The organism is Gilliamella sp. wkB195 (assembly GCF_001690445.1).
Classification (GTDB): Bacteria; Pseudomonadota; Gammaproteobacteria; order Enterobacterales; family Orbaceae; genus Gilliamella; species Gilliamella apicola_E.
This window is the reverse complement of the sequence record NZ_LZGP01000001.1, coordinates 1-55,614: the sequence shown is the minus strand read 5'-3', so window position 1 is coordinate 55,614 and position 55,614 is coordinate 1. Positions and strand designations below refer to the sequence as shown.

The following is a 55,614-nucleotide window of genomic DNA, read 5'->3' as shown; positions in this document are numbered from 1 at the left end:
CATGCATTGACATCACAGACAACTAGGAATGCGATACAGGGTAGTGTACCTTATCTGACTTTCGACGGTGGTCGTACTCGTGCAGTTGATGCTAACGGTCTGCTTGGGATTACACTATCTAACGGAACTAATTACACGCCTTCTACCAATTTATCATCTACAACCCCAATCGTCTTGCCGGTTGAGGGGCAGAGTTTTGCTGATATTCGTATGTTCGTTCCTACTGATACTAATTCAGTCGATTTAAGTACTCTTATCGGTCCTCCTAATAATTATTGGGGGGATGATGATGGTGATTCAGACGTTACTGCTACAGGTTCTTTAAGTTTATCTATCGTCGATAAAAACGGTCAAACGGTATCACGTAATTCCGTGTTAACAATTTGTAACGCACCTTATAGGATTAAGTTATCCAGTACTAACGGTACATTATCAACTCGTTATGGCGTTCCTAATCGTAGTGATTTCAGTGCCCGTAGTGAGACTTATTACGTCAATCCAAAGGCTTCGCCTGTGGTTTGTTTCGTCAGACCTAATTTAATGTATGGTAAGCTTGGTGATGATCCTTATGACCCATCTTGGGATTTTGCTGGCCCAGCTTCGATGTGGGACCCTGATAGGGGGTTTCTCACTCAAAAAACAGACCCTCTCTATTACGGTCAAAACTTTCCTACTACAGGTCTTAATGGATTGTACTTTGATTTAGATATTAGTGGTAGTAGTCAGCCATTGTCTTGGTCTCCTGTTTCTCTGGGTGGTATCACAGTCACAATGTCTAATTCTACTGCTACAAGCGTTCGCGTTACTTTAACTGGTCCTTATGCTACCATATCCCAGCATTGGTCAAACAATCCTGGTCCTATTTCTAAACCTACTTTGCCTCAGACCTTCGAGTTGGTCGGTCGTGATACTAATGGTACTCCTGTTGTTAAATATGGTTTTACTTTGAAGCAGTGGTTCGTCAACCGAGGTACTATATCTGACACTTATTCTAATACATTATCTTGGTGTAATCGTATTGGTTATCGAATGCCTAGCGTAAGGGATTTAACCAACGCGGTTCGTACAGAATCTCCTGCTATCTCTGGCGCCACCCCTTCCTCACGGGATAATCATTATATGCGTCATATAGGTTCTGGTTTTTTCACTGAGTGGGGTCGTATGCTTGATTATACAACCATTGGCCTCACCAACAATCGGCTCTGGACTAGTGACCGGAATGGTAGTAACCAGTTTATCGTGTACACATACAACGGTATCGTGGGTTGGGCCTACGACAACGACTACGACTACAGCTACGGCCTTTGCTCCCATCCTTAGTTTTTATTTCTTCGTCCTTAATCCTTAGGCTGGGGGGGGGAGTGATAAAAAATAGTATTAGGTGATTAAAAGTAAGCTGACTCAAGGAGTCAACGTCGTTTAGCCATAAAAAGCGATTTTGCGGCTAAGCGGCGTTTGAATTACCCGCCTCGGCGGGTTTATTTTTGAGGTTTTTTATCGCAAAAAAGTTGAGGAGTGCGGTTTTTGAGGTTTTAAATTTTACTTAAAAAATTATTCAAATATCAAACTCACTAAATTTCTAATTCAAAGCCCTAAAATAAAATTTTCAAGGATCAATTGTTCTAATTTTAAAAATTTGTAATTGCGACATATTCAATTAAAACATTGGTTAACAAATTATAACTTAGATCCTTTTTAGAACATATTTACAATAGTTAACCCAATTGAGCGAAAAAAAGTGTTGCATCGTGTTTTTCCAATCACTATACTTTTTACACGGTTTTAGCTACAAGGCTAAAATTTGATATAAAAGTATAAAATTGTAAATAAATCAAAAAATTAATTGACAAGGTAGTCTAAAATGCATTATAATTTTCAACAGGCAACAGGCAACAGGCAACATGGCCAACCTATCTTTTAAATTCGTCTAAGTCCAACTCCCAGTTTAAATTTTTCACTGAAACTTATTTTTCCACGCAATCAAGTGAAATTCTGCGAATTTTCGCGCGATCGCTTCCGCGATCCTCTTCTCGATCTTTTTTCCGATCCTTTTTCCGGTCGTTTTCCGGATCCTCTTTCAGATCCTGTTTTCGATCATTTCCCAAATTATCCCGGCAAATTGTTTTTTTCGTGGTCTTTTTCCTTCCTTTTTCGGGGCACGCATTGACATCACAGACAACTAGGAATGTGATACAGGGTACTGCACCTTATCTGACTTTCGACGGTGGTCGTACTCGTGTGGTTGATGCTAACGGTCTGCTTGGGATTACGTTATCTGATGGTACGCAATATATGCCATCAACCAATCTTTCATATATAACCCCAATCTCCTTGCCGGTTGCGGGTCAGAGTTTTGCTGATATAAGTATGTTGGTCCCAACTAATACTAATTCAGTCGATTTAAGTACACTTATCGGTCCTCCTAATAATTATTGGGGTGATGATGATGGTGATTCTGGTGTTACTGCTACAGGTCGTTTAAGTTTATCTATCGTCGATAAAAACAATCAAGCTGTATCACGTAGTACCGTGCCAGAGATTTGTAAGGCACCTTATAAGGTTACCTTATCTAGTACTAACGGTACATTATCCACACGTTATGGGGTTCCTAATCATAGTGATTTCCGTGCTAGTTATGTGACTTATTATGTTAATCCTAAGGCTTCGCCTGTGGTTTGTTTTGCCACTCCTAGTTTGAGTTGGGGTTCAGATAATTATGCTGGCCCAGCTTCGATGTGGGCCCCTGCTAATGGTTTTATTCCTCAGTCAACTGGCCCATCCTCTTACGGTAGAAACTTTCCTACTACTGGCGCTAACAAACTGTACTTTGATTTACTCATTAGTGGTGTTAGTCAGCCATTGTTTTGGTCTCCAGTTTCTCTGGGTGGTATCACCGTCACAATGTCTAATCCTACAGCTACAAGCGTACGTGTTACTTTAACTGGTCCTTACGCTACTCAATCCCAGCATAATTCATCCAGTCCTATTTCTATTTCTATTTCTAAACCTACTTTGCCTCAGACCTTCGAGTTGGTCGGTCGTGATAATAATGGTACTTCTGTTGTTAAATATGGTTTTACTTTGAAGCAGTGGTTCGTCAACCGAGGTTCTAAAAAGGACAGGTATCCTCAAACCTTATCTTGGTGTAATAGTATTGGTTATCGGATGCCTCGCGTAAGGGATTTAACCAATGCATCTTGTCCGCCTGGCTCCTATTATGATTCTAGGTGTCGTGGTTCAGTCGGGGCCAGCCCTTCCTCGCCTAATAATCTTTACACGCGTCATATAGGTTCTGGCTTTTTCTCGGAGTGGGGCACAATGGATTATTATTCAGGCGCTGGCTTCAACAGCGGTTGGCACTGGACTAGTGAACCGTTTGGTAGTAAACAGTTTACCGTGGACTCACAATACGGTTACGTGCATGGGACCTACACCAACAACAACTACTACGGACTATGCTCCCATCCTTAGTATTTATTTCTTCGTCCTTAATCCTTAGACTGGGGGTGGGGGGTGATAAAAAATAGTATTAGGTGATTAAAAGCAAGCTGACTCAACGAGTCAACGTCGTTTAGCCATAAAAAGCGATTTTGGGGCTAAGCGACGTTTGAATTACCCGCCTCGGCGGGTTTATTTTTGAGGTTTTTTATCGCAAAAAAGTTGAGGAGTGGGGTTTTTGAGGTTTTAAATTTTACTTAAAAAATTATTCAAATATCAAACTCACTAAATTTCTAATTCAAAGCCCTAAAATAAAATTTTCAAGGATCAATTGTTCTAATTTTAAAGATTTATAATTGCGATATATTTAATTAAAACAATAGTTAACCAATTATAAACTAGATCCTTTTTAGAACCTATTTACAAAAGTTAACGCAAATGAGCGAAAAAAAGTGTTGCATCGTGTTTTTCCAATCACTATACTTTTTACACGGTTTTAGCTACAAGGCTAAAATTTGATATAAAAGTATAAAATTGTAAATAAATCAAAAAATTACTTGACAAGGTAGTCTAAAATGCATTATAATTTTCAACAGGCAACAGGCAACAGGCAACCTGGCCAACCTATCTTTTAAATTCGTCTAAGTCTAGCACCCAGTTTAATTTTTTCACTGAAACTTATTTTTCCACGCAATCAAGTGAAATTCTGCGAATTTTCGCGCAATCGCTTCCGCGATCCTTTTCTCGATCGTTTAGCGGATCCTCTTTTCGCACCTTCGATTTTTCTAAATTATCCCGGCAGATTGTTTTTTTCGTGGCGTTTTTCCTTCCTTTTTCGGGCCACGCATTAACTTCACAGACAACTAAGAATGCGATACAGGGTAGTGCACCGTATTTGACTTTCGATGGTGGTCGTACTCGTGTTGTTAATACAAACGGTCTGCTTAGGATTACGTTGTCTGACGGAACTAAGTACACGCCTTCAACCAATACTTCATCTTCTTCAAGACCTATCGTCTTGCCGGTTGCAGGTCAGAGTTTTGCTGATATCCGTATGTTGGTTCCTACTGATACTAATTCAGTCACTTTGAGTTCTCTTATCGGTCCGCCTTATAATTATTGGGGGGATGATGATGGTGATGCTAACGTTACAGCTACAGGTTCTTTAAGTTTATCTATCGTTGATAAATACAATCAAGCAGTATCACGTAGTACCGTTCCAACAATTTGTAAGGCACCTTATAAGGTTACGTTATCCAGTACTAACGGTACATTATCCTCTCGTTACGGTTTTCCTAATCGTAGTGATTTTAGTGAAAGTAATGTGACTTATTACGTCAATCCTAAGGCTGAGCCGGTGGTTTGTTTTGCAAGACCGAATATGTACTATGGTAGGGGTCATGAAGCTGGTCCTTCTTGGATGTGGGACCCTGCTAATGGTTTTCTCACTCAAAAAACAGACCCATCACTTTACGGTCAAAACTTTCCTACAACTGGCGCTAACAAACTGTACTTTGATTTACTTATTAGTGGTGTTAGTCAGCCATTGTCTTGGTCTCGAGTTTCTCGGGGTGGTATCACAGTCACAATGTCTAATCCTACTGCTACAAGCGTACGCGTTACTTTAACTGGTCCTTATGCTGGTCGTATTTCTACTCCATCTTTGCCTCAGACATTCGAGTTGGTCGGTCGTGATAATAATCGTACTCCTGTTGTTAAATATGGTTTTACTTTGAAGCGGTGGTTCGTCAACCGTCTTAATGTGTCTAGTACCACTTATCCTCGTACTTTATCTTGGTGTAATAGTATTGGTTATCGAGTACCTCGCGTAAAGGATTTAACCAATGCATCTTGTCCGCCAGGCTCCTATAACGATTTATCCTGTAGGGGTTCAGTCGGCGCCGCCCCTTCCTCACCTGATAATCATTACCAACGTAGAATTGATTCAGGCTTTTTCACTGAGTGGGGTTCTATGGGAGGATACTCTGGCACTGACTTCGACAGCCAAATGTACTGGACTAGTGATCTGGCTAGTGCCCCGGCTGGTAGCGCCCAGTTTGTCGTGCACTCATCCGAAGGTGAAGTGTCTTGGATTTACCCCAACACCAACCACATCTACATGCTTTGTGCCTATCCTTAGTTCTTATTTCTTCGTTCTTAATCCTTAGTCCGGGGGTGGGGGTGATAAAGAAATAGTGTGAAGTCATTAAAAGTAAGCTGACTCAACGAGTCAACGTCGTTAGCCATAAAAAAAGCGATTTTGTGGCTAAGCGACAAAAATGCTGGGCACCGAGGTGGTGGTTAAAAATATTGATATTAAAGGAGTAATATAAAATGAATATTGAAGATAAAATAGCGTTAAGTAAAAGTCCGGTTCAGTTTATTGCCGAAGGTAATTTTTTAAAGCTTTATAATCAATCATTATATGTGGTTCAGCAATTATTGGGTTTTAACTTAAAGGTAACTTATCGAAAAAAAGTTGAGGAGTGGGGTTTTTAACCTTATTTTTTATTAAAAATCAAAAATTAACCTTTATTCATTGCTTCTTAAGGTTTTGTTAATCTGTTTTTGTTAGTTTAGTGACACTTCTATTTGTGATTAATGAGGCAAAAGTTGGATAGGAATTTTAGTTGGCGTTCGTTGGTTTATGCGATTTTGTATTTCTGTTACTTTTCTTGTGCTTTGCAACTTTATATTGCGCTGTCAGGTCATGCTAATTTTATTGGGCTTCGCGATTCGATCATTTATAGTATGATTTGGTTGATTCCAGTCCTATTTTTTCCTCATTTTACCAAAAAATATGCAACCATTTATGGCATTATTGTCGGTGGGTTGTCGCTGATTTCTATTGGTTATTTTACGATATATCGACAAGAGTTTTCGCAGAGCGTTTTTTTTGTGATGGCGGAGTCGAACTATAATGAGTCACATGAATTTATTTCCCAGTACCTTAGTATTAAGCTCGTCGCCGTGCTGTTGATTTATATTTTGGTTGGGGTGTTTTTGTGGTTTAAGGTTAAACCGTTTTATGTCAAAAATATGACTAAATGGGTGGTGTCGATAATCATTGTGGTTTATGCGTTGATGCCATTGTTTATTAGTGTGGCGATTAAGAAGACTTCGTTTGAGCGCGCTACCCAGCATCTGTTAAGTCGGATGGAAACGACGGTTCCATGGCAATTGCTCAGTAGTTATATTGCTTATCGTTCTCAGCTTTCTAATATGGAAAAAATCTTAAATCATTTAGAAACCTTACCTGAATTCAAAAATTTAACTGATGCCAATGGTAATACACCAAGAACGTTAGTGCTGGTGATTGGTGAGTCAACGACTCGTAGCCGTATGGGCATTTATGGTTATGACCGTGATACGACGCCGTTAATCGAGCAATTTAAAAAAGATAACCCTGATTTTCTTGCTTTTAATGATGTTGTTTCATCAAGACCTTATACGATTGAGATTTTGCAACAAGCGCTAACTTTGGCCGATGAGCAACATCCTGATTTATATCTTTCTAAGCCATCTTTAATTCATTTGATGAAACAGGCCGGCTATAAGACTTTTTGGATTACCAATCAACAAACGATGACTAAGCGCAATACGATGTTGACGATGTTCTCTAAGCAAGCTGATGAGCAGTTTTATATGAATAATGATCGTAACCAGAGTTCCAGACAATATGATTCGTCGGTTTTTGAGCCGTTTAAGAATGTGCTAAATGATCCTACTGAAAAGAAATTTATTGTTATTCATCTGCTCGGTACGCATATGAAATATGAGCTGCGCTATCCGGAAGGTGAGGAGTATCAGCGTTTTAAAGATAAGACTGGCGTAAATTTTGATTTGGATAACGATAAGTTAAAAGTTTATAACAGTTATGATAATGCGGTCGCGTTTAATGATTTTGTTACCACTGAGCTGTTTAAGCTATTTAAGAATAGTGATCCAAATGGTTTTATTTTGTATTTTTCCGATCATGGTGAGGAAGTTTATCAAACGGCTCCACATGATGTTTTAGGGCGTAATGAGAAGGCGCCAACTAAAGCTATGTATACGGTTCCTTTTATGCTTTGGCAATCACCTAAGTGGTTAGTGAGTCATCCTAATAATCATTTTGAGTCTTATGTGAATCGAAAATTTAGTACTCAGGATTTGATTCATACTTGGTCTGATTTGGCTGGGTTAAGCTTCGATGATTATCAACCCGAAAAAAGTATTGTGAATGAAAAATTTGCACAGCCAACTCGATGGATTGGTGATCCTCATGGTAAAGAGGGGTTAACCGATTTCGATCAGCTCGCTAAATAGTGATTTACAGATAAAGTAAAGGTATGGTATTGTATATTTATACAGTTATTTTCTATATACTAATACCTTCATTATGCGAAAAATTATTCATGTCGATATGGATTGTTTTTATGCAGCTGTCGAAATGCGAGATAATCCACGTTATCGCAATGTGCCGATCGCCGTAGGTGGCGATCCACGTAAGCGTGGTGTGGTGGCAACTGCGAATTATATTGCTCGTCAATATGGTGTGCATAGTGCGATGTCAATGGCACAGGCAATTAAGCTGTGCCCTAATATCAAGGTCATTCCTGGTCGTCATGCCGTCTATAAAGAGGTTTCCAATCAAATCCATCAAATATTTAAGCGTTATACTCAAGCCATTGAGACGCTTTCGCTTGATGAGGCTTATTTGGATGTGACGGATTGTAAGCTTTGTCATGGTTCTGCTACGTTAATCGCCCAAGATATTCGACAAGCAATCTATAAAGAACTTGAGTTAACCGCGTCAGCAGGTGTGGCTCCACTTAAGTTTTTAGCTAAAATCGCATCTGATATGAATAAGCCAAATGGGCAATATGTGATTACACCCGATCAGGTTGAAGGATTTATTGAGCAACTTCCACTGAAGAAGATCCCCGGTGTGGGTAAAGTGACCGAGAAGAAGCTAGCAGAGTTGGGGCTTTATACCTGTAAAGATGTGGTTAATTATGATTTGACTAAGTTACTTAATCAGTTTGGTAAGTTTGGACGTATTTTATATGAACGTTGCCAAGGGATTGATGAACGCGAAGTCTGTAATGATAGGCAACGCAAGTCAGTTGGGGTAGAGCGCACGTTGGTTGATGATATTCACAGTTGGGATGAGTGTTTAGCGCAATTTGATCCGCTATTTGAGGAGTTGGAGAAGCGTTTAAGCAAAGTTCGCTCGGATCTCTCTATTGCTCGCCAAGGTGTGAAATTTAAGTTTGATGATTTTCAGCTTACAACTCAAGAGCATGTTTGGTCTAAGTTGGATAAAGCTGATTTGATTGAACAAGCTCATAAAGTTTGGCTAGAAAGGCGCAATGATCGGGGTGTTAGGTTAATTGGTTTTCATGTGACGTTGATTGATCCACAAGTTGAAAAGCAACTTATTTTTAAGTTTTGATTGATGATGTGTTGATTAGATGAGATGGGTTAAAGGATCTGATTTTAATTCGCAAATCAGATCCTTTATATTATTAAATGATTATTTTAAGCTTTGACCATTGGTCTTAATCACATTTTTATACCATTCGAATGACTCTTTTTTATAGCGTTTCATGCTTCCGTTACCTTCGTTGTCACGATCAACATAAATCACGCCATAACGTTTTTTCATTTCGCCAGTGGTGAATGAAACGACGTCGATAATCCCCCAAGCGGTATAACCAATCACATCAACACCGTCGTAATCCATCGCTTTTTGCATCGCTTTAATATGCGCGCCGAGGTATTCGATTCGTGGTTTATCGTGAATTTGGTTGTCGTGCTCAAGTTCATCAATCGCCCCAAAACCATTTTCAACAATAAATAGTGGTAGTTGATAACGATCGTATAAGCGATTAAGTGTGTAACGTAATCCTTCTGGGTCGATCGGCCAACCCCAGTCACTGCTTTTAATGTATGGATTTTCAACTGCATTTGGTAATGCACCATTGACGATGTTGTCACGGTTGTCGTTTTTAACATCCGCTTTTACGACCGTTGACATGTAGTAACTAAAGCCGATGTAATCAACCGTACCTTGTTTTAAACAAGCTAAGTCTTCTTCTGTAATATCAAGTTTGTAGCCTTCGCGTTCAAACTCTTTTAATGCGTATGATGGATAATATCCACGAACATGTACATCAGGGAAGAAGAAGCGTTGATGCATAGCAATTTCTGATGCCATCATGTCTTCAGGGTTACATGAGTATGGGTAAATTGGCACGTGAGAAATCATACAACCAATTTCAAAGTTAGGATTGATTTTTTTACCAGCAATAACCGCTTTAGCACTGGCTAATAATTCGTAATGCGCAACTTGGTAAAGCACTTCTTGTGGATTTTCACCTGGTTTAACTTGTACACCTGAGTTGGTCCAGAAGAAGATTGGGTTACTGGTGTCCATTTGGTTGTTGATTTCGTTAAAAGTCATCCAATATTTAACTTTGTTTTTATAACGTTCAAAACAACTTATAGCAAAACGTTCAAAAAACTCTACGGTTTTACGATTACGAAAACCACCATATTGACGAGCAATGTGTAATGGAATTTCAAAATGTGAAAGGGTAATAACCGGTTCAATTCCATTTGCAATGAGTTCATCAAATATGTCATCGTAAAATTGTAGGCCTGCTTCATTTGGCTCTAGCTCATCGCCTTTAGGGAAAATTCGAGTCCAAGCAATTGAAGTACGGAGGCATTTTAGTCCAAGTTCAGCAAATAATTTGATGTCTTCTTTATAATGATGATAGAAATCAATTGCTGTGTGATTTGGGTAAAATTTGCCTGCTTCGATATCTTGAGTGATTTGTCTTGCAACACCATGTGCGCCAGCGGTCATGACATCAACCACGCTTGGTCCTTTGCCCCCTTCATTCCAGCCGCCTTCGAATTGGTGAGCGGCTAATGCACCGCCCCATAAAAATGGTTTTTTAGTCATTTTTGATTCCTTGTTATTGCTTAATTTCGAATATGATATCGTCAAGATTCACGTCTTTATTTTCAGTTAATGTGATCAATTGGTATTGATCTGTATTAACAATAATAATTGGTGTAATTAATGGATAACCTGCTTGTTTGACCGCTTGTGGATCAAAGCTGATTAGCAAATCACCTTTTTTAACTTGTTGCCCCATACTGATGTGATAACTAAATTCGTTATTAGTTAAATTAACGGTATCTATTCCAACGTGAATTAATAATTCTACGCCGTTATCTAGGACTAAACCGATAGCATGTTTTGAACTTTCAAATACCGCACTAACTACGCCATCAAATGGTGCATAAACATGGTTATCTGTTGGTTCGATAGCAATCCCTTCACCCATTAATTTTTGTGCAAAAGCAGGATCTGGCACTTCGCTTAGTGGTAATGCTTTACCGATCATTGGGCTAGTGATGTTAACTTTATCAAGAACGACTTTTGGGGTGTCGTTTTCAATTTTTTCATCACTTTGTGCTTTTTCATTAGTACCAAAAATTTGCATCAAAATAACTGGCCCAAATAGTGCTATTGCTGAACCCAGTGCTACGCCGATGATTGAACCATAATGTTCTGGATTAATTGCATTAACAATAGTTAGTGGTCCAGGTAATGCTGCATAGGTGTAGTAGTAAGGCGTAAAGATACCAGCGACCATCCCACCAATTGCAGCACAAATACAGCCATAAATAAATGGTGTTTTAAAGCGTAAGTTAATTCCATAAATAGCCGGTTCTGTGATACCAAATAGACCCGTGATAAATGCTGAGATTGATACACCTTTCATCTCTTTTGAGCGAGTTTTGAGGTAGAATCCTAAGGCTGCACCGACTTGTCCAATTACCGCGATAGTTTGGTAGGCTTGGAAAGAGTCCTTACCATATTGGTTAATGTTTTCGATAATAACTGGTGTAATACCCCAATGCACACCAAATATAACCAGAACTTGCCAAAATGCCCCGATAATTGCACCCGCGACCCAAGGCGCAAGGTTTACAATCCAGTTGTATCCGCTTGCAAGGTAGTGCGCTGCACCCGCTGTAATTGGTCCAATTACTAGTAAGGTTAATGGAACCATAATGACCAAGCAGATTAAAGGCATAACGAGTGGCTTAATAATGCTGTGTAAGCGAGGTTCTAAGAAACGTTCTAGATAAGAGAGTAACCAGACTAAAAATAGTGGTGGTAATACTGTTGACATATAGGTGGTTTCCGATAGCGGTAAACCAAATAGATCAAAAGTTCCCCCATTTTTTATTGATGCTGCAATTTCTGCCCATGTTGGTGATAGTAGCGCTGCACAACATGCAACTGCAATATAGATGTTGCAACGGAAATGTTGCGATGCAGTAATGGCAATAAAGATAGGTAAAAAGGTAAATGGCGCCCATGAGATAAAGCTAAATACTTGGCAAGTGCCAGTTTGTTCAAATTCTGGATAGGCAAGCTTAATTAAAATTAAGATCCCTTGTAATATCCCCGCACTAGCTAAAACATAAACGAATGGGGCAAAAACAGCTGACATTGTTGCGATAATACGATTTAACATACTACTTTTGCTATTTACATCAATTTTATTGTTTCCACTCATCAATTGAGTAAATGCATTATAGACTTTGTCAACATTGGTGCCGATAACAACTTGAATTTGTCCACCTTTTTCAACCACGGTGATAACACCAGGTAAACTGGCGATTTTCTCTTTCGCTTCTGCTGGAGTGGTTTGAGTAACAACACGCAAACGAGTTGCACAACGCGCGACAGAAACAATATTATTTTCGCCGCCTAACTCATTTAATATATCAACTGCTAATTTATTATAATCTCTAATTTTAGATGACATCAATTAAGCTCCTTTTAACAGGTAAGAGAGCATATCTTATCCTTAAATTGAAAATTGTTAATGACCAATTTTATTGTTTGTGATCTAGATCGCGTTTTCTAGCAATTTTGATTTATTTAATTAACGATAAGTATAGAATGTCAATCATTTATACCAATATCAAAGAACGATTAATGTTAAAATACCAAGATGTGGCAAAGAAAATTCAACAGTCGATTTACCAACAAAATCTGCCTAAAGATACACAATTGCCTAATATCGAAGGGTTAATTCAACGATATCAAGTTAGTCGTACCACCATTATCAAAGCACTTAATCGCCTTGAAAGGCACGGTGTGATCTATCAAATTCAAGGCAGTGGTATTTTTGTTAGGCAACCCAAAAAACGGGGTTATCTGAATTTTTTAGAGAGTCATGGTTTTAGTGTTGACCTAAATGATTTACCAGGCGCTTCACAAGTATTTAATGTTGACGTTATTCAGCCTAATGCCAAAGTAAAAGAGAACTTACAGTGTGAAGATGGTGAGGAAGTCTATTATATAAAACGATTACGTTTGGTTGAAGGCAAGGTTTATGGTTTTGAGCAATCTTATTATCGTAAAAAGATCATCTCTTACCTTAATCGGGAAATTGCCGAAAACTCAATTTTTAGTTACGTTAAAGAGATTTGTAAAATCAATATTGGTTTTTCTGATAAATATTTCAAAGCGATAAAATTAGATGAGGAGATCGCCCCTTATTTAGGATTAAAACCTGGCGATCCCGCTTTATGTGTTGAAGAGATTTTTTATACTACAGCAGGCGAACCTTTCGATTTTTCAAGAATTATTTATCATTACGACAATGCAAAATTCTATGTACAAAGTCATTCAAAATAGTCGAAGGTATTTCATTTAGTTAATAAAATAAATTACTAACTAAATGAAATTTTATCAATTTAACAGCTACTACTTTTGTTCAACTTTTTTAAGTGTTTCGAATGTACCTGATAAAGTTAATGTGACTTCATATTCTGGTGGGGTATTGATATCTACATCCATAGCATCATCAACACTTCTATCCATACCTAGATAACGTTTTTGACTTTTGGCGTTGTTAAATGATGAATATGATGTATCAAAATCTCTTGAGTCAAGTGAAAGTGTAATTGGTGCGCCTAGTACATACTGTTTATCCAGTAATCGTTCAACTTTAGCGCTCAATTTGTTTAGTAAAAGGGTTTCATGCTCGTTTAGCGCAGCTTGAATTGCTTCAGGTGAAACACTATAAGAGATGTTATTGTTGACTTGCATCTTTAATTCTTGCGCTTTAGCAATAATTTTACCAATAAGATCTAATTTATTTATTTTTATTTTTAGTGTGTTATTGACGAAATAGTGTTTTTCTTCAATTTCTTTAGCCTCCATTTCGCGTACCATATATTTTTTAATTGATACGTTCGTTAAGCCTATCTTTTTTAATTCGTTAGCGATATTGTTAAAGTCTTTGTACAGATCATCCTTTGCTCTACTTTCTCTATTACTGGTTGTAGCAATGGAGAATTCATAGTAGTTAGTCAAATTTTTATCGTCAATCTGATAAATGTTGTTTATACCATATTTATCAAGTATTTTATTAAGATTGATGAAGCTATCATTATTATCAATCGTTAATACAACATTAAGAATAGCTGCATAAGTGGTATTGTTTTTACTATCTGGTTTCGTCACAGTTCTAACACTGTTTTTGTAGTCGGTGGTAACTAAATTATCGTCGGTAATATTAAGTGTATTTAAATAAGTTTTTAACTTCTTCATTGTTTCGACATTAAGATTAGAAGCTTCCGTTGATGTCTCACCCTCTGTTTCTAAAGTTACATAAAATTCAACTGTATCGGGTTTTAATATAATGTTATCAGTAATTTTGGAGGTGATTTCTCCAACAGGGATAAGGTTCTTTCCATATTTTAATTGCTGTAGTTCTAAATAATTATTGCTAACGTTTAACGCATTATTTTGGGCGTGAGATGGAAAGATGGTACTCATATTCATTAATAGGATTAATAATAAGGTTTTTTTCATTTTATTTCCTTTATTCAGTCTAGTGAAATGGGCTAGTAAAGTAGGTTCAATGTAGAAAGATAAGATGATTATAATTAATATAATTGGAAAGTTGTAAAAAAATTGTAAAACTTTATGAATATAAAAAAGCGTCTTACGACGCTTTATTATTTTATTCCATATTCAGCACGATAGGCTTCGACTTGGGTGACTTGGTCTTTGCGTGATGGATCTTGGTAGAGGTATTGGATCAAATCATCTAAAGTAATAATTGAAATTACATCACAATGATAAGTCTGTTTGATTTCTTGAATAGCAGATAAATCACCTCGGCCTTTTTCTTGACGATCTAAGCAAATCAATACGCCAGCAAGTTTAGATTGATTGTCTTCCAAAATTCGCATTGATTCACGAATTGCTGTACCAGCGGTAATTACATCATCAACTAACATAACGCGTTGTTGATATATTGAACTACCTACTAGATTACCACCTTCACCATGGTCTTTCGCTTCCTTTCGGTTAAAGCAGTAAGGAACATCAACATTGTGGTGTTCAGATAGGGCAACCACTGTTGATGAAACGATTGGAATGCCTTTGTAGGCTGGACCAAAGATAACATCATATTGTAAATCTGCATCGATCAATGCAGCGGCATAAAAACGACCTAATAACGCTAAATCTTTACCGGTATTAAATAGTCCTGCATTAAAAAAGTAAGGGCTTTTTCGACCTGATTTTAAAGTAAACTCGCCAAATTTTAATGCTTGCCTATCTAAAGCAAATTCTATAAATTCACTTTTATATGATTTCATCGATCCTCTCCAATTAATCTTTTAAAGCTTGTTTTTGTGCTTCTGTAATAGTTTTTATGCCATTTTTTGCTAGTTCTAATAGGGTTAATAATTCTTCATGACTAAATGGTTCACCCTCGGCAGTGCCTTGAACTTCTATGATACGACCATCATCTGTCATAACGACATTCATATCGGTTTCAGCATTAGAATCTTCAATGTATTCTAAGTCGCATAGAGCTTCACCGTTTACAATGCCTACCGATACGGCAGCCACTAAAGATTTAATTGGATTTTCTTTGATTTTGCCATTAGAAATTAATGTGTTTATTGCATCAACGAGTGCAACACAAGCTCCGGTGATCGATGCAGTTCTTGTGCCACCATCGGCTTGAATAACGTCACAATCTAAGGTAATGGTGTACTCACCTAATAATTCAAGGTCAACCATCGCACGCAGTGAACGGGCAATTAGGCGTTGGATTTCCATTGTTCGGCCAGTTTGTTTGCCTTTTGCAGCTTCTCGTTGTGTTCTTGAATTTGTTGCGCGAGGTAACATGCCATATTCAGCAGTGATCCAACCTTGATTTTGACCTTTTAAAAAGCGGGGTACAGATTCATCAATTGTTGCATTACAAAGTACTTTGGTTTCACCAAATTCGACTAATACAGAACCTTCTGCATGCTTAGTGTAATGACGGGTTATTTTGATTGGGCGGACTTGTTCCGCAGATCGACCAGACGGGCGCATGCAATTCTCCAGCAGTTTATTTTATCTTCGAATTAATTTTTTAGGGGGACATCAACAAGAAAGCGTCGATGTTTAGCCTAAGCTAAGGGCACATTATACAGAATTTGTGATACAATGCACACTAAGTTTTTATAAATTTAGGAACCTATTATGATTTCTAGTATGACCGCGTATGCGAGAAAAGAGTTGAACCAATCATGGGGTAATGCGTCTTGGGAGTTGCGTTCGGTCAATCAACGCTACTTAGAAACCTATATTCGATTACCAGAACAGTTTCGCTCACTTGAGCCGATCGTTCGTGAGCGTCTTCGTGCTCGATTAACTCGCGGAAAGATTGAATGCAACTTACGCTTCGAACTTGATCCCGCTACTCAGAACCAAGAGTTATCATTAAATATTGAGCTGGCTAAACAGATATTAAATGCAGGTGATTGGATTAAACGGGAATACCAAACCGGTCCAATCAATCCGCTTGATGTGTTACGTTGGCCGGGAGTGATGTCGAGTAAAGAACAAAATTTAGATGCAATTTCGCAAGAAATTTTAGCTTTACTTGAAAAGACAATCGATGAATTTATCACTGTTCGTGAACGTGAAGGTAAAGCCCTAAGCGAATTAATTACTCAACGCTTAGACGCTATAACTATCGAAGTTAATAAAATTCGAGATTGGATGCCACAAATCTTAGATTGGCAGAAAGAGCGTTTAAAAAGTAAACTAGAAGAAGCCAATATTGAACTTGATAGCTCACGTCTTGAACAAGAAATTGTGATGGTTGCACAAAAAATTGATGTGGCTGAAGAGTTAGATCGATTAATGACTCATGTTAAAGAAACTTATGCAATCTTAAAGAAAAACGAAGCAGTAGGGCGCCGACTTGATTTTATGATGCAAGAATTTAATCGTGAATCAAATACCATCGCTTCAAAATCAATTAATGCGGATGTAACTGCAAGTGCGATTGAACTTAAAGTATTGATTGAGCAGATTCGAGAGCAAGTACAAAATATCGAGTAATTTAATGAGCAAGTATTATGGCATATTAGCTATTATCTCCGCTTCTTTATTATGGGGGACAACGGGCACAGCAGCAACGTTTTCCCCATCTTTATCCCCTTTATTTATTGGCGCTTTTGCTATGGGTATTGGTGGAATATTGCAGTGTGGTTTAGCAATATCTAACATTATCCAAGCACGTTCGTTATTAAGATTGCATTATCCTCTTTTAGTCGTTGGTGCTATAGCGGTTGCTATCTATCCTTTAGCTTTTTATTCTTCAATGCGGTTATCAGGAGTTAGTATCGGGACAGCCGTTTCGATAGGTTCAGCCCCAATTTTGTCAGCTATCATTGAATATTTAAGTCGTGATTTTCAATTTACGAGACAGTGGGCTATTGGCGCTTTATTAGGAATTATTGGCATGATTATGTTGTCTTTTTCTGATAATGAGACATTTCAAAATAATCATGTTAGTTGGGGAGTTTTATTAGGATTAGTTGCTGGTTTTACTTATGCGCTTTATTCATGGTCAGCACGGCAATTAATGTTAAAAGAAATTAGTAATAAAGCAGCAATGGGTGCGACTTTTGGTTGCGGAGGATTACTACTGATTCCTGTAATGGTTATTACTGGTTCAAATTTTTTGACATCATGGAATAATATTATGGTTGGTTTTTATATGGCCTTTATTCCGATGTTTTTGGGTTACCTGTTTTATGGTTATGGATTATCAAGAGTATCTGCCAGTATAGCTATCACTATCACGCTTCTAGAGCCTGTTGTATCCACAATTTTAGCTATATCAATTGTTGGTGAAACATTATCTTTAATTAATTGGATTGGGATGCTGCTGATTTTTGTCTGCTTAGTTATGGTTATTTCTTCAGGCCTGAATAAAAATTCATCTAACTAGATACATTAGTTATTCTGAGAATGATGCTAACGCATTAGCTAATTTACCTTTTTATACTCCCTTTCACTTATTTGGATTATTAAAATAAAAATCTTTACTTTTATCTAGTCTAATAAACTTTACTTTTCATAGAGCATGTTTAAAATGCACCAGTCAAATTAATAACTCAGTCCTAGTTATTGGAAAAAATAACAAAAATTGACAATTATCATTTAAACATAGCTAGAAGTTTTTTTATTAGTATTATAATTTTTAAGGAATAATAAGGAATAAAACAATGAGCTCTACAGTTAGTCATTATCAGTTATCACAAAAATTTAATCCGCTTTTAACCATTATCTTTACTATAATAGGTATTATAGTCGCAATTGCTTTGGGTATTATCTATTCAATCATCTCTTATTATTCTCCGTTTGTTATAATTGATATTGGTTTAGTCGTTGTAATGGGATTAGGGTTAGCCTATCTTGCTTCATTTCTTGCAAAAGCAGCAAAAGTAAGAAATACCATGGTTAATTTTTTTATGGCATTCTTTATCTGTTTATTTGCTTACTACTCAAGTGTATGTGGATTTGAAGTAGGCCTTTTTTCGGGTGATTTTACAGATTATATTAAACTATTTTTTTCACCATTCACTGTCGTTGACATCATGTTTGATGATATTCTTCCAAACCGTGAAATATCCATCACCAGAAAATCGAATACAAGTCACATTTCTGGTTTAATGTTGGGTGTTGTTTATTTAATTGAGTTGCTTGTTTTCTTCTATCCATTAATCGTTTCATTTCATATTGACGATTATTATTGTGAAGATTGCCAAGCATGGTACAAAAAATATCAATTCTTCTCATCAAGTAACCAAAGCCTAGAAACTAAACTTTCTGCTAATTTAACTGGTAGTTATGCCGATGCATTATCGCAAACAACTTTTTATACTGATACAAAAGGAATACTTAACCAAGTCGATCAATCAGCAGGAAATATCGATGTATTAGAATATCAATATTGCCAATGCCCAAAATGTCGTCAGAAAAGCATTCTTACCATAGAGAAGAAATTGTTGAAAAAAGACAAAAAAGAGTATGAATTAAAAGGTGTTAGTGATGGATTTATAGTCCAAGATGCCTATATCGATAACAAAACCGATGCATTATTTGAAAAAGAAATCTAAACTCGATAAATTAGATAAACTAAAAAGGGACTCAAGTCCCTTTTTTATTGAGTAAAATAAAAGGTTACTGAAATCCTTTTGATGATAAAAATTGGGATTCTACTAATGATTTCTTGATGGATCGTGATTGATCCTGATTGATCGTCATTGATCATCTTTTTTCCCTCAAACTAACCCATAAGTCATTAATGATGATCTTCGAGCATAGACTTGTTTGAATGTTAGTAAGGATCATTTATCAATGATCTTTTCGTAATATTTGCATATTAAATTAACAAAAAATTAATAAATTATCATTATTATTCTAAATTCTTAACAAAAATTACCATAAATAAAAATTCATAATTTTCATAATGTTAATATAAATTTAACAATAAGTTTTCCTATTTACAATTAATTTTTATTATTTTTAATAGAAATTTTCGAATAATTGAATATTGATTGATCGTTTATTTCGATCAATAATGTTTGAGACATCGCTAATTAACTATTAGCGATGTTTAATGTTGTAAAATTAAGGAAAATTAACAAATGAACAAAATTTACAAAGTCTTAAAAAATAGTAAAGGAATAAGCTTGGCGGTTTCAGAACTAGCCAAGGGAAGAGGGAAAAAAACGAAATCAATATTAATTAGCGCTACTGTAGCCAGTGCTTTATCTGTATTAATGGCAGGTAATGCATCTGCGGTTCGAGTTAATATAGATACAAATCAAACTATCAAAGGAGATAACACAGGAACAATAGCGAGTGGCCAAGACACTAAAGATGAATATTTTATTGGTCAAAATGGACATTTAACAATCAGTGATAATGGTAAGTTATCAATGGGCCGAATCATGGTGGGACATGTTGATGGAAGCACTGGCCAATTAACACTTGATAACGGTCATCTAATTAATACTTTTGGCGATCCTTATTTTGGTGCTGAAGGTAACGCGAATGTTCTTATTACCAATGGTGGTACTTTTACTAATGCTGGTTGGGCGGTTCTGCGCGTGGCTTCTGGTGTTAATTCAAATGTAAATCTAACTGTAACCGGTAAAGGTAGTGAGTTAAATCAAGTTAAATCACAAGATATGAGTATTGCTTCTAATGGTAACGCAGTGGTTAACGTATTAGATGGCGGTGTTATCAATTCTACTAGAGGTACATTTGTTGGTCATGAAAACGGCAAGGGTATTATTAATATTAGTGGAAAAGGTTCAGCTTTTAATACAGGTGGTATGAGAGTTGGAGCGCTTTCTGCGGATAAAACTGGCTATGGTGAAATCAATATAACTAATGGCGGAGCCATGAATGTTTCTGATGGTGACTGGGGTCTATACAACAAGTTAGCAATCAGAAATGGTAAAGTATTAGTTGACGGTAAAGATTCTAAATTGAATGTTATGACTGAACTTGTTGTTAATCAAGGCGGTAATCATTCTTCAAGTTTAACCGTTTCAAATGATGCTGTGGTTAAAACTCAAAAAGGTGACCAATCAGGTGAAGATTTAGGTATAACAATTGATAAGAATGGTGTCGTCAATATCGGTGGAGAAGCTGGAAAAGCAGCTGAAAAAGCCGGTACTATTGATACATCAAAAGTTGGATTAAACGATGGTGGTAAATTAAATATTAATCATACTAACACCGATTACGATATAACATGGGATATAGCTGGAAAAGGTGATGTGAATGTAACTTCTGGTGATAACTTAATTAGTGGGCATCACTCTTATGAAGGAAAAACTAATATAACTGGCGGGTCATGGACTGCAAAAGGTGAAAATGTCTTTAGTCCTAACTCTGATTACAATATTGGTAAAGATGGTTCACTTAATTTAAATGATCATAACCAAACCATTGGAAGTGTTATTAATGGGGGTACTATTGACTTAGGTAAAAACTCACCTGATACCACACTAACAGTCAATGGCGATTACCACGGAGATAACGGTAAACTAAATATTTATATGGATACCGAAAATGGTAAGACAGATAAAATGGTTGTCACTGGTAATGTCACTGGTACAACTAACATCGATATAAATGAAATTGGTAATGGTAAAGCTAATAAAGGAACTATTAATATTATTGAGGTTGGTGGTACAGATGGCGGTAAATGGAATGTAGTCGAAAAAGCTGACAGTGAATTTGATTACACCATTGGACGAGATAAAGATGGTAAATTAACTATTGAATATACCAATGTTTTATCAAGTGTAACTAATTCTCCAGTCGTTGCTTCTATATTTGGTAATCAGCTAGCTGCATTAAATATGTTCCGTCATAGTGCCCACGATCGAGATACTTCGATTTATGTTCCAGATTCAAATGTTTGGATGCGTTATAACTATGACCGAACCAAAACCGATTTGTTTAATGGCAAACAGTCATTAGACATGAAAACCTCAATGATCGAAATGGGTGTTGATGTATTAAGTTTAGACCAATTCAAAGCTGGGGTTTATGGCGGATACGGTCACAGTACAATCGATACTAAACAAAAACATTCTCGCCGTAAAGGTGACGGTAGTGTTACAGGGTATAACTTAGGCGTATACGGTAATTGGAATGCACAAACCAATGGCGAAGGTCTTTTTGTTGATACTTGGGCACAATACAGTTGGTTCAAACACAAAACATCAGTTCATTTATCAAACATAAGAAACTATTCAAGTAAATACGATGGAGATGCGGTAAGTTTATCTGCTGAAGTAGGTTACGGAATGGTTATGCTTGAAGGAGATGAAAGAAATTGGTTACTTGAACCTCATGCTCAAGTTGGATATACCTGGTTAAACAGCGATAAATTCACTTTCGGTCGCGCAGGTGATGTGGATGACATCAATGCTGATGGTGCCCAATTACGCTTAGGTGCTCGTTACTATGGCCAAAGCACTAAATCAGGATTTGGTGTATTACCATTTATTGAAGCAAACTGGCTTTATGACTCTTCAGCACCTGAAGCTAAAGTAAAAGGTAAAAATGTTGAATCAAATTTAGGCAAAAACTTTGCTGAGGTTAAAGTGGGTGTGAACGGTAATTTCACAAATTCACTTAGTGGTTATGCTCAATTAGATACCAGATTTGGTTCTGATAAATATTCACATATAGGAGGACAACTAGGCATTAATTATTCATTCTAATAAATTTTAAAATAACTTCCTAAATAAGCAGCAGTACTAAATGTACTGCTTTTTATAGGTAAGTGTATCTTTATATTGACATAAAACAATTATCTTATTAGGAAATAGTAATTTTTTAACTGGTATTTTACTTTTATTGGATGCTTTTATTGTTTATAACCATATTATTATTTCCTATTTTATCCCATTTGCAAAAAGATCTACTGATTGAGTTTTGGTGAACAATCTCTATTTTTGATTGATCTAAAATAGCAATGAAGTACGACATAAGCCGTGCCAGTCGATAACAGATCCGCTGTTGGAGAGGCAGCCCAAACGCCATCTAAATCAAAGAATAATGGAAGAATATAAAGTGTTGGTAACAAGATTAAAATTTGTCTTGAAAGACTTAACAAAATAGAAACTTTTGCCATACCAATACATTGGAAGAAACTGGTAGTTACCATTTGGAAGCCGACAAACGCAAAAGAAAACGTAGTATAACGCAGTGCAATTGCAGATATTGCTACTAAATCAACATCAGAACTAAATGCTCTAACCAGCACATCAGGAATAAAACAACCTAGTACAAAACCAACGCTAGTAATGACGGTGGCAATTTTAACCGCATAAATAAACGTTTCCTTAACCCGAGCATAATTTTTGGAGCCGTAGTTATAACCAATAATGGGTTGCATACCTTGATTTATGCCAATAACAATCATAATAATTAGTGTAATTAATCGGTTAGCGTTAGAATAGCCGGCAATTGCATCATCACTTGAAACATGTGATATTGGTGCATAATGGGTTAACTGCCAGTTGATAAATACCACAACAACCGACGCAGCCACCTGCATGGCAAACGGTGACATACCAATCGATAAAATAGATTTAACATAAGTAAAATCGAGCTTGAAGTTGCGACGATATAATTTAATATTGCTGTTTTTGCTGATAAAGTGTTGCATTACAAACAAAAAGCTAATAAACATCGATAGCGTAGTTGCAAACGCTGCGCCACGCATTCCCCAACCTAAAGCAATAATGAAAATTGGTGCGAGAATAATATTAGCAATCACACTGATAAACATCGTTACCATGGCTTTGAAAGGATAACCACTGGCGCGCATCATGTTGTTGTAATTAAATGTTAGTGTGATAAAAATACTACCCGGTAAAAATATCTCTAAAAATTCCCGTGCATAAATATGATTAGTGGGGCTTGAACCGATAAAGTGTAAAACCGGATCAATAAAATAAAGTAATAATGCTAAAGTAATACCGCTAAGCACAGCAGTTAACATAAACGATGTGCCTGCTACTCTTTCGGCTTTATCAATCTCGCCTCGACCCAAAAATATCGAAATACGGCTTGCCGAACCAATACCGACCAACATACCAATGCCGGCAGCAAGATTCATCACAGGCAAAATAATACCAGCGCCACTTAACGCTTCGCGACCGATCCAATGACCAATAAAAATTCCATCAATAATATTGTAAAGCGTATTTACTGTTGTCCCAATAATTGATGGTAGCGCATATTGCCAAAATATTAGGCTAATTTTTTTATGTTTAAAATCATCATAAATATCGCGTGAGTTTGTCATTTTTATTCACATTGAAAAAAGTTAAAGTTGCTAAGAATTTTAGAATATACGTAAAAGTATAAAATTGACTTGAATAATCATAACTAGTTTAACAGAGATAAAAATTGATGATAGCACTTTTTTAGTGCTTTGATAAAATAGTCGATTATCAAATCGTCTAGCGTAATAGGAATTTTCATGAGTGTACAAATAGAAAACGTTGTTTTACATAAATTAATAAGAAAAAGCGATACGGAAATCGAATTACAACTTCGTGACTCATTACTGAACAATGAACAAGCGGTAACCAACTTGATTGAAGATATAAACCGCGTTTATAACAACAAAAGTAAAGCTTATGGACTATTTAATAGTGAAAGCCTTTTTGAACAGTCGCTTAAAGAATTACGTTTAGGTAATCAAGACTTCCTTAATTTTAGTCAAGAATCTACCAAACAATTACGTAATGAACTGGCCAAATATCCATTTGCTGAAGGTGGCACCGTTATTTTTTGCCATTATCGATATCTAGCTGTTGAGTACCTTATTATTGCTGTATTAAATAGCTGTTTAAGTATGTTAGTCAACGAACAACTCAATATATCAGAAACCCAGTATTTAGATATTGACCATGCCGATATCATTGCTCGCATAGATATAACCGAATGGGAAACGGCTCCTGACTCAAAACGTTACCTAACTTTCCTAAAAGGACGAGTAGGGCGTAAGGTTTCAGACTTCTTTATGGATTATTTAGGTGCGAGTGAAGGATTAGATGCTAAAGCGCAAAATAAAACACTTGTTAAAGCGGTTGATGACTATTGCCAAGAAATGCAATTTGACAACAAGAATAATGCCCGTGAAAATGTTTATAATTATTGCCAAGCGCAATTACAAGCAGGTGAAGAGATTGAACTGAAAAATCTTGCTAACGAATTGCCAACGACTGACGAGAATAATTTTATGGAATTTGTCAAAAATAATGAATATGATCTAGAGGACACTTTCCCCGTTGATCGTAGTGCACTACGCCAACTTAAAAAATTCTCTGGTAGCGGTGGTGGATTAACCTTAAGCTTTGATTCTGATCTATTAGGCGAACGAATCAAATGGGACCCGCAAACTGACTCACTTGTGATTAAAGGTGTTCCACCTAATTTACGTGACCAACTTCAACGAAACAGTGGCTCAAACTAGGAAAAAATTATGAAATATATTGGTGCTCATGTGAGTGCTTCTGGTGGTGTCGATAATGCTCCAATTAATGCTTATCAAATTGGTGCAACGGCTTTTGCTTTATTTACTAAAAATCAACGCCAGTGGCATGCAAAACCGCTTGAATCAGCAGTGATTGATAGTTTCAAAAAACGCTGTGAACGATATGGATTTACTAGTAAACAAATCCTACCGCATGATAGTTACCTTATCAATTTAGGTAGCCCTGATAGTGAGCAACTCGATAAATCCCGAACAGCTTTTTTAGACGAAATGCAACGCTGTGAACAGCTAGGGTTAACTTTACTCAACTTTCATCCTGGTAGTCACTTACAAAAAATTTCGGTGGATGAGTGTTTGGCGCGTATTTCCGAATCGATAAATATCACTTTAGATAAAACTAAAAATGTTGTCGCAGTGATAGAAAACACCGCAGGGCAAGGGTCTAATCTTGGTTATAAATTTGAACATCTTGCACAAATCATCGATAAAATAGAAGATAAAAGTCGTGTTGGTGTCTGTATTGATACCTGTCATGCGTTTGCTGCCGGTTATGACTTACGTACTGAAAAAGCCTGCAAAGAGACTTTTGATGAGTTTGAAAAAATTGTTGGCTTTAAATACTTACGAGGTATGCACTTAAACGATGCTAAAAGTGAATTGGCAAGCCATGTTGACCGTCATGATAGCTTAGGCAAAGGAACCATCGGCGAAACGGCATTTAAATTTATCATGCAAGACTCGCGAATCGATGAAATCCCTCTCATCCTCGAAACTGTCGATCCGGATCTTTGGAAACAAGAAATAGCTTGGTTAAAAGAGCAAGAAAAGTGAAAAAAATGAAAATAATAAAAATAAAGTTATTAATATTATTATTACTGAGTTGTTTTGTAAATGCTAACGAGGAAATACAAAATCATTCAGATAACACTATAAAAGAATTAGATATTTTTATCGTTGAGAAAAAAGATAACCCCATTTTCTATTTTACTTCAGTATCAGAAAAAATTAACTTTGACCCAAATGATGAAAATGGAAAGGTACGAATTATTCCAAACTTAATTCCAGATGAAATAGGTAATTATAAGAAAGATAGCTATAAATTAACAAAAATCTATCGACAACGTTTTTTGAAAGAAGCTGAAATATCTGAAGACGATAATTTCTATCTTTATGATTACGAACATAATCGACTAATTACTTATCCTATTCGCAAATTAGAAGCTTTTGCAATCATAAATATTTATAGTATTGGTGAGTCTCCACATCATGATCAGCATAATTATCAATTTGGTTTTAAACTGAACCCTAAGCAATTATCCAACTTAAACCCTCATAATACATTTGTTTATATCGGTAAGAAAAATCCGTTTACTATGCAACAACTAACACGATTAGACTGGCGAAGAATTGACAATGAAGATTTTCCAAAAGTCTCGAAAAATAACGATAAATCTGTTCAAAATAGCATTACTCTAAGCTATTTAGCTAAAGCGAAAGGATTAAATTACTATGTTCAAGACGAAATAATTAAGCATGAAAACTTTATTGAGCCCTATCATAGACAATTGTTAATACTTGATAATAAAAAAAACATTTTAACTAATATGGAATTCACTAATAGTGAAAGTTCTAGTATAGCAAATTTAACTGACACAGATTTTAATGAAATTTATAAAGACCAATGGGCTGGCGAATTGTTTAAAAATCAACCTTCAGTGATATTTGGATTTGAATCAATAACATTTATGTGTCCATATATTGATTATATTGATCCATCATATAAAAGTTTAATGATAAAATGTGATAATCGACATTAAGATTATAGAACAAGATAAAATTCAGCTTGAGAATATGTACTTAAGGAGTAGGTAAACAATGAAAAAAATACTAATTGTATCTATTATTTCTTTATTAAGCTTTGGTGCTTATTCTCAAACATCGGTGCATCCAAAAACAGTGAATCATTCACAATCAACTGAAAAAGTAAATCTTCATCAACTAACGTTTATTGATTATATAAAAGATAAAAAGCGATTTGCATTCGTTTCTGTGACAGATGATTTACTTGCTCATGGCGATAAATCAATTGAGGCTTTCTTTTTGATACCAGATGAAGAACGAACTCACTCAGATCCTGTCAATGCACAATATTCAAAACCCTATTATTCAATTGACGGCAGATACCACGACATTTTTCTTGGCAAAATAGGTTTACCAAATTCGTCAATATTTATTTATGACAAAGCCACTAAGCAATCAGTATCATTTGATATTAAAGATCTCAAAATATCAGCGGTGATTAAACCGAATCAAAACCAAGGTCCATATTTCGAATCAGATTATTTATATGGTTTTGAAATTGATGCAGATAAAGTTAACAACTTCGAACAACCCTTAGTCTACATTGGTGAACAAAACCCATTTATTCAATAACGAAGTTAAATTAATAAGCATGCTGGTCAATTAGTTTTTTCTTCAATTGAGGTAATTAAATCGATGATTTCCGGAAGAATATCCAAAATCAAAGCTAACTGTTGCATGACCAGCAAATCATTATCATTATCTTTATCATCATCGGACACAATCTCAAGATGATCATCCACCATTTTCTTTAAAGGAAGATATTCAGAGTCGATCTTCTTATTGCTCAAAATGGTAATAATATAAAGAGAAACATCATCAAATAGTTCAAGCGTGTGGGGCGAGATGTTTTTATCACGATGCGCTCCTAAGGTTGACAAGTAACTGATAAATGTATGATTAAGTGTTAATAATCGGAAACCTTGCTCAATCAGATCGGGTTTTACATGAGGCTCTTTGGTCATTAAGCTGATAAGTGAAGATAAATCGGCGTTACTATCATGTGCAGCTCGCCGTGCAACACGGTATTTAGGATCATTAGTTTTACCTGATACGTATTGACTACCAATTAGCGCCAAATAGTGACTATCATCATGGCAGACTCGATCAAGTAATTTAGGTAAGTTTCTAAACTTCCAATCAGGCCAGATAAAACTGACCGCAAACCATGCAATAAAGCATCCAATTAACGTTGCTATAATACGTGATATTGCCACCGAAATACTACTTTCACCGATCAAGCTAAAACTAAAAAATACTAATAAAGTAATGAAAGCAGTCGCATAGGCATATTGCGAATTCTTAAATAGAAAAAACAACCAGCCGGTCAAAATAATCAACACTAATTGTGCTTCAATACTTGGAAATAAATAGGTTAACGGAATCCCGATGATGATCCCTAAAATTGTCCCGATTACTCGCAATTTTAAGCGGTATTTAGTGGTGGAATAGTTAGGTTGGCAAACAAATAAACTGGTTAAAATAATCCAATAGCCATGTGAAAGATGAGAGAAGAAAATCACCATATAACCCACAAAAAGCACTAGACTCATACGAATAGCATGGCGAAATAATGATGATTTCAAAGTTAAATTTTGCTTAATTCGTGAAAATATATCATGAAAGCGAGTTAGTTCCTCATCAATCAACTGATTATCTTCTTGTATCTTAGATAAGTGTTGCTCGGTATCAATATTGGCCAATAATAAATCGATGGCTTGCAAATTTTGATAGAGATTTTGCAACGATTTAATAAATAACATATTGGCATTAGGATGCTGTTGATATTGGACGATTGCCTCTTCTAAATAAGCAAAATAACGAGCAAACAGCGGATCATGATGATAAGTTTGATTTAATTTAATCGATACCGCTAATTTGGCACAAGCTTTAGCTTGTAAATTCAAAATTCTTGCAAAACGAAATAACAGATCGCTATGCTTAAAGTGTTCACTGAGTGCTTGATAATCACCATGAGAGGAGCTTGCTCGTTCGTGAATATCTTGGGCAACAAAATAATAACTAAGCATCTTTCTAATATAAGATTGTCCACGAAAGCCTTTTAAACGATTAAATAGCGAACGCTTGGTATCATTAAACGCATTAATCACTTGAGTGTTGCATTCTGTCAATTCAAGCGTTTGTCGTCTAAAGCCATCAGTTTCATCAGGATCAAACATCGCTGCTTTGGCATCAAGATAAAGTGATAATTTCAAGAAGCAATTTGCTAATGTCTGCTGAGTTGTATGAATCGGTTGTACTATAGATTCAATTAATGAAACAATGTTATACCAGAGTGCACCCAATAGTAGAAAGCAAGGCAGAGTATAGTTATCATCAAACAGATTGTGGCCCAGCATGGTATACGCAGCAATCAATAACGAACCAAAAGCAATCACGCCATATCGTTGTCCAAGCGTACCAAGCATAATAAACATAAACGTCGAGCTAACTAATCCGACAATAAATAACAAAGGAAAATTAAACAACAACTCGACCGAAAACGTTGCAATCGCAAAACAAACTAACGTAAGTAAAATATTGATACAGCGACTGAGCAACCTGGTATCAATCTCTGTCAGGCCTGCGGCAACCACGCCTAAAGTGAGTGGAATCACCAACGAAACTGAACCAAAATACCAAGGCACGAGCGTAGAGCCAGTCAAACTAACCAGCATACGAATACTAAATAGCAAATTACTGCTATAAAAAACTTTACGCAAAGATAAGATAAAAGAATGCACGTTATTTAGTGTTTGAAATGAGTTAACATCATAATGCAAAGCATACTATATAATTAGCGAAAGTAAATTTATTAATATCAAATCAGACTTAAAAGTATTGAATGACATACTTTTTAAGCCAAAAAAAGTTGAGGAACGGGGTTTTTGAGGCCTAAAAATTCGCCTTTTAACAATGTTAATTATAACTTTTACTCAATTTTCACCCTCATGTTGATAATTTTTTTTTATTATTAATTCATTTAATAACACGCTATATTATGCGTTCAAAAATTTTATAGGATTAAATCATGAAGCGTCTATTTAAAATTGCCTCGGTAGCGATGTTGTTAAGTTGTGCTTGGACAATTCAAGCCAAAGTGCCTGAATCGATTAAAATTGGGTCGGATACATCTTACGCGCCGTTTGATTTTATTGATAAAAATGGTGAAATCAGTGGTTTTAATATCGAAATCACTAAAGCACTTTGTGAAAAAGCCAAGATTAAATGTGAGTTTCAAACTACTGATTTTGATGCGTTAATTCCCTCTTTATTGTCACGCAAAATCGACATGATATCCTCTTCATTGATGATGACGGAAAAACGTAAAAAACAGATAGCTTTTTCCGACGAAATTTTTATTACTAATTCTCGCTTAATCGCAAAAAAAGGCTCTGATTTGTTACCAACCATTGAGTCATTAAAAGGTAAGCGGGTTGGCGTTGAGCAGGGGACTTCTCAAGAGCATTTTGCTAATGATAAGTGGCGCCCAAATGGTGTAGTGATTGTGCCATATCAAAATCAGTTACAAGTATTTTCGGATTTAGCAGCGGGGCGTTTAGATGCGGCATTGCAAGATGAGGTTACTGGTAGCTACGCCTTTTTAAAACAGCCTCAAGGTAAAGACTTTGCGTTCGCTGGTGATGTGCTTAGTGATAAAGGCTATTTTGATGTTGGTGTTGGGCTAGGATTCCGTAAAAAGGATGATGAGCTTCGTGAAGCGTTTAATCAGGCACTTGTTGAAATTTTAAATGATGGCACCTATAAGAAAATCAATGATAAGTATTTTGATTTTAGCGTTTATGGCAATAAAAAATAAATTATATGCAAGGCTATAGTTCATTAATATTACAAGGTGCACTAGTTACAATTGAATTAGCGATTTGTTCGCTAATTCTTGCCATAATAATGGGGGGAGTTTGTGCTCTTGGCAAATTATCTCAAAAGCTGATTTTGCAACTAATTTGTCAGGCTTATACCTCATTAATTCGCGGTGTGCCTGATTTAGTGTTGATGATGCTGATCTTTTTCGGTTTGCAATTTTTGTTAAATAGCATTACTGATTTTCTTGAAGTTGATATGATCGAAATCAATCCTTTTGTGGCAGGTATTATAACCTTGGGATTTATCTACGGTGCTTATTTTACTGAAACCTTCCGCGGTGCTTTTCAATCGGTTCCCAAAACATTAATTGATGCTGCTACTGCATTAGGCTTAAATAAGCGTCAAGTTTTTATCTATGTACGATTTCCTTTGATGATGCGTTATGCTCTTCCCGGAGTTGCTAATAATTGGTTAGTCATTTTAAAAGCCACGGCACTTGTATCATTATTAGGATTGTTCGATCTAGTAAAAGCAACCAAAACCGCTGGCGAGGCAACCTATCAACCGCTATTTTTTGCCTTACTAGCCGGAGCGTTTTATCTATTTTTTACTTCTATATCTAATGTTGTTTTATGGTGGCTTGAGAAACATTATTCCGCCGGAATCACTAAAGCAAAATTATAATCGAGCCATATTATGTTAGAAATCATTCAAGATTACTGGAAAGCTCTATTATGGTCGGATGGCTACCATATTACAGGTCTGGCAATGACGCTTTGGATCTTGATTTTGTCTGTGTCATTAGGTGGGATTTTAGCATTAGTGTTAGCGGTGGGGCGAAATGCTAACCATATCTTCATTAAATGGCCGATTTGTTTGTTTACTTATGTTTTTCGTGGTACGCCACTTTATGTGCAGTTATTGATTATCTATACCGGCATATATACATTGAGTTTTGTTAGCGAACATAAGTATTTAAGTGACTTTTTCCAAAGTGGATTAAATTGTACTATTTTAGCTTTTACACTCAATACTTGCGCGTACACTACTGAGGTTTTTGCTGGTGCGATTCGTAATGTACCAAGTGGTGAAATTCAGGCCGCTACCGCACTTGGTTTTAATCGCTGGCAATTGTATCGCTATATTATTTTACCAAGAGCTTTTCGAATTGCATTGCCTGCTTATAGCAATGAAGTGATTTTTATGTTGCACTCAACCGCATTAGCTTTTACTGTGACGGTTCAAGATGTGATGAAGATAGCCCGTGATATTTATGCTGAAACCTATCAACCTTTTCATGCCTTTGGGATTGCAGCGGTGATCTATTTGTGTGTGAGTTTTGTTCTGATTTTTGGCTTTAAACAACTCGAAAAACATTGCTTAGCTTACATGCGGGTTAATGAAAAAGTGATATAAATAAAGTCAATCAAATAGAATTTTACCAAATAAAAAACAGGCAACGTTTTGCATTGCCTGTTTTTAGAATCAACCCATTTAATTGATGATTAAATCATCAGCAGGTACTCCGTCACCATGACTATCACCACCATCTTTAGCGCCAGGTAGTGCTCGAGTACGGTCAATTGGCAGAAAGTTACCATTAGATGTTTCGATTTGACACTCACTCCAAAAGATAGAGTATTTGGTGTTAGCGTGCATACTTTCACCACGGAAATAACATTTTGCAGCGCTGTATAAATCATTTCGACAAATGAGTGCTATTAGTAGCCAAACACAAGCAATACCAATCGAAATCCATTTTAAATTGTGCCACAAAAAAGACCAAAACCCTTGTTTACGAATACGACAGTAAGCGAAAACTAATAATATAACGCCAACAAATCCTAAAAATTCATATACCCAAAATAACCACATATTGTTATCTCCTAAGCAACAATTATTGGATATTTTATACTAACTTTAAGATTACATCCATGAACCATTACGAATAATACCAACTGCGATACCTTCAATGGCAAAATTTTGTTGCTCTAAATCAACATCGATTGGCGCAAATTCAGGATTTTCCGCTAGAAGTTTTACATGTCTTCCTTTTTGCGATAATCGTTTTACGGTGACCTCATCATCAATGCGAGCAACAACCACTTGGCCGTTTTTTACATCTTGAGTTTTGTGAACGGCAAGTAAATCACCATCTAAAATACCAATATCCTTCATTGACATGCCTTCTACTCTTAATAAAAAGTCAGCTTGTGGTTTGAATAGTGCTGGTGACATTTGATAATGGCTTTCAATATGTTCTTGTGCCAAGATTGGTGATCCAGCTGCTACTTTACCAATTAAAGGGATGCCTTCAAAGTCGGATGCGTCATCAGGTTGTTCAAGTAATAAACGAATTCCGCGAGATGATCCAGCAATCATCTCAATTGCCCCTTTTTTAGCTAATGCTTTTAAATGTTCTTCAGCTGCATTGGCGGATCGAAATCCTAATTTTTGGGCAATTTCAGCTCGAGTCGGTGGCATACCTGTTGTTTGGATGTTTTCTTTAATTAAATCATAAATTTGTTGTTGGCGTTCGGTTAATGGTCTCATGGTTTATTCCTGTTTTTATATACAGATACATGTGATTATATACAGCTATACGAACAAAACAACTGTTTTATCTAATTTTTTTGATATTGGACATTAAAAAATCCACAAAAAGCATTATTTTTGATCTAAATCACAAAATATGGCGGCATTTTTTCATCAAAATGCGTTATTGATGATATTCTGACAGAAATGATTTAAACGTTTTATGCGGGACATTTTGGGGGGAATGATTAAAATTATTTTAGTGATAAATGCTATATATTCTGTTGCCCAGTTGTATGATATAATCCCTTAATATAGTCATTTTAGTTGGAATTTGATTTATGTCTTATATTGTTGCACTTAGTGGAGGAATTGCAAGTGGTAAAAGTACCATTGCCCATCTATTTGCTCAATTAGGCGTTCCAATTATTGATGCTGACATTATTGCTCGCCAAGTGGTTGAAGTAGGCACGCCTGCTTTGGAGCAAATTACTCAACATTTTAGCCAAGAAATCTTGTTAGGAAATGGTGAATTAGACCGTAGTCAATTAAGAGAGATCATTTTTAACAATGATCATGAACGGTTATGGTTAAATAATTTATTGCACCCGATTATTGCACAAGAGACGCAAAAACAGTTTGCTAAGCAAACCAAACCTTATGTGATATGGGTGGTGCCTTTGTTAATTGAGAACAATTTACACCAATTGGCTGATCGCATTTTGATGATTGATATTCCAGAAGCGTTACAATTAGAACGCCTGATTAATCGAGATAGAATTAGTGAGTCATTGGCAAAAAAAATGATTGCAACACAGGTTTGTTTGACCGATCGTTTAGCCTTTGCCGATGATATTATTGTGAATGATGGTGATTTAGTGTCACTGAAAATTCAAGTAGATAACTTACATAAGCAATATCTACACAACTTAAAAGTTAAGAATAGCTATGAATAACATAATTTTCGAACATCCATTAAATGAAAGAATGCGTACTTGGTTACGGATCGAGTTTTTACTTAAACAATTACATTTACATCGCCATTTCACACAAAATAATGCATTATTGTTTTTTCATGCATTATCAGAATTATTAGAAATCGTTGAGCGTAATGATGTTAAAGGCGATTTAATTAAAGAGATCGAAGCTCAAAAACAGAAAATACTATCTTGGATTGAACTTGATGGTGTAGACAAAGAGTTACTTGGCGATATGCTTAAAAAATATGATCTGTTTTTAGCAAAGTTTAATTCGAGTTTACGCTTAGGACAAGCTTTGAAAGATGACCGTTTTATTACGGCAATTCGTCAGCGTTTGATGATCCCAGGTGGATGTTGTAGTTTTGATTTACCATCATTTCATTTATGGTTAAATCAAACACAAGAAAAACGCAATTCACAAGTTGATGAGTGGTTAAAACATATTGCGGTGCTTGATGAACCTTTGAAAGCTTGTTTACAATTTATTCGACAATTAGGCGAATTTAGTCTTTTCACTTGTACCAACAATTTCTTCCAAGAAACCAATGGTGATGTGAGTTTGATTCGAATTCGTGTTGCTTTGGATAAAAATGTTTATCCTCAAGTATCCGGTCACATGTCTCGTTATAGTATTCGTTTTTTACCCCTTTATGCTGGCGATAATAACAATATTGATGCAATCGAGTTTGAACTTGCATGTTGTTAGTCAAATAGAATTTAAGAGTGTTTAAATGAATAAAAATACCATTGTAAAATGTCCTACCTGCCAGAAAGATGTTGAATGGTCTGAAAAAAGTCCATATCGTCCGTTTTGTAGTAAACGTTGCCAATTGATTGATTTAGGTGAATGGGCCGCAGAAGAGCATCGCATCGCTGATAAAGAACTTTCTGAACAAGATCTTTGGAGTGAAGACGAAATTTCTGATCTGATGAGTAAACATTAATGAAGATTTTAGGCATTGAAACCTCGTGCGATGAGACGGGGATTGCTATTTATGATGACAAGCAAGGTCTTATCGCCAATCAACTCTATTCACAAATCAAATTACATGCTGATTATGGTGGTGTTGTACCTGAGCTCGCTTCGCGCGATCATATTCGTAAGACGGTACCGCTCATTCAAGCTGCATTGAAAGAAGCAAATTTAAAACCCAGTGATATTGACGGCGTGGCTTATACTGCTGGGCCTGGATTAATTGGTGCATTAATGGTTGGTGCATCTATCGGTCGCTCGCTTGCTTATGCTTGGAATGTGCCTGCGGTTGCGGTGCATCATATGGAAGGGCATTTACTCGCGCCTATGTTAGAAGATAATCCGCCCGAGTTTCCTTTTGTTGCTTTGCTCGTTTCCGGTGGTCATACTCAATTAATTAAAGTTACTGGTGTTGGCGAATATGAGTTACTTGGCGAATCGATTGATGATGCCGCAGGTGAAGCGTTCGACAAAACAGCAAAATTATTAGGTTTGGATTATCCTGGTGGCGCTAAATTATCTAAACTTGCTGAGCAAGGCGATGCGTCACGTTTTCATTTTCCAAGACCGATGACAGATAGACCGGGTTTAGATTTTAGTTTTTCCGGTCTAAAAACGGCTGCAGCAAATACTATTCATCAACAAGGGCAAGACCTCGACGAGCAAAGCAAAGCTGATATTGCTAGAGCATTTGAAGATGCATTAGTTGATACGCTTTTGATTAAATCACGTCGAGCTTTAGATTTCACCGGTTTTAATCGTTTAGTTATCGCTGGTGGTGTTAGCGCCAATAAAACGTTACGCCGTAAATTAGCTCAACTAATGGCTGAGCGAAAAGGGCAGGTATATTATCCGAGATTAGAATTTTGTACAGATAATGGTGCGATGATTGCTTATGCAGGTATGATCCATCTTAAATCCTCACAATTTGCTGATCTGGCAATAGAAGTTAAACCAAGATGGCCATTAAGTGAACTTAATGATAAATAAATTGTTCAAGCTATATTAAAAAGGTTTTTTAATGAAAACATTTATCCCCGGTAAAGATGCAGCACTTGAAGATTCGATTAACTATTTTCAACAACAATTGGAAAAATTTGACTTAGTTGTTAAAGAAGCCTCTTGGCTTAATCCTGTACCTAACGTATGGTCGGTACATATTCAAAATACTAAATGTCCACTCTGTTTTGCCAACGGTAAAGGCGCCAGCAAAAAAGCGGCATTAGCTTCTGCACTTGGTGAGTATTTTGAAAGGCTTTCAACCAATTACTTTTTTTCTGATTTTTATTTAGGTGAAAAAGCTGCCAATAGTGAATTTGTTCATTATCCAACTGAAAAATGGTTTACGATACCGAAAGATAATAGCTTACCTAAAGGATTATTATCGCCAAAATTACTCAAGTTTTATGATCCGGATCATGAATTAACGGCTACTGATTTAATTGATTTACAGTCAAGTAATGGTGAACGTGGGATTTGTGCTTTACCGTTTGTACAACAATCCGATGGTCAAACCATCTATGTACCGGTTAACTTAATAGCTAACTTATATGCTTCTAATGGAATGTCAGCAGGCAATACTCCAAACGAAGCACGAGTACAAGGTCTGTCAGAAATATTCGAACGTTACACTAAAAATAGAATTATTACTGAGGCAATCAGTCTGCCAACCATACCTGTCGAAGTACTCAATCGTTATCCAGCAGTATTAGCTGCAATCGACGCTCTAGAAAACGAAGGCTTCCCTATTTACTGCTTTGATGGCTCATTAGGTGGCAAATTCCCCGTTATTTGTGTTGTTTTATTTAATCCTCAAAATGGTACTTGTTATGCCTCTTTCGGTGCGCATCCTAATTTTGGTGTGGCTCTTGAGCGAACCGTTACCGAACTCTTACAAGGACGAAGTCTTAAAGATTTGGATGTGTTTTCACCACCAAGTTTTGATAATGATGATGTTGCTGATTTAAGCAACTTAGAAACGCATTTTATTGATTCAAGTGGCTTAATCTCGTGGGATCTGTTTAATGAAAAACCGGATTATGAATTTGTAGATTGGGATTTTTCAGGATCGACAGAGCAAGAATTTGCCAATTTAATGGCAATTTTTAATCGTCATCAAATTGAAGTCCTGATCATGGATTACCAACATCTTGGGGTTTATGCTTGCCGTATTTTAGCTGTCGGCATGTCAGAAATCTATCCACCTGAAGATCTATTGATCGCAAACAATAATATGGCGATCCATTTACGCGAATTGATCTTATCGCTTCCTCATCAAAAGCGAACAGCAAAAGAGTTGCTGGCAATTATTGAACAGTTCGATGATGAAGGTTTAGATGATTTTGCTCGTGTTCGTGAACTGCTTGGCATTGCAACAGGTAAAGATAATGCATGGCTGACTTTACGAATTGGTGAATTAAAAGCTATGCTGGCATTAGCCGCTGGTGATTTACCGCAAGCAAAATTGTGGATCGATTGGACGGTTGAAATGAACGAATCCATCTTTACGCCTGAACGTAACCATGCTTATCGTTGTTTGCAAACATTAGTGAATTTTATTATTGAACGAGGTGAAAACCAATTTAGTGATTACCAAAATGCATTCAATAAAATGTATGGAAAAACTTGCGTTGACGAAATGTGGCAATATGCAACAGGCAAAAAACAGTTTTTTGGCCTCGCTGATTTGATTAGCAATGAGCATAATCATCCAATGGATCAATTTGTGATGCATCAAAAACTTTTAGAGGTCTACAACAAATTAAAACAGACCATGTAAAATTGCTGTTTTTTAAGATAAATCATTATTTAAAGAGAAAACATTCATCATCAGTGATAAACCTAAACCGTCTTTGCTGATAATTTTATGTACATTTGAATTTGATATTTAGTGATAAAAGGACTATATTTGAGACATCTATCACAAAATTTAAGTTTTATGCTTACTAAACTTAAAAAATTCACTTAGCATAAAATGAATCCTTAAACGGGTTGTTCTATAATAATATATTATAGTTTTATATGATAAAGCCTTTTTGAGGCATCGTTTTTCTAAAAGCAATAAGTAGATTCCCTTATTGCTTTTCATTTTCTCTCTAGCAGTTTGAACGCTGGCATAATTATTTAAATCAAGTCGAACAAAGTTAAGTCAAAAATTTTCAATTTTTAGTTTTTTTAAATTAATCCATTTATTGAGGCTAAATGATGACAATTCTTACCGTAGGTTTTGCTTGTTTAGATCTAGTTTGTTTTACTTCACCTAATTTAGAAAAAAACGGTGTTATCCCGCCAGATAATATAGTCCGTTGTGGAGGTGGTTCTTGTGCTAATACGGCTTATTTGCTCGCACTTTGGGGCGAAGCTATTTATCACATTAGTCATTTAAATAATGATTCCTATGGTAATCAGATTGTTTCTGAACTTACCGATGCAGGCGTGAATACTGAGCAATTTATTTTTTCAGAAAAAATGATCACCCCATTAGAAGCAATCACTATTGATGAACAAACCGGAATGCAAACCGTTATATCGCACCGATTAACCACGCCACCAAAATTAACTGATGATGAAAAAAATAAACTCAATCACTTTATGCAAACCATTCGTGGCTACAATATTGTTATTTTAGTCGATGGATATGAAGCCGAATTAAGTGAATATATCATCAAGAATTTACCTAAAACGAAAGTTATTATAAGTATAGATAGTCTGTCTGATTCAAGTCTGTACCTAGCTCAACATGCAGATTATGTCATTGTAACTGAACAATTTGCGTGTGCATTTTTAAAAATAAAATCCTTTAGTGATAAGAAAACAATTAAAGACGCATTTAAAAAATTGCGTAGTTTAACTAGCGGTAAAGTCATCATCCGCATGGGCGAAAAGGGGAGTGCATATCTTGATCGTCAAGAAGTCATCATTATTCCCGGTTTTAAAAACCAACCGATTGATAAGATGACCGAAAGTGATATTTTTCAGGGCGCTTTTGCTTACGGCATTAGTTATGATTGGCCATTAGAAAAGACCCTATTATTTGCAAATCTATCAGTTGCTGCTGTTAACCAGCAAAAAAGAGGGCGAAGCGCTATGCCAAACTTGGTTGATATTAATCGAGTAGGTAAAACGTTTAGTAAGCATTTTACTTCCTATTTTTAATTAATGATATTTTATAGAAGATTTGCAAACATCAAAAACCCCGCTCCTCAACTTTTTTTGGAGTAAAAAAGGGGGCTTCGAGTTTTTCTATTAAACAGATTTTAGGTAAGTTTGGACGTTTTAACCTGTATTTCATTAAGGAATAAACGTCCGAATCAAGAGAGTTTTTAGCGTGTGCTTTACAAATTATGTTATCAATGAGATTAACCTTGTCTGGCAAACTCAGCAGCTTGATTGATGAGTTCATCGCTAGGCGTAACACCGGTGTACAAAATAAATTGTTCAACGGCTTGTAACACAACAACATCTGCACCGGTAATGACAGTTTTATTTAATTTTTTTGCATAATTAATTAGTGGTGTTTCAATTGGTAGGGCGACCACATCAAATACAATATCGGCATGATTAATCAGGGCTTCACTGAATGCTAGTTGATCTGCTTCAACGCCACCTTGCATACCAATAGGGGTCACATTAATAATTAATTTTGCTTGTTCTGGCGTAATGGTTGATTCATCCTTAACCCATTTATAATTGTAACGCTCAGCTAAAGCTTCGCCTTTAATCTGATTTCGGGCACATACAATCCCATGTTTAAAACCAGCATCATAAAAAGCGCCAATTACCGCATTAGCCATGCCTCCACTGCCTTTTAAAACAAATGGTGTGTTGTTGTTAATATGATTTGCCTTAATTAGTTTTTCTACAGCAATATAGTCGGTGTTATACGCTTTTAAATAGTGGTCGGTATTAACGATCGTATTCACTGCTTGAATGGATTGTACTGATACATCTAATTCATCAATAAATTCTATACAAGCTTGCTTATAAGGCATCGAAATTGCACAACCACGAATAGATAATGCTTTAATGCCATAAATTGCATCTTTCAAATTATTGGTGGTGAAGGCTTTATAGATATAATTTAGATCCAATTTTTCATATAAATAATTATGAAAGCGAGTACCAAAATTACTTGGTCTAGCTGAAAGTGACATACAAACAGTAGTATCTTTGTTGATAATTCTTGCCATTAACCAAAATCCTTGTGATCATACTAATTAATTTAGTATTCTAGCATCTTTTTGACCGATATATATTTAATTATGGTTGCAAATAACACTGGCCCCAAAATAAATCAGGAAAAAAACACAGTAAAAGTGATGATATATCTTTATTGTCACCACAAACACCACACCTCAAAAAAACAGTTATGCGATGAGTGTAATGATTTATTACAGTACGCTATGCAACGATTGACTATGTGCCGATTTGGCGAGTCTAAAACTACCTGCGAACTCTGTTTAAAACATTGTTACCGTAAAGACTACAAACAGCGAATAAAAGAAGTCATGCGTTATTCTGGTCCAAGAATGATGATTTATCATCCTATAATGGCTATCAAGCATCTTAATAAAAACTTAAAAACAATTTTGAAGAGATTTGTAGAAAAGCGCTTTTCTAAAGCCAAAAAAAGTTGAGGAGCGGGGTTTTTGAGCCTTGAATTATCAGCTTTTGTCAGGGTTATCTTCCAATTTGCCTATAAATTCAATTGTTTTCACTTATTTTAGATGTTCTTTGCGATTTGTTCGCAGTTAAACACTAAAAATGCGAATGATTATCTTTTAAAATATCGCCATTTATTGAAATACAACCGTATTTGATAGGAAGTATGATATTTACGCTTGAACACCTTTCTATAGGGCACGAGGCTGTTGTTAAACGCCTGTTACCTGACTCTTTACCTTTTCGAAGTAAACTTTTAGCTATGGGGATGACGCCTGGATGTAAATTGAAGGTATTGCGAATTGCACCACTAGGTGATCCGATTGAAATAAGCCTTCGCGGTTTTTTGCTCTGTTTGCGTCGTCGAGAAGCCGCAGCCATCGAAGTTGAGGTAGTTGCATGAAAATTGCGTTAATTGGTAATCCCAATTGTGGTAAAACCACTTTATTTAATTTGTTAACTGGCTCAAAGCAGCGTGTTGGTAATTGGCCTGGTGTGACGGTTGAGCATAAGTCAGGCTCATTTGATTATCAAAATACACAGTATGATGTTGTTGATTTGCCTGGAACTTATTCCATTGAGTCAGATTCAACCGCTCAAGATGAATTTATTACACGTCAGTTTTTGTTAACAGACGAAGACAGTTTGATTGTTAATGTTATTGATGCAACCAATTTGCAACGTAGCTTGTATTTAACTTTTCAGCTAATTGATATGCAAGTGCCGATGATAATTGTGCTTAATATGGTTGATGCACTTACAGCGATGGGGGAAAAGTTAAATATCGCTAAACTTACGAAACTATTAGGTTGCCCAGTTGTGGCTATTTCATCTACGCAGAAAATGGGATTAACACAATTTTATCAGCAAATACAAATTAGCACTCTAGATCTGAAAATAGCAAAACCAACAATAGATACCTTAAATTGGGATTCAAAAGTGATCTTTAATCGCTATTTGGATGAATTACCCGTGACGAGCAAAATCCATCAATTTAACCGGTGGCAATTAATAGAAGCATTGCTTAATGGTTCTGATCCCTCATTTGATTTAGTTGAAAATGAGAAGTTAGAGACTTGTCGTCGTCTGGTATCGATTAATTTTGATTATCAAGTTGATGTAGCCTTAGCCTCTATACGTTACGATACGATTGATATGGTTTGCAAAATGGTGGTCGATAAACCTCGTGAAGCCAGCTTAAATCTTACTGAAAAATTGGATAAATTAGCTTTAGGACGTTTTACTGGGATTCCCTTCTTTTTGTTTGCAATGTATGCCATGTTTTTGGTTGCGATTAATTTTGGTTCGGTTTTTGTTGATTTTTTTGAAGGTATTTTTAGTACGATTTTTGTTGATGGCTTTAATTACCTTTTAAATATGCTACATGCGCCAACTTGGTTAACGGTTATTTTAGCTGACGGGCTTGGTAATGGGATCACGACTGTATCAACATTTATTCCAGTTATTGCCGCGATGTTTTTTGTTTTATCTTTTTTGGAAGATTCAGGTTATTTAGCTCGAGCTGCGATGATTGTAGATCGTTTTATGCGATGTATCGGACTGCCCGGTAAAGCCTTTGTACCAATGTTAATGGGATTTGGTTGTGGCGTGCCAGCTATTATGGGGACAAGAACATTAGATAGCCCACGTGATCGTCTCTTATCTATTTGTCTAATTCCGTTTATGTCTTGTAGTGCACGTTTGCCAGTTTATGCATTGTTTGCTGTGATATTCTTTCCTAATTATGCATCGGTTGTGGTTTTTATGTTGTATTTACTTGGTATTTTTGTGGCGATGCTGACCGGTTTTGTTTTAAAAAATACTTTGCTACAAGGCGAATTAACACCATTTATTATGGAAATGCCGGTATATCGTATTCCGACTTTACGCAGTATGTTGCGAATAACTTGCCAACGGCTAAAAAGCTTTGTTTTACGGGCAGGTAAAGCAATTGTAGTGATGGTGACAGTACTTAGCATATTAAACTCATGGGGTGTTGATGGTTCGTTTGGGCATGAAAATTCAAATGACTCTATGTTATCTGTTATTGGCCAAAAAGTGACGCCAGCTTTTACACCCATGGGGATTGATAAACAAAATTGGCCAGCTACCGTGGGTATTTTTACCGGAATTTTTGCCAAAGAATCAGTGGTGGCAACTTTAAATTCACTCTATTCAATGGATCATCATGATCAAGAAGAGTTTTCATTTTATGGTGGAATTAAGTCAGCTTTTTCCACGATTCCTGCTCATCTTATTGATTTAGCAAACTCAATTGGCGATCCACTCGGGCTCGTTAATCAAGATAGCCGACAAGATGAATTATCTGTTGATTCAATTACGATAACTAAAATAAGCAATTCTTTCATTACTTCAACTTCTGCCATTGCTTATCTCATTTTTATTCTACTATACACACCGTGTGCAGCAGCATTAGGGACCATTTATCGTGAGGCAGGGCTAAAATGGATGATCTTTGTCGCAGTTTGGACATTTGTTATAGGGTGGTTATGTGCAACGGTTTATTACCAATCTAGTCTATTAGGTCATTCAACATTTGCACCATATTGGCTAACTGGTATAGGGGTATTTATTATTCTGACTTTTGTTGTTATGCGTAAACTTGGGAATCTGCCATGCTTTAATCATTATCAGTTACCTAAACCATGCTCACACAATAAATCGGCTTGTTGTGAATAATAGACTTTAATTTTTATGCTTATAACATCAATCCGAGATTATGTTCAATTACGAGGGCGAGCCAATTTGCTAGATGTGGCTCGTCACTTTCGTTTGCCTGAAAGCGCCGTTGAACCGATGCTTGATTTTTGGGTAAATAAAGGAGTCATTAAATTAGTAAATAATAATTTATTAACTTGTGCTGGTAAGCAGTGTTCTGCATGTATTAGTTGTAATTTAGCCGTTTATCCCAATTATGTTTGGGTTCAATAATTTATCTTCTTTTAACAATCTTAATTAATTAAATCAGGTTAACCTGCCTTAAATAGACTAAATGTATCAAATGTATTAATCTTTAACCTTTGATTAAACCCTGTCACTTTTTTAAAAATTTAACTGCTTATTTTTGCCTATTTTTGTTATCTTTTAAATAAAAAGGTCAATATATTTTTTATTCAATATCTTTTTTCGAGACTTACATCACAAAATTGAATTTATTTATACCTCAAAGTAACAAATGATATTAATATGAACGCATGTTCATTTTGGTGTGATGAAACGCAAAATATAAAACATGAAGCTATTGGTGCAGATGATGCTGTATGTAAAGTGAGACAAGGCATTGTAGAATATTAAAACAGTATTTTAGGTTACATTGCTTAAATAAAGTCATGAAATACATACAGTATAATGCCGTGATAGATGCTCCGCCGTGAAAAATAGTGATCACATTATGGCAATGGATGGAAAAGGGTTGAATTTGCTAAAAATTGATTCAACTGAGATAAAAATCATAATTTAAAAGTTGTCTATTTGCTGAAGAAGTAGAACGTTTTTTATTACGATGAGTTTTAAAGTAACGAGTTGTTGAATTACGCTTAAATTTAGCTTTGTTTTTATACTATTTTTGATAAAAATAGCCTGAACTGAAACGACTTTATCCTGTCGTTTTATTACTTAATAAATGTTATTATAATTATGTTTAAAAAACATGTAGTAGAGGAATTTGAAGTATGAGCCAATTAGATGAATTTAAAAAATTAACTGTCGTGGTTGCCGACACAGGTGATATTGATTCGATTAAACAGTTTTCTCCAGAAGATGCAACGACTAATCCATCGCTTGTGTTAAAAGCAGCTCAACTTCCTCAATATCGTTCTTTAATTGATTCAGCTGTTGATACTGCTAAAAAATTAGGTGGCAGTAAAGAACAACAATTGGTTAATGCTTGTGATCAAGTTGCGGTGAATATAGGCGCCGAAATTCTAAAAACAGTTCCAGGTCGAATTTCAACCGAAGTCGATGCTAGATTGTCGTTTGATAAACAGGGATGTATTGAAAAAGCTAGGAAAATTATCGATTTATATAAACAAAAAGGCATTGATAAATCGCGAATTCTAATCAAAATCGCTTCAACTTGGGAAGGAATTAAAGCAGCAGAAGTTTTAGAGAAAGAAGGTATTAACTGTAATTTAACTTTACTATTTTCCTTTGCTCAAGCGCGAGCTTGTGCAGAAGTTAATGCATTTCTAATCTCACCATTTGTTGGACGTATTTATGACTGGTATCAAGCAAAGAAACCAATAGAACCTTATGTTGCTGATCAAGATCCGGGCGTAGTATCTGTTCGTAATATTTACAACTATTATAAACAGCATGGTTATAAAACAATTGTGATGGGAGCGAGTTTCCGTAAAGTCGATCAAATATTAGCGTTAGCGGGTTGTGATCGTTTGACCATTTCACCTAATCTGTTAGCGGAAATGCAACAATCAAATGCGCCAGTAGAACGCAAATTGAATCCGAATCAAACAATTGTAGAGCGTCCATCGTTAATGACTGAAGCTGAGTTTAGATGGCAACATAATAGTGATGCAATGGCAGTTGAGAAATTAGCTGAAGGAATTCGAGCCTTTGCGGTCGATCAAGGTAAACTTGAAGATATGATCGGGGCACTGCTTTAATTATTAATAAAAGGGGAAATAGTTCCCCTTTTTAATTTTGTTACTAACCTGTTTTATTTGTCTGCTGATCGCAGACTATCAATGAATTATTAAATATTTTTTGGAGATCATTATCATGAATGCAACCACACTATCCCACCGCGAATTAGCAAATGCGATAAGAGCATTAAGTATGGATGGCGTGCAAAAGGCAAAATCAGGTCATCCAGGTGCACCAATGGGGATGGCTGATATGGCTGAAGTACTTTGGCGTGGATTTTTAAAACATAATCCAACCAATCCAAATTGGGCAGATCGTGACCGATTTGTGTTATCCAACGGTCATGCGTCAATGTTAATCTATAGCTTGTTACATTTGACTGGTTATAACGTAACGCTTGATGATTTAAAAAACTTTCGTCAACTAAATGCTAAAACAGCAGGTCACCCTGAATTTGGTCATGTTCCAGGTGTTGAAACCACAACAGGTCCACTTGGTCAAGGTATTGCTAATGCAGTGGGTATGGCAATAGCTGAAAGAACATTAGCTGCTCAATTTAATAAGACTGGCCATACGATTGTTGACCACAATACTTATGTATTTATGGGTGATGGCTGTATGATGGAAGGGATCTCTCATGAAGTTTGTTCTTTAGCGGGAACCCTTAAATTAGGCAAACTTATCGCTTTTTACGATGATAATGGTATTTCAATCGATGGTGAAGTTGAAGGTTGGTTTACTGATGATACTGCTAAACGTTTTGAATCTTATGGATGGCATGTGATTCGCGGTATTGATGGACATGATGCGAAAGCGTTAGCTGAAGCTATCGAACAAGCACAAGCTGTAACTGATAAACCATCATTATTAATGTGTAAAACTGTCATCGGTTTTGGTTCGCCTAATAAAGCTGGTAGCCATGAAAGTCACGGGGCTCCTCTTGGTGATGCTGAAATTGAAGCAACACGTAAAGCATTAGGTTGGTCTCATCCTGCATTTGAAATTCCTAAAGAATATTATGATGCATGGGATGCAAAAGCTAAAGGTAAACAACGCGAAGATGAATGGAATGCTCGTTTTGATGCCTATGCTAAAGCTTATCCTGATTTAGCGAAAGAATTTAAACGCCGTATGAATGGCGACTTACCAAGTAATTGGCAACAAACAGCCAAAGATTTTGTTAATAAATTACAAGCAAATCCAGCAACAATTGCAACTCGTAAAGCGTCACAAAATGCCATTGAAGCATTTGCTCCAGTATTAACTGAATTCTTAGGTGGTTCTGCTGACTTAGCGCCAAGTAATTTAACCATGTGGTCTGGTTCTAAAGAAATTTTAGCCAACCCTGCTGGTAATTATATCCATTATGGTGTGCGTGAGTTTGGTATGTCAGCTATTATGAATGGTATTTCTTTACATGGTGGCTTTATTCCTTATGGTGCAACCTTCTTGATGTTTATGGAATATGCTAGAAATGCAGTACGTATGGCAGCATTAATGAAGATTCGCTCTTTATTCGTTTATACTCATGATTCAATTGGATTGGGTGAAGACGGCCCAACACACCAACCAGTAGAACAAATGGCAAGCTTACGCGTGACACCAAATGTAAGTACTTGGCGTCCTTGTGACCAAGTTGAATCAGCCATTGCTTGGCAATATGCGGTTGAACGAAAAGATGGTCCAACTGCACTTATCTTCTCAAGACAAAATCTTAAACAACAAGAGCGTACAGCTGAGCAATTAGCTAATGTTTACCGTGGTGGTTATATCTTAAATGATTGTAGCGGTACGCCAGAACTTATCCTTATTGCAACAGGTTCAGAAGTTGAGCTAGCTGTTGAGGCTTATCACAAATTAACCGAAGCAGGTAGAAAAGTAAGAGTTGTTTCAATGCCATCAACTGATGCATTTGATAAGCAAGATCAAGCTTATAGAGAATCAGTATTACCATCTTCAGTAACAGCTCGCATCGCTATCGAAGCTGGTATTAGTGACTATTGGTTTAAATATGTCGGTTTAAACGGCAAAATCATTGGCATGACAACCTTCGGTGAATCAGGCCCAGCAGAACAACTATTTGCTAAGTTTGGTTTCACGGTTGAAAATGTTTTAAACCAAGCCAAAAGCCTATTGAAATAAATCATAGTTTCATTAACAAAATAAAACTTCGCTAATAACTTTAGCGAAGTTTTTTTATATTTGTATTTTATATTTTTTGCCTTTTTTCATGATTTAAATATTGGTGATGATATTTGTTTTGAATAATAGCTAGGAATTTATCCATTTTGTAGACAATAATTATTATTTTTGATTCAACAAATTTTGAAAAACCATCACTATTAATTTAGTGATGGTGAATTGATCTTAATCAGTAAACATCAATACTTAATACGGATTAGGATCTTTCTTCAAATTATCAAAAGGATATAACTTATTTTTCCAATCTTTAATTTGAATATCTTTTTGTTCGGGGATATCAATCAGATTATATTGCATATAATCATGGTGAACGTTTAAAGCAATCCCCATCCAATGACTTAGTATATATACGAATTGATACCCGGTAATTTGTTTATTGATTTTAATTTGATTCTTTTCTGATGAATCAAAAAATATTAATGGCACTTGATAACTATTTTGGTATTCCCAATTATGCCTTAAATCTTGATATTTCTCAGCGTGAGAAAGCCCATGATCGGCGAAGTAGACTACAGAGTAGTCTTCATTGTGTTTTTTCAATATATCAATCGTAGATTTTATTAAGTCATCGGTTTCTTTAATGCTACTGACATAACAAGATATATTCTCGTTTTTGAGATCGAACTGAATATCAAATTGTAATCTTTTACAAAAATGAGGATGTGAACCAATTAAATGCATAACAATGAGTTTTGGTTTATCTTGTTTTTTAGATAATAAGGAATCTAATTCTGGTAGTAGTAAAGTATCATATTTACCACGAGTTGATTTACCATTGTACTCACCTTTTTTAGTGTAAAAGATATTTTTACTATAAGCGGAAATTCTTGGTACAGTTATTTCCATTCTACCTAGTTTTCCTTGATTAGATAGCCAATAGGTTTCAAATCCAGCATCATTAGCAATAGCAATAATATTATTATTTAATTGAGCATTGACTTCATTATCATCTAAATAGCTAGACTGACTAATTAAATGTGGAATTGAGGATTGGGTATTTGATGCAGGAGCAATTAATCCATCCCAAATCACTGAGGCATTTTTATTGGTGAAAGGAGTATTATTATATTTAAAGCCATAAGCACTCATGTAATCTTTACGAACACTTTCACCAATGATAATAACATAGGTTTTATGTTTAGGATTGACAGAAACAATGGGTATTGTATTCGGTTGTTGTATTTGTCTAAGTTGTTCAGCTTGTTCAGTATGATATATTTTTGCACTTAAATATAAATCGAAGCAAAACTCAAATGCGGGATACTTGAAATTATCCATTATTAAAGTTGTTATCGAAGATAAAGTAGTTGGCTGATATTTGATGGCACTTTTAACCGGTTTATAAAAACAAATCATTAATGCTACTGCAATAACATAATAATTTTTTATTTTAGGAAACCTAAACTTTTTAAAAAAAAGAATAAAGAAAATTACTAATAGGAATGGTATTAAATAAAAATAGAGAGGTAATTGCGAACAGAATTCTTGCATTTCATCGATATCTGTTTCTGATATGGCACTTACTACAGCAACATTGGGATATCCATAGTAAAATCCTATTGGAAAATAAAGTGCAGCTATGACGAATGTTAATCCGAATAAGAAACGGAAAAAAGTAAATCTAGCTAAAAAAATTAGAGAAAAATAAGTAAGAAGTATCCTATCAAATCTTAGCGGGTAACCTAATAAGTAAACCAATACTACTGAAAGACAAATACAAATAACATGCGATAGTAATTCTTTTTTTAACATTACAAATTTATATTAATAACAATCCATTGAAGAGGTCAAAATTATATAAGTAATTAAATTTTAAGCAATATAAATTTATTTATAATTTAGTTTCTTTTATGACATTTATATTTATTAAGTTAGATTAAGTATAGATATTAACAATTTTAGATAAAATTGTGCCAAACTTACTCTGTTTATTGATAAGTTTGGCGAGAAATTATTATTATCGTGAAGCTCTTTTCAGTATGATATCTTGCGGTTGTTTTTGAATGTAGATCATTCTTCCGATAAGTAAGAACGCTGCTACAGCTAGCCCTAAAATAATTCCTATCCAAAAACCGGCAGCACCAATTGGCTTTATGACAAGATCGGTTAATCCTAAGATATATCCAATTGGTAACCCTACTACCCAATAAGAGATAAGCGTAATAAAAAATATACTTTTAGTATCTTTATAACCACGTAATACATTGCTTGCTACAACTTGCAAGTAATCAGATACTTGATAGATAGCGAGTAGAATAATAAGTTGTAGGCAAATAGTGATAACATCAATCTCATGGGTGAATATGTTAATAATTGGTGATCTGAATATCACCAGAATTAATGCTACCACTACGGCTATCATGAATGATATGGCTAAACTTACATAAGCTGTTTGTTTGGCCAATATGGGTTTGTTTTTACCTAATAGGTAACCAACTCTAATACTAGTTGCTACCCCTAAAGATAAAGGTATTGCAAACGTTAAACTGCTAATCGTGAAGATAATTTGATGTGCAGCAACAGTTATTTGACCAAGTGGTGCAATAAGTAATGCAACTACCGCGAACAAACTCATTTCAAAAAAATAGGCTAAAGCAAGGGGAGTTCCTAATACAACTATTTTTTTGATGATAGCAAAATCAATGAGTTTTGTTAGTGGTGTTTTACGAATATCCCGTTGAGTAGTTGTCGTCAATGTATAGATACGAATTAAAGCAAACATTAACCAAAAGATTATTGCTGCGGTAATACCACAACCTACACCACCAAATGCTGGCAATCCTAATTTACCGTAAATTAAAACATAATTAATGGGGATATTAGCAAGTAATGCAATAAATATAATCACCATAGCAGGCTTTGTGTTAGATAAACCTTCACATTGATTACGATAAACTAAAAATAGCAAGAAAGCAGGTACGCCCCACATGATTGAGCGTAAAAATGATACCGCTACATCAACCATTTCTGGATCGATTGGATGGTCAGCTGAGCTTCTAAAACTAATTATTTTGTCCGAATTGTACAAAACTAGCATCATGATTATGGATAAGATTAAAGCAATCACAACACCTTGACGAGTCTGATCAGCAACTTGTTCACGTTTAGCCGCACCATTTAAATTGGAAATTATCGGTGTTAATACCGTTAATAAGCCTTGTCCAAATAAAATAGTAGGCAACCAAATTGATACAGCTATGGCTACGCCCGATAGCGCTGTTTTGCTGTAGTTACCAGCCATAATGGTATCAACAAACGTGATCGCGGTTTGAGATATCTGTGCAATCATGACTGGGATTGCTAACGTAACTAAGTTTTTTATTTCGTGTCGATAATGTTGCTTCATTGGATTTATTTACTGTTTTACAGTACCCCATAAATCATATTCATCTGAATGTTCAATATTTACTTGAACAATATCGCCGACTTTAACATCTTTTTCTTCATTTAGATAGACAACACCATCTATTTCTGGCGCATCGGCCATGCTTCGCCCAATAGCACCTTCTTCATCAACTTCATCAATCAATACAGATAATGTTTTACCTATTTTATTTTGAAGTTTCTGTGTTGAAATCGATTGTTGTAATTGCATAAAACGGTGGAAGCGTTCTTGCTTTATTTCTTCTGGTATTTGATCAGCTAATTGATTTGCAGCAGCACCTTCCACTGGGCTATAAGGGAAACAACCAACACGGTCTAATTGCGCTTGAGATAAAAAGTCGAGTAATAGTTCGAAATCTTTCTCAGTTTCACCAGGGTAGCCAACAATAAACGTTGAACGTAAGGTAATTTCAGGGCAAATCTCACGCCAATGATGAATTCGCTCTAAGGTTCTTTCAATTGTACCTGGGCGTTTCATTGATTTTAAAACGGTAGGGCTAGCATGTTGTAAAGGGACATCTAGATAAGGTAATATTTTTCCTTCAGCCATTAATGGAATCAAATTGTCGACACTTGGATAAGGGTACATATAATGTAAACGCACCCAAATACCAAGGGTAGATAATTGCTCGCAAAGGGTATGAATATCAGTTTTTAATGGCATACCATTCCAAAAGTTTGTACGATTTTTTACATCGATACCGTAAGCAGACGTATCTTGTGCGATAACTAAAAGCTCTTTTACGCCACTATCGACTAAACGTTTTGCCTCATCAAGAACATTACCGATAGGACGACTAACCATCTCACCACGTAATGATGGGATAATACAAAATGTACAGCTATGGTTACAACCTTCAGAAATTTTTAAATAAGCATAATGTTTAGGTGTTAATTTTACTCCTTGCTCCGGTACAAGGCTTGTAAATGGATTGTAGCTAGGTTTTGGTGCATATTTATTAACATGTTCAAGAACAGCTTCGTAACTATGAGGTCCTGATATTTCTAGGACTTTAGGATGAACATTACGTATCTGATCTTCTTTCGCGCCAAGACAACCTGTCACAATAACTTTGCCATTTTCATTAAGGGCTTCACCGATGGCCTCTAATGATTCTTGTACAGCACTATCAATAAAGCCACAAGTATTAACAATAACCAAATCAGCATTGTCGTAACTTGGCACTACTTGATAACCTTGAGTACGTAGTTCAGTTAAAATTCGCTCAGAGTCAACTAAATTTTTAGGACATCCAAGGCTCACGAATCCAATAGTAGGGGATGACATATTCATAGTAATTTAAAATTTATTGAGGTATTTATCGAGAATCTAAAAGTTTATTCATTTAGATTAAAATAATAGGTGAGCATTCTAACATAATTAAATTAGTCGAAATAAAAATTTTTAATTTGCAGTGATGAATATGGAGAGAAACGAGAAACAAGCCCTTACTGAAATAAGGGCCTACATTATGATAAAAAATTATTTCAATGCATTAATGACTTCATCAATTTGACGATCCAAACTTTCGGCACCACCACCCGATAAGTACCAAAGATCTGGTGTTAAATAGATAACCTCAGTTTTACTTTTCGCTAATACTTTTGGATTTAAAAAGTCGTTTTTCATTGCTGATTGACCAATAGCTTTACTTCGGTCAACGACATAAACAATATCAGGTTTTACTTTACTAATATAGCTGTTATCAATAAAGGTTGGTTTAGGTTTACCACTAGGCTGTGGTGTTAGTGGCACAGCCCGTTTTACTTTCAACACATCATGAATTAATGCTGCGCTTGAACTGCCATTAATAAGAATCATTTTTCCATCATTATGAATAGCAACTATTGCTTTTTTGTGACTCGCTTGTGCAACAGCTTGTGCGTTGGTCACTTTTGTATCAAGCAATTGAATCAAATCTTCAGCTTTCTTTTCAGTTCCAGTTATATCTGCTAGAACATTGATATGATTTTTAGTTGATTCAAGATAATTCTTCACGTCAACACTTAAATTAATTACTGGTGCAATTTTCGATAATTCTTCAGTTCGACTAGCTTGACGACCATCAATAACGATAAGTTGCGGTTTAACTTGTTTAATTGCATCGATGCTTGGTTCTTTCATACTACCTGTATCAGAGACACTTTTATATTTTTCAAGATAAGAGGGAAGAACGGAAAGAGGTGTTCCTACAACAATAGAACCTTTACCTAATGCATCTAAGGTATCTAAAGCACCATAGTTCATTACTACCACTTTACTTGGTGATTTAGGAACAACAACGGTTTGTTTATTATCTGGATTCACAGTGATTGATGATTGGCAACCTGATAACCCTAAAGTAAAAGCTATTAGAGTGCTTAATAATATTTTTTTATTCATATTGATACCTTTTGGTTTGATGAAAATGATAACCATTATTATTTAAATGATGTGAAATGTCTAGATATAAATAATTTTTCGTAAAGATATTGATAATTATTATCGAAAAGTTATTGATAATTATTCTCACGTAGGTTATTGTAACGCACGGCTTGCTTTGCAAAATATCAATATAAATAATAAGGTTATAAAACATGAATACTAAAATTAAACTGGCAACACATGTCATAAATACAAGTATTTTATTATCATTATCTGGTTTAGCGATAGCAGACACTGATAAAAATACTGATACTATGGTGGTGACAGCATCAGGATTTTCTCAACAAATTAAAGAAGCTCCAGCAACAATTTCGGTAATCACGCCAGAGGAAATCAGCAAAAAACCTTATCGTGATGTGACTGATGCGCTTAAGGATATTCCAGGTGTCACGATAACTGGTGGCGGTGATTCAACTGATATTAGTATTCGTGGTATGGATGCCAAATATACTTTATTATTAATTGATGGTAAAAAAGTTAGCACTCGTGAAACCAGACCTAATAGTGATAATTCTGGTTTTGAACAAGGCTGGTTACCGCCTTTAACTGCTATAGAACGTATTGAAGTTGTCCGAGGACCAATGTCATCGTTATATGGTTCAGATGCTATGGGTGGGGTTGTCAATATCATTACTAAAAAAGTTTCAAATAAATGGCATAGCGGTATTCGAGTTGAATCAATCATGCCTTATCGTTCAGATGAAAAAAATACCTATGTAGGTAGTTTTTCAACTATGGGACCAATTATTGATGATATTTTGGGGATTCAATTATATGGTCAATATAGTAAGCGTCATGAAGATACATTTTTGAATGGCCATTCCGGACAAAGATTACGTAGTATAAATGGAAAATTATCGCTTAATGCTTCAGACACACAAAAATTTGATCTAGATTTTGGTCGCTCTAGACAAAATAGTAATGCATCAGCAGGAAAAACAAGACCTCTTAGTCGTGGTAATTTCAATCGAGATAATCGCCGAAACTCTTATGCGTTAACTCATAATGGTTTATTTGGTGATGTATCAACGACATCTTTTATTGCTCATGAAGACAATAATAATCCAGAAAGAAAAATGAAAATTCGTAATACTGATGTTGACTCACGTATGACAATTCCATTTTCAATCAATATGTTAACTATCGGTGGTAAATATACTTATCAAGAACTTCATGATAAAGGCAACCAGTTAAAGAAAACTTTAACCAAAATCGATCGTTGGAACTATGCGTTGTTTGCTGAGGATGAGTTAAGTATTTTAGACAATTGGAGTATGACATTAGGTCTTCGCTATAATAAAGATGAAAACTATGGTAATAACTGGAATCCAAGGATTTATAGTGTCTGGAATATTAATGATAACTTTACTTTAAAAGGTGGCTATTCAACTGGATTTGCGACGCCTCAACTGCGTCAAGTTGTTTCTGACTGGGGTCAAGTTACTGGTGGTTCTGGAACGGGTAATAAAGGGATGATAATGGGTAATCCAGATCTTAAACCAGAAAAAACAAATGAATTCGAAATAGGTGTCGGTTATACCAATGAATATGGTATTGATGCTTCTGCAACGGCATTCTATACAAAATATAAAGATAAGATCCAATCTTATTATATTTGTCGTGGTGCAGCTGGTTCAAGAAATTGTCAAATTTCTGGTTATAGGGAAAAATTTGATTTTGTTCAAGGGCGAGAAAATGTTGATAAAGCCGATCTTAAAGGTCTTGAGCTTTCATTCAAAACACCATTGTTTACTGATTTCGTATTAAGTTCTAATTACTCTTGGATCAAAACAGAGCAAAAAACCGGTAAAAATAAGGGTAACCCTTTAAACCGTACACCAAAACAAAAATTCAATACTCAACTTGATTGGAATCTCACTCAAGAGTTGGATTTATGGACTAAGGTTGCTTATTACGGGGTAGAAACTACCACAGATCGCAGTGGTAAGAAAATTGAATATCCAGGCTATACCTTCTGGGATGTTGGTGCGTCTTTCCAAATAAATAAAAATGCTAAAGTATATGGTGGCGTTTATAACTTGTTTGACAAAGATGTTTCAAACGATGACTTTGGTAAAACATTAGAAGGGCGTCGTTACTTTATTGGAACAGAAATTAATTTTTAATATTTAATTCTCACCAAGTAGCTATACTTCATAGCTACTTGGTAAAACTGTTTATTTAACCCATAATGCAACTGATTTAAAATTCTAATAACTCTTCTATATTTATTTAATTAATCGTTTTTAATTAATTAACTCTATTTGAAATTATTTTTTA

45 protein-coding genes are annotated in these 55,614 nt (G+C 35.6%); 31 read left to right on the top strand and 14 right to left on the bottom strand.

Annotated features, from left to right (window positions below):
• The 6 genes from A9G08_RS11640 to dinB form a co-directional block, all read left to right on the top strand.
• On the top strand, positions 1–1,320 hold a 1,320-nt coding region (locus A9G08_RS11640; RefSeq protein WP_176701499.1), incomplete at its 5' end, for a hypothetical protein.
• Positions 1,321–2,163: 843 nt separating this feature from the next.
• Positions 2,164–3,471 carry a hypothetical protein gene (locus A9G08_RS00210; protein ID WP_141673888.1) on the top strand — a complete coding sequence of 436 codons (1,308 nt, stop codon included), beginning with the start codon at positions 2,164–2,166 and terminating at the stop codon, positions 3,469–3,471.
• A gap of 781 nt (positions 3,472–4,252) precedes the next feature.
• The gene (locus tag A9G08_RS00205; protein WP_141673887.1) at positions 4,253–5,578 is read left to right on the top strand and encodes a hypothetical protein; all 1,326 of its coding nucleotides are present in this window, start codon (positions 4,253–4,255) and stop codon (positions 5,576–5,578) included.
• Positions 5,579–5,772: 194 nt separating this feature from the next.
• A complete protein-coding gene (locus tag A9G08_RS11635; RefSeq protein WP_176701498.1) occupies positions 5,773–5,937 on the top strand; it encodes a hypothetical protein in 165 nt (54 codons plus the stop codon).
• 114 nt (positions 5,938–6,051) lie between these two features.
• Complete coding sequence (gene cptA / locus A9G08_RS00200; protein WP_218058359.1) at positions 6,052–7,746, top strand: phosphoethanolamine transferase CptA; 1,695 nt, start codon at positions 6,052–6,054, stop codon at positions 7,744–7,746.
• Positions 7,747–7,819: 73 nt separating this feature from the next.
• Positions 7,820–8,875 (top strand): DNA polymerase IV, encoded by a 1,056-nt coding sequence (dinB, locus tag A9G08_RS00195; RefSeq protein WP_065561749.1) that lies wholly within the window; start codon positions 7,820–7,822, stop codon positions 8,873–8,875.
• An 81-nt stretch (positions 8,876–8,956) separates the two neighbouring features.
• On the opposite strand, the gene A9G08_RS00190 is transcribed toward dinB, so the two are convergent.
• Positions 8,957–10,393 (bottom strand): 6-phospho-beta-glucosidase, encoded by a 1,437-nt coding sequence (locus A9G08_RS00190; RefSeq protein WP_065561748.1) that lies wholly within the window; start codon positions 10,391–10,393, stop codon positions 8,957–8,959.
• Positions 10,394–10,406: 13 nt separating this feature from the next.
• A complete protein-coding gene (locus A9G08_RS00185) occupies positions 10,407–12,278 on the bottom strand; it encodes a glucose PTS transporter subunit IIA (RefSeq protein ID WP_065561747.1) in 1,872 nt (623 codons plus the stop codon).
• A 137-nt stretch (positions 12,279–12,415) separates the two neighbouring features.
• On the opposite strand from A9G08_RS00185, the gene A9G08_RS00180 reads away from it, so the two are divergent.
• Positions 12,416–13,156, top strand: coding sequence for a GntR family transcriptional regulator (locus tag A9G08_RS00180; RefSeq protein WP_081299422.1), 741 nt, complete (start codon positions 12,416–12,418; stop codon positions 13,154–13,156).
• Between the two features lie 69 nt (positions 13,157–13,225).
• Here the strand turns inward: A9G08_RS00180 and A9G08_RS00175 are convergent, their stop codons facing one another.
• The 3 genes from A9G08_RS00175 to rph all read right to left on the bottom strand — a co-directional run bounded on the left by A9G08_RS00175 (position 13,226) and on the right by rph (position 15,862).
• Complete coding sequence (locus A9G08_RS00175) at positions 13,226–14,338, bottom strand: SIMPL domain-containing protein (protein ID WP_065561746.1); 1,113 nt, start codon at positions 14,336–14,338, stop codon at positions 13,226–13,228.
• A 146-nt stretch (positions 14,339–14,484) separates the two neighbouring features.
• A complete protein-coding gene (gene pyrE, locus A9G08_RS00170; RefSeq protein ID WP_065561745.1) occupies positions 14,485–15,132 on the bottom strand; it encodes an orotate phosphoribosyltransferase in 648 nt (215 codons plus the stop codon).
• A gap of 13 nt (positions 15,133–15,145) precedes the next feature.
• Positions 15,146–15,862 (bottom strand): ribonuclease PH, encoded by a 717-nt coding sequence (gene rph, locus A9G08_RS00165; RefSeq protein WP_065561744.1) that lies wholly within the window; start codon positions 15,860–15,862, stop codon positions 15,146–15,148.
• Between the two features lie 150 nt (positions 15,863–16,012).
• Here rph and A9G08_RS00160 point away from each other — a divergent pair, with 150 nt between their 5' ends.
• From A9G08_RS00160 to A9G08_RS00145, 4 genes are all read left to right on the top strand, one after another.
• Complete coding sequence (locus A9G08_RS00160; protein WP_065561743.1) at positions 16,013–16,879, top strand: YicC/YloC family endoribonuclease; 867 nt, start codon at positions 16,013–16,015, stop codon at positions 16,877–16,879.
• Positions 16,880–16,883: 4 nt separating this feature from the next.
• Positions 16,884–17,774, top strand: a complete 891-nt coding sequence (locus tag A9G08_RS00155; protein WP_065561742.1) for a DMT family transporter — start codon at positions 16,884–16,886, stop codon at positions 17,772–17,774.
• 277 nt (positions 17,775–18,051) lie between these two features.
• Positions 18,052–18,945: a hypothetical protein gene (locus tag A9G08_RS00150; RefSeq protein WP_065561741.1), complete on the top strand. Its 894-nt coding sequence runs from the start codon at positions 18,052–18,054 to the stop codon at positions 18,943–18,945.
• A gap of 531 nt (positions 18,946–19,476) precedes the next feature.
• Positions 19,477–22,077, top strand: coding sequence for an autotransporter outer membrane beta-barrel domain-containing protein (locus tag A9G08_RS00145; RefSeq protein ID WP_065561740.1), 2,601 nt, complete (start codon positions 19,477–19,479; stop codon positions 22,075–22,077).
• A 200-nt stretch (positions 22,078–22,277) separates the two neighbouring features.
• Here A9G08_RS00145 and A9G08_RS00140 read toward each other — a convergent pair whose 3' ends face one another.
• Entirely contained in the window at positions 22,278–23,669 is a 1,392-nt protein-coding gene (locus A9G08_RS00140) for an MATE family efflux transporter (protein ID WP_065561739.1), read from the bottom strand.
• A 177-nt stretch (positions 23,670–23,846) separates the two neighbouring features.
• On the opposite strand from A9G08_RS00140, the gene yejK reads away from it, so the two are divergent.
• The 4 genes from yejK to A9G08_RS00120 are packed head-to-tail and all read left to right on the top strand — an operon-like array spanning position 23,847 to position 27,299.
• On the top strand, positions 23,847–24,845 hold the full coding sequence (gene yejK, locus A9G08_RS00135) for a nucleoid-associated protein YejK (RefSeq protein WP_065561738.1): 999 nt from the start codon (positions 23,847–23,849) through the stop codon (positions 24,843–24,845).
• Between the two features lie 9 nt (positions 24,846–24,854).
• The gene (gene nfo, locus A9G08_RS00130; RefSeq protein ID WP_065561737.1) at positions 24,855–25,697 is read left to right on the top strand and encodes a deoxyribonuclease IV; all 843 of its coding nucleotides are present in this window, start codon (positions 24,855–24,857) and stop codon (positions 25,695–25,697) included.
• Positions 25,694–26,683 (top strand): hypothetical protein, encoded by a 990-nt coding sequence (locus A9G08_RS00125; protein WP_141673886.1) that lies wholly within the window; start codon positions 25,694–25,696, stop codon positions 26,681–26,683. The genes nfo and A9G08_RS00125 overlap by 4 nt, the downstream gene beginning before the upstream one ends.
• 58 nt (positions 26,684–26,741) lie before the next feature.
• Entirely contained in the window at positions 26,742–27,299 is a 558-nt protein-coding gene (locus tag A9G08_RS00120) for a hypothetical protein (RefSeq protein ID WP_065561735.1), read from the top strand.
• Between the two features lie 26 nt (positions 27,300–27,325).
• Here the strand turns inward: A9G08_RS00120 and yccS are convergent, their stop codons facing one another.
• Positions 27,326–29,422: a YccS family putative transporter gene (gene yccS, locus A9G08_RS00115; protein WP_218058358.1), complete on the bottom strand. Its 2,097-nt coding sequence runs from the start codon at positions 29,420–29,422 to the stop codon at positions 27,326–27,328.
• 335 nt (positions 29,423–29,757) lie between these two features.
• Here yccS and A9G08_RS00110 point away from each other — a divergent pair, with 335 nt between their 5' ends.
• The 3 genes from A9G08_RS00110 to hisM are packed head-to-tail and all read left to right on the top strand — an operon-like array spanning position 29,758 to position 31,967.
• On the top strand, positions 29,758–30,546 hold the full coding sequence (locus A9G08_RS00110; protein WP_065561733.1) for a lysine/arginine/ornithine ABC transporter substrate-binding protein: 789 nt from the start codon (positions 29,758–29,760) through the stop codon (positions 30,544–30,546).
• Between the two features lie 5 nt (positions 30,547–30,551).
• Positions 30,552–31,235 carry an ABC transporter permease gene (locus A9G08_RS00105; RefSeq protein WP_065561732.1) on the top strand — a complete coding sequence of 228 codons (684 nt, stop codon included), beginning with the start codon at positions 30,552–30,554 and terminating at the stop codon, positions 31,233–31,235.
• Positions 31,236–31,247: 12 nt separating this feature from the next.
• The gene (gene hisM / locus A9G08_RS00100) at positions 31,248–31,967 is read left to right on the top strand and encodes a histidine ABC transporter permease HisM (RefSeq protein WP_065561731.1); all 720 of its coding nucleotides are present in this window, start codon (positions 31,248–31,250) and stop codon (positions 31,965–31,967) included.
• Positions 31,968–32,045: 78 nt separating this feature from the next.
• On the opposite strand, the gene A9G08_RS00095 is transcribed toward hisM, so the two are convergent.
• A complete protein-coding gene (locus A9G08_RS00095; RefSeq protein WP_065561730.1) occupies positions 32,046–32,426 on the bottom strand; it encodes a hypothetical protein in 381 nt (126 codons plus the stop codon).
• A 51-nt stretch (positions 32,427–32,477) separates the two neighbouring features.
• On the bottom strand, positions 32,478–33,104 hold the full coding sequence (gene lexA / locus A9G08_RS00090) for a transcriptional repressor LexA (protein ID WP_065561729.1): 627 nt from the start codon (positions 33,102–33,104) through the stop codon (positions 32,478–32,480).
• A gap of 323 nt (positions 33,105–33,427) precedes the next feature.
• On the opposite strand from lexA, the gene coaE reads away from it, so the two are divergent.
• The 6 genes from coaE (at position 33,428) to A9G08_RS00060 (ending at position 39,194) form a co-directional block, all read left to right on the top strand.
• Complete coding sequence (gene coaE, locus A9G08_RS00085) at positions 33,428–34,042, top strand: dephospho-CoA kinase (RefSeq protein WP_065561728.1); 615 nt, start codon at positions 33,428–33,430, stop codon at positions 34,040–34,042.
• Entirely contained in the window at positions 34,035–34,772 is a 738-nt protein-coding gene (zapD, locus tag A9G08_RS00080; protein WP_065561727.1) for a cell division protein ZapD, read from the top strand. The genes coaE and zapD overlap by 8 nt, the downstream gene beginning before the upstream one ends.
• A 25-nt stretch (positions 34,773–34,797) precedes the next feature.
• A complete protein-coding gene (gene yacG / locus A9G08_RS00075; RefSeq protein ID WP_065561726.1) occupies positions 34,798–35,010 on the top strand; it encodes a DNA gyrase inhibitor YacG in 213 nt (70 codons plus the stop codon).
• Positions 35,010–36,029: a tRNA (adenosine(37)-N6)-threonylcarbamoyltransferase complex transferase subunit TsaD gene (tsaD, locus tag A9G08_RS00070; protein WP_065561725.1), complete on the top strand. Its 1,020-nt coding sequence runs from the start codon at positions 35,010–35,012 to the stop codon at positions 36,027–36,029. The genes yacG and tsaD overlap by 1 nt, the downstream gene beginning before the upstream one ends.
• A 31-nt stretch (positions 36,030–36,060) precedes the next feature.
• The gene (ycaO, locus tag A9G08_RS00065; RefSeq protein ID WP_065561724.1) at positions 36,061–37,818 is read left to right on the top strand and encodes a 30S ribosomal protein S12 methylthiotransferase accessory factor YcaO; all 1,758 of its coding nucleotides are present in this window, start codon (positions 36,061–36,063) and stop codon (positions 37,816–37,818) included.
• A gap of 422 nt (positions 37,819–38,240) precedes the next feature.
• Complete coding sequence (locus A9G08_RS00060; protein WP_081299421.1) at positions 38,241–39,194, top strand: carbohydrate kinase family protein; 954 nt, start codon at positions 38,241–38,243, stop codon at positions 39,192–39,194.
• A gap of 203 nt (positions 39,195–39,397) precedes the next feature.
• Here the strand turns inward: A9G08_RS00060 and A9G08_RS00055 are convergent, their stop codons facing one another.
• Entirely contained in the window at positions 39,398–40,228 is an 831-nt protein-coding gene (locus A9G08_RS00055; protein ID WP_065561722.1) for a shikimate 5-dehydrogenase, read from the bottom strand.
• A gap of 51 nt (positions 40,229–40,279) precedes the next feature.
• Between A9G08_RS00055 and A9G08_RS11465 the strand changes: the two genes are divergently transcribed.
• From A9G08_RS11465 to tkt, 6 genes are all read left to right on the top strand, one after another.
• A complete protein-coding gene (locus A9G08_RS11465) occupies positions 40,280–40,675 on the top strand; it encodes a nitrous oxide-stimulated promoter family protein (RefSeq protein WP_218058357.1) in 396 nt (131 codons plus the stop codon).
• Positions 40,676–40,866: 191 nt separating this feature from the next.
• The gene (locus A9G08_RS00050) at positions 40,867–41,103 is read left to right on the top strand and encodes a FeoA family protein (protein WP_065561721.1); all 237 of its coding nucleotides are present in this window, start codon (positions 40,867–40,869) and stop codon (positions 41,101–41,103) included.
• Positions 41,100–43,400, top strand: coding sequence for a Fe(2+) transporter permease subunit FeoB (gene feoB, locus A9G08_RS00045; RefSeq protein ID WP_065561720.1), 2,301 nt, complete (start codon positions 41,100–41,102; stop codon positions 43,398–43,400). Before A9G08_RS00050 ends, feoB begins: the two co-directional genes overlap by 4 nt.
• A gap of 15 nt (positions 43,401–43,415) precedes the next feature.
• Positions 43,416–43,652, top strand: a complete 237-nt coding sequence (locus A9G08_RS00040) for a FeoC-like transcriptional regulator (protein ID WP_065561719.1) — start codon at positions 43,416–43,418, stop codon at positions 43,650–43,652.
• A 740-nt stretch (positions 43,653–44,392) separates the two neighbouring features.
• On the top strand, positions 44,393–45,343 hold the full coding sequence (tal, locus tag A9G08_RS00035; RefSeq protein ID WP_065561718.1) for a transaldolase: 951 nt from the start codon (positions 44,393–44,395) through the stop codon (positions 45,341–45,343).
• A gap of 115 nt (positions 45,344–45,458) precedes the next feature.
• Positions 45,459–47,465, top strand: coding sequence for a transketolase (gene tkt, locus A9G08_RS00030; RefSeq protein WP_065561717.1), 2,007 nt, complete (start codon positions 45,459–45,461; stop codon positions 47,463–47,465).
• A gap of 246 nt (positions 47,466–47,711) precedes the next feature.
• Here the strand turns inward: tkt and A9G08_RS00025 are convergent, their stop codons facing one another.
• The 4 genes from A9G08_RS00025 to A9G08_RS00010 all read right to left on the bottom strand — a co-directional run bounded on the left by A9G08_RS00025 (position 47,712) and on the right by A9G08_RS00010 (position 53,292).
• The gene (locus A9G08_RS00025; RefSeq protein WP_176701497.1) at positions 47,712–48,881 is read right to left on the bottom strand and encodes a phosphoethanolamine transferase; all 1,170 of its coding nucleotides are present in this window, start codon (positions 48,879–48,881) and stop codon (positions 47,712–47,714) included.
• 601 nt (positions 48,882–49,482) lie between these two features.
• The gene (locus tag A9G08_RS00020) at positions 49,483–50,871 is read right to left on the bottom strand and encodes an MATE family efflux transporter (RefSeq protein WP_065561715.1); all 1,389 of its coding nucleotides are present in this window, start codon (positions 50,869–50,871) and stop codon (positions 49,483–49,485) included.
• A 9-nt stretch (positions 50,872–50,880) separates the two neighbouring features.
• Positions 50,881–52,197, bottom strand: a complete 1,317-nt coding sequence (gene rimO, locus A9G08_RS00015; protein ID WP_065561714.1) for a 30S ribosomal protein S12 methylthiotransferase RimO — start codon at positions 52,195–52,197, stop codon at positions 50,881–50,883.
• Positions 52,198–52,392: 195 nt separating this feature from the next.
• Positions 52,393–53,292, bottom strand: coding sequence for an ABC transporter substrate-binding protein (locus A9G08_RS00010; protein ID WP_065561713.1), 900 nt, complete (start codon positions 53,290–53,292; stop codon positions 52,393–52,395).
• Positions 53,293–53,486: 194 nt separating this feature from the next.
• On the opposite strand from A9G08_RS00010, the gene A9G08_RS00005 reads away from it, so the two are divergent.
• Entirely contained in the window at positions 53,487–55,460 is a 1,974-nt protein-coding gene (locus A9G08_RS00005; RefSeq protein WP_065561712.1) for a TonB-dependent receptor domain-containing protein, read from the top strand.
• Positions 55,461–55,614: the final 154 nt, after the last annotated feature.

Excerpts from the sequence above, each read along its gene's own strand:
- yejK (WP_065561738.1), top strand. The coding sequence starts at position 23,847 with ATGAGTGTACAAATAGAAAACGTTGTTTTACATAAATTAATAAGAAAA.
- rimO (WP_065561714.1), bottom strand. The coding sequence starts at position 52,197 with ATGTCATCCCCTACTATTGGATTCGTGAGCCTTGGATGTCCTAAAAAT.
- A9G08_RS00190 (WP_065561748.1), bottom strand. The coding sequence starts at position 10,393 with ATGACTAAAAAACCATTTTTATGGGGCGGTGCATTAGCCGCTCACCAA.
- A9G08_RS00160 (WP_065561743.1), top strand. The coding sequence starts at position 16,013 with ATGATTTCTAGTATGACCGCGTATGCGAGAAAAGAGTTGAACCAATCA.
- tal (WP_065561718.1), top strand. The coding sequence starts at position 44,393 with ATGAGCCAATTAGATGAATTTAAAAAATTAACTGTCGTGGTTGCCGAC.
- A9G08_RS00185 (WP_065561747.1), bottom strand. The coding sequence starts at position 12,278 with ATGTCATCTAAAATTAGAGATTATAATAAATTAGCAGTTGATATATTA.
- coaE (WP_065561728.1), top strand. The coding sequence starts at position 33,428 with ATGTCTTATATTGTTGCACTTAGTGGAGGAATTGCAAGTGGTAAAAGT.
- A9G08_RS00180 (WP_081299422.1), top strand. The coding sequence starts at position 12,416 with ATGTCAATCATTTATACCAATATCAAAGAACGATTAATGTTAAAATAC.
- A9G08_RS00010 (WP_065561713.1), bottom strand. The coding sequence starts at position 53,292 with ATGAATAAAAAAATATTATTAAGCACTCTAATAGCTTTTACTTTAGGG.
- A9G08_RS00150 (WP_065561741.1), top strand. The coding sequence starts at position 18,052 with ATGAGCTCTACAGTTAGTCATTATCAGTTATCACAAAAATTTAATCCG.
- A9G08_RS00120 (WP_065561735.1), top strand. The coding sequence starts at position 26,742 with ATGAAAAAAATACTAATTGTATCTATTATTTCTTTATTAAGCTTTGGT.
- A9G08_RS00040 (WP_065561719.1), top strand. The coding sequence starts at position 43,416 with ATGCTTATAACATCAATCCGAGATTATGTTCAATTACGAGGGCGAGCC.
- A9G08_RS00005 (WP_065561712.1), top strand. The coding sequence starts at position 53,487 with ATGAATACTAAAATTAAACTGGCAACACATGTCATAAATACAAGTATT.
- A9G08_RS00060 (WP_081299421.1), top strand. The coding sequence starts at position 38,241 with ATGATGACAATTCTTACCGTAGGTTTTGCTTGTTTAGATCTAGTTTGT.
- A9G08_RS11635 (WP_176701498.1), top strand. The coding sequence starts at position 5,773 with ATGAATATTGAAGATAAAATAGCGTTAAGTAAAAGTCCGGTTCAGTTT.
- lexA (WP_065561729.1), bottom strand. The coding sequence starts at position 33,104 with ATGAGACCATTAACCGAACGCCAACAACAAATTTATGATTTAATTAAA.
- A9G08_RS00025 (WP_176701497.1), bottom strand. The coding sequence starts at position 48,881 with ATGATTTGTTTTTATAAACCGGTTAAAAGTGCCATCAAATATCAGCCA.
- ycaO (WP_065561724.1), top strand. The coding sequence starts at position 36,061 with ATGAAAACATTTATCCCCGGTAAAGATGCAGCACTTGAAGATTCGATT.
- dinB (WP_065561749.1), top strand. The coding sequence starts at position 7,820 with ATGCGAAAAATTATTCATGTCGATATGGATTGTTTTTATGCAGCTGTC.
- A9G08_RS00020 (WP_065561715.1), bottom strand. The coding sequence starts at position 50,871 with ATGAAGCAACATTATCGACACGAAATAAAAAACTTAGTTACGTTAGCA.
- A9G08_RS00155 (WP_065561742.1), top strand. The coding sequence starts at position 16,884 with ATGAGCAAGTATTATGGCATATTAGCTATTATCTCCGCTTCTTTATTA.
- A9G08_RS00175 (WP_065561746.1), bottom strand. The coding sequence starts at position 14,338 with ATGAAAAAAACCTTATTATTAATCCTATTAATGAATATGAGTACCATC.
- A9G08_RS00105 (WP_065561732.1), top strand. The coding sequence starts at position 30,552 with ATGCAAGGCTATAGTTCATTAATATTACAAGGTGCACTAGTTACAATT.
- pyrE (WP_065561745.1), bottom strand. The coding sequence starts at position 15,132 with ATGAAATCATATAAAAGTGAATTTATAGAATTTGCTTTAGATAGGCAA.
- nfo (WP_065561737.1), top strand. The coding sequence starts at position 24,855 with ATGAAATATATTGGTGCTCATGTGAGTGCTTCTGGTGGTGTCGATAAT.
- tsaD (WP_065561725.1), top strand. The coding sequence starts at position 35,010 with ATGAAGATTTTAGGCATTGAAACCTCGTGCGATGAGACGGGGATTGCT.
- A9G08_RS00095 (WP_065561730.1), bottom strand. The coding sequence starts at position 32,426 with ATGTGGTTATTTTGGGTATATGAATTTTTAGGATTTGTTGGCGTTATA.
- zapD (WP_065561727.1), top strand. The coding sequence starts at position 34,035 with ATGAATAACATAATTTTCGAACATCCATTAAATGAAAGAATGCGTACT.
- rph (WP_065561744.1), bottom strand. The coding sequence starts at position 15,862 with ATGCGCCCGTCTGGTCGATCTGCGGAACAAGTCCGCCCAATCAAAATA.
- tkt (WP_065561717.1), top strand. The coding sequence starts at position 45,459 with ATGAATGCAACCACACTATCCCACCGCGAATTAGCAAATGCGATAAGA.
- yacG (WP_065561726.1), top strand. The coding sequence starts at position 34,798 with ATGAATAAAAATACCATTGTAAAATGTCCTACCTGCCAGAAAGATGTT.
- A9G08_RS00055 (WP_065561722.1), bottom strand. The coding sequence starts at position 40,228 with ATGGCAAGAATTATCAACAAAGATACTACTGTTTGTATGTCACTTTCA.
- hisM (WP_065561731.1), top strand. The coding sequence starts at position 31,248 with ATGTTAGAAATCATTCAAGATTACTGGAAAGCTCTATTATGGTCGGAT.
- A9G08_RS00140 (WP_065561739.1), bottom strand. The coding sequence starts at position 23,669 with ATGACAAACTCACGCGATATTTATGATGATTTTAAACATAAAAAAATT.
- A9G08_RS00145 (WP_065561740.1), top strand. The coding sequence starts at position 19,477 with ATGAACAAAATTTACAAAGTCTTAAAAAATAGTAAAGGAATAAGCTTG.
- A9G08_RS00050 (WP_065561721.1), top strand. The coding sequence starts at position 40,867 with ATGATATTTACGCTTGAACACCTTTCTATAGGGCACGAGGCTGTTGTT.
- feoB (WP_065561720.1), top strand. The coding sequence starts at position 41,100 with ATGAAAATTGCGTTAATTGGTAATCCCAATTGTGGTAAAACCACTTTA.
- A9G08_RS00110 (WP_065561733.1), top strand. The coding sequence starts at position 29,758 with ATGAAGCGTCTATTTAAAATTGCCTCGGTAGCGATGTTGTTAAGTTGT.